Source organism: Ruegeria sp. D4 (assembly GCF_056534475.1).
In genome coordinates, this window is sequence record NZ_JBQFPJ010000003.1 from 284,982 (window position 1) to 339,109 (window position 54,128).

Annotated in this window: 58 protein-coding genes, 1 tRNA gene and 2 pseudogenes (1 of these 61 only partly in view); 19 read left to right on the plus strand and 42 right to left on the minus strand. The window is 58.2% G+C overall.

Translation table 11 applies throughout. The features are described from left to right. Both ACR0MI_RS07250 and ACR0MI_RS07255 read left to right on the plus strand, forming a co-directional pair. Positions 1-761, plus strand: the 3' portion of a protein-coding gene (locus tag ACR0MI_RS07250; protein ID WP_170613684.1) for a substrate-binding domain-containing protein. It extends 271 nt beyond the left edge of the window; the window shows 761 of its 1,032 coding nt (coding positions 272-1,032); its start codon lies off the left edge, out of view; it ends in the stop codon at positions 759-761. 2 nt (positions 762-763) lie between these two features. After that, a complete protein-coding gene (locus tag ACR0MI_RS07255) occupies positions 764-2,089 on the plus strand; it encodes a GH1 family beta-glucosidase (protein WP_170613686.1) in 1,326 nt (441 codons plus the stop codon). Positions 2,090-2,928: 839 nt separating this feature from the next. On the opposite strand, the gene ACR0MI_RS07260 is transcribed toward ACR0MI_RS07255, so the two are convergent. Together ACR0MI_RS07260 and ACR0MI_RS07265 are read right to left on the minus strand one after the other, a co-directional pair. Beyond that, entirely contained in the window at positions 2,929-3,900 is a 972-nt protein-coding gene (locus tag ACR0MI_RS07260; protein WP_170613688.1) for a LysR family transcriptional regulator, read from the minus strand. Positions 3,901-3,989: 89 nt separating this feature from the next. After that, positions 3,990-6,425, minus strand: a complete 2,436-nt coding sequence (locus tag ACR0MI_RS07265; protein WP_170613690.1) for a GcvT family protein — start codon at positions 6,423-6,425, stop codon at positions 3,990-3,992. 183 nt (positions 6,426-6,608) lie between these two features. On the opposite strand from ACR0MI_RS07265, the gene ACR0MI_RS07270 reads away from it, so the two are divergent. Both ACR0MI_RS07270 and ACR0MI_RS07275 read left to right on the plus strand, forming a co-directional pair. Next, positions 6,609-8,129 (plus strand): trimethylamine methyltransferase family protein, encoded by a 1,521-nt coding sequence (locus ACR0MI_RS07270; RefSeq protein ID WP_170613692.1) that lies wholly within the window; start codon positions 6,609-6,611, stop codon positions 8,127-8,129. Between the two features lie 73 nt (positions 8,130-8,202). Further along, the gene (locus ACR0MI_RS07275; protein ID WP_170613694.1) at positions 8,203-9,174 is read left to right on the plus strand and encodes an agmatinase; all 972 of its coding nucleotides are present in this window, start codon (positions 8,203-8,205) and stop codon (positions 9,172-9,174) included. Here ACR0MI_RS07275 and ACR0MI_RS07280 read toward each other — a convergent pair. The 5 genes from ACR0MI_RS07280 to ACR0MI_RS07300 all read right to left on the minus strand — a co-directional run bounded on the left by ACR0MI_RS07280 (position 9,171) and on the right by ACR0MI_RS07300 (position 14,585). Continuing rightward, positions 9,171-10,151, minus strand: a complete 981-nt coding sequence (locus ACR0MI_RS07280; RefSeq protein WP_170816758.1) for an arginase family protein — start codon at positions 10,149-10,151, stop codon at positions 9,171-9,173. The genes ACR0MI_RS07275 and ACR0MI_RS07280 overlap by 4 nt on opposite strands. A gap of 54 nt (positions 10,152-10,205) precedes the next feature. Further along, complete coding sequence (locus ACR0MI_RS07285; protein WP_170613698.1) at positions 10,206-11,795, minus strand: ABC transporter permease subunit; 1,590 nt, start codon at positions 11,793-11,795, stop codon at positions 10,206-10,208. Next, positions 11,788-12,825: a betaine/proline/choline family ABC transporter ATP-binding protein gene (locus ACR0MI_RS07290; RefSeq protein WP_170613700.1), complete on the minus strand. Its 1,038-nt coding sequence runs from the start codon at positions 12,823-12,825 to the stop codon at positions 11,788-11,790. Before ACR0MI_RS07290 ends, ACR0MI_RS07285 begins: the two co-directional genes overlap by 8 nt. A 79-nt stretch (positions 12,826-12,904) precedes the next feature. After that, positions 12,905-13,855 carry an ABC transporter substrate-binding protein gene (locus ACR0MI_RS07295; RefSeq protein WP_170613702.1) on the minus strand — a complete coding sequence of 317 codons (951 nt, stop codon included), beginning with the start codon at positions 13,853-13,855 and terminating at the stop codon, positions 12,905-12,907. Between the two features lie 448 nt (positions 13,856-14,303). Further along, positions 14,304-14,585 carry a phage integrase central domain-containing protein gene (locus ACR0MI_RS07300; RefSeq protein WP_480491763.1) on the minus strand — a complete coding sequence of 94 codons (282 nt, stop codon included), beginning with the start codon at positions 14,583-14,585 and terminating at the stop codon, positions 14,304-14,306. Here ACR0MI_RS07300 and ACR0MI_RS07305 point away from each other — a divergent pair. Further along, positions 14,505-14,693 (plus strand): hypothetical protein, encoded by a 189-nt coding sequence (locus ACR0MI_RS07305; protein ID WP_170613704.1) that lies wholly within the window; start codon positions 14,505-14,507, stop codon positions 14,691-14,693. The genes ACR0MI_RS07300 and ACR0MI_RS07305 overlap by 81 nt on opposite strands. Positions 14,694-15,023: 330 nt before the next feature. Here ACR0MI_RS07305 and ACR0MI_RS07310 read toward each other — a convergent pair. From ACR0MI_RS07310 to ACR0MI_RS07325, 4 genes are all read right to left on the minus strand, one after another. Then, a tRNA-Arg gene (locus tag ACR0MI_RS07310) sits at positions 15,024-15,100 on the minus strand. Between the two features lie 64 nt (positions 15,101-15,164). After that, positions 15,165-16,550, minus strand: coding sequence for an ATP-binding protein (locus tag ACR0MI_RS07315; RefSeq protein ID WP_170613802.1), 1,386 nt, complete (start codon positions 16,548-16,550; stop codon positions 15,165-15,167). A gap of 15 nt (positions 16,551-16,565) precedes the next feature. Next, positions 16,566-17,984, minus strand: a complete 1,419-nt coding sequence (locus ACR0MI_RS07320; protein ID WP_480854004.1) for a dihydrolipoyl dehydrogenase family protein — start codon at positions 17,982-17,984, stop codon at positions 16,566-16,568. Between the two features lie 3 nt (positions 17,985-17,987). After that, positions 17,988-18,746: a TVP38/TMEM64 family protein gene (locus ACR0MI_RS07325; protein WP_480440632.1), complete on the minus strand. Its 759-nt coding sequence runs from the start codon at positions 18,744-18,746 to the stop codon at positions 17,988-17,990. Positions 18,747-19,015: 269 nt separating this feature from the next. Here ACR0MI_RS07325 and rpmH point away from each other — a divergent pair, with 269 nt between their 5' ends. The 13 genes and pseudogenes from rpmH (at position 19,016) to ACR0MI_RS07390 (ending at position 30,342) form a co-directional block, all read left to right on the plus strand. Then, positions 19,016-19,150 (plus strand): 50S ribosomal protein L34, encoded by a 135-nt coding sequence (gene rpmH, locus ACR0MI_RS07330; protein ID WP_005980833.1) that lies wholly within the window; start codon positions 19,016-19,018, stop codon positions 19,148-19,150. Between the two features lie 26 nt (positions 19,151-19,176). Beyond that, positions 19,177-19,603: pseudogene (gene rnpA / locus ACR0MI_RS07335) on the plus strand (ribonuclease P protein component). Continuing rightward, positions 19,600-19,845 (plus strand): membrane protein insertion efficiency factor YidD, encoded by a 246-nt coding sequence (gene yidD, locus ACR0MI_RS07340; protein ID WP_170613710.1) that lies wholly within the window; start codon positions 19,600-19,602, stop codon positions 19,843-19,845. Before rnpA ends, yidD begins: the two are co-directional and overlap by 4 nt. Before the next feature lie 70 nt (positions 19,846-19,915). After that, positions 19,916-21,532, plus strand: a complete 1,617-nt coding sequence (locus tag ACR0MI_RS07345) for an acyl-CoA dehydrogenase family protein (RefSeq protein ID WP_480440630.1) — start codon at positions 19,916-19,918, stop codon at positions 21,530-21,532. 44 nt (positions 21,533-21,576) lie between these two features. Further along, the gene (gene ttcA, locus ACR0MI_RS07350) at positions 21,577-22,470 is read left to right on the plus strand and encodes a tRNA 2-thiocytidine(32) synthetase TtcA (protein WP_170613714.1); all 894 of its coding nucleotides are present in this window, start codon (positions 21,577-21,579) and stop codon (positions 22,468-22,470) included. A gap of 70 nt (positions 22,471-22,540) precedes the next feature. Beyond that, the gene (locus ACR0MI_RS07355) at positions 22,541-24,082 is read left to right on the plus strand and encodes a putative bifunctional diguanylate cyclase/phosphodiesterase (RefSeq protein WP_480440627.1); all 1,542 of its coding nucleotides are present in this window, start codon (positions 22,541-22,543) and stop codon (positions 24,080-24,082) included. Positions 24,083-24,208: 126 nt separating this feature from the next. Beyond that, on the plus strand, positions 24,209-26,038 hold the full coding sequence (yidC, locus tag ACR0MI_RS07360) for a membrane protein insertase YidC (RefSeq protein ID WP_170613717.1): 1,830 nt from the start codon (positions 24,209-24,211) through the stop codon (positions 26,036-26,038). Next, complete coding sequence (locus ACR0MI_RS07365; protein ID WP_170613719.1) at positions 26,035-26,772, plus strand: MOSC domain-containing protein; 738 nt, start codon at positions 26,035-26,037, stop codon at positions 26,770-26,772. Before yidC ends, ACR0MI_RS07365 begins: the two co-directional genes overlap by 4 nt. Then, entirely contained in the window at positions 26,769-27,422 is a 654-nt protein-coding gene (gene yihA, locus ACR0MI_RS07370; protein ID WP_170619183.1) for a ribosome biogenesis GTP-binding protein YihA/YsxC, read from the plus strand. The genes ACR0MI_RS07365 and yihA overlap by 4 nt, the downstream gene beginning before the upstream one ends. Before the next feature lie 60 nt (positions 27,423-27,482). Continuing rightward, on the plus strand, positions 27,483-28,346 hold the full coding sequence (argB, locus tag ACR0MI_RS07375; protein ID WP_170613723.1) for an acetylglutamate kinase: 864 nt from the start codon (positions 27,483-27,485) through the stop codon (positions 28,344-28,346). Between the two features lie 57 nt (positions 28,347-28,403). Then, positions 28,404-29,198 carry a sterol desaturase family protein gene (locus ACR0MI_RS07380; RefSeq protein WP_170613806.1) on the plus strand — a complete coding sequence of 265 codons (795 nt, stop codon included), beginning with the start codon at positions 28,404-28,406 and terminating at the stop codon, positions 29,196-29,198. Beyond that, positions 29,135-29,848: a ferredoxin gene (locus tag ACR0MI_RS07385; protein ID WP_480440624.1), complete on the plus strand. Its 714-nt coding sequence runs from the start codon at positions 29,135-29,137 to the stop codon at positions 29,846-29,848. Before ACR0MI_RS07380 ends, ACR0MI_RS07385 begins: the two co-directional genes overlap by 64 nt. Beyond that, positions 29,845-30,342, plus strand: a complete 498-nt coding sequence (locus ACR0MI_RS07390) for a SixA phosphatase family protein (RefSeq protein WP_480854010.1) — start codon at positions 29,845-29,847, stop codon at positions 30,340-30,342. The genes ACR0MI_RS07385 and ACR0MI_RS07390 overlap by 4 nt, the downstream gene beginning before the upstream one ends. Positions 30,343-30,388: 46 nt before the next feature. On the opposite strand, the gene ACR0MI_RS07395 is transcribed toward ACR0MI_RS07390, so the two are convergent. The 19 genes from ACR0MI_RS07395 to ACR0MI_RS07485 form a co-directional block, all read right to left on the minus strand. Continuing rightward, the gene (locus ACR0MI_RS07395; protein ID WP_170613728.1) at positions 30,389-31,180 is read right to left on the minus strand and encodes an amino acid ABC transporter ATP-binding protein; all 792 of its coding nucleotides are present in this window, start codon (positions 31,178-31,180) and stop codon (positions 30,389-30,391) included. A 12-nt stretch (positions 31,181-31,192) separates the two neighbouring features. Next, positions 31,193-32,548 carry an amino acid ABC transporter permease gene (locus tag ACR0MI_RS07400; protein ID WP_170613730.1) on the minus strand — a complete coding sequence of 452 codons (1,356 nt, stop codon included), beginning with the start codon at positions 32,546-32,548 and terminating at the stop codon, positions 31,193-31,195. Between the two features lies 1 nt (position 32,549). Further along, positions 32,550-33,818 (minus strand): amino acid ABC transporter permease, encoded by a 1,269-nt coding sequence (locus tag ACR0MI_RS07405; RefSeq protein ID WP_170613732.1) that lies wholly within the window; start codon positions 33,816-33,818, stop codon positions 32,550-32,552. Positions 33,819-33,946: 128 nt separating this feature from the next. Then, a complete protein-coding gene (locus ACR0MI_RS07410; RefSeq protein WP_170613734.1) occupies positions 33,947-34,963 on the minus strand; it encodes an amino acid ABC transporter substrate-binding protein in 1,017 nt (338 codons plus the stop codon). Positions 34,964-35,169: 206 nt separating this feature from the next. Beyond that, entirely contained in the window at positions 35,170-35,877 is a 708-nt protein-coding gene (locus ACR0MI_RS07415; RefSeq protein WP_170619185.1) for an ATP12 family protein, read from the minus strand. 4 nt (positions 35,878-35,881) lie between these two features. Further along, positions 35,882-36,553, minus strand: coding sequence for an HAD-IA family hydrolase (locus ACR0MI_RS07420; protein ID WP_480535612.1), 672 nt, complete (start codon positions 36,551-36,553; stop codon positions 35,882-35,884). Further along, positions 36,550-37,593: an RluA family pseudouridine synthase gene (locus ACR0MI_RS07425; RefSeq protein WP_170613740.1), complete on the minus strand. Its 1,044-nt coding sequence runs from the start codon at positions 37,591-37,593 to the stop codon at positions 36,550-36,552. Before ACR0MI_RS07425 ends, ACR0MI_RS07420 begins: the two co-directional genes overlap by 4 nt. 109 nt (positions 37,594-37,702) lie before the next feature. Beyond that, entirely contained in the window at positions 37,703-39,016 is a 1,314-nt protein-coding gene (locus ACR0MI_RS07430; RefSeq protein ID WP_170613742.1) for a replication-associated recombination protein A, read from the minus strand. Between the two features lie 3 nt (positions 39,017-39,019). Then, a complete protein-coding gene (locus ACR0MI_RS07435) occupies positions 39,020-40,408 on the minus strand; it encodes a trypsin-like peptidase domain-containing protein (protein ID WP_480440768.1) in 1,389 nt (462 codons plus the stop codon). 79 nt (positions 40,409-40,487) lie between these two features. After that, positions 40,488-41,543 (minus strand): TauD/TfdA family dioxygenase, encoded by a 1,056-nt coding sequence (locus ACR0MI_RS07440; RefSeq protein WP_170613746.1) that lies wholly within the window; start codon positions 41,541-41,543, stop codon positions 40,488-40,490. Between the two features lie 160 nt (positions 41,544-41,703). Continuing rightward, a complete protein-coding gene (rplQ, locus tag ACR0MI_RS07445) occupies positions 41,704-42,126 on the minus strand; it encodes a 50S ribosomal protein L17 (protein ID WP_170613748.1) in 423 nt (140 codons plus the stop codon). A gap of 180 nt (positions 42,127-42,306) precedes the next feature. Beyond that, positions 42,307-43,323, minus strand: a complete 1,017-nt coding sequence (locus tag ACR0MI_RS07450) for a DNA-directed RNA polymerase subunit alpha (RefSeq protein WP_170613750.1) — start codon at positions 43,321-43,323, stop codon at positions 42,307-42,309. A gap of 114 nt (positions 43,324-43,437) precedes the next feature. Continuing rightward, positions 43,438-43,827 carry a 30S ribosomal protein S11 gene (gene rpsK / locus ACR0MI_RS07455; RefSeq protein ID WP_008757289.1) on the minus strand — a complete coding sequence of 130 codons (390 nt, stop codon included), beginning with the start codon at positions 43,825-43,827 and terminating at the stop codon, positions 43,438-43,440. Positions 43,828-43,842: 15 nt separating this feature from the next. After that, on the minus strand, positions 43,843-44,211 hold the full coding sequence (gene rpsM / locus ACR0MI_RS07460) for a 30S ribosomal protein S13 (protein ID WP_170613752.1): 369 nt from the start codon (positions 44,209-44,211) through the stop codon (positions 43,843-43,845). Between the two features lie 201 nt (positions 44,212-44,412). Then, positions 44,413-45,057, minus strand: coding sequence for an adenylate kinase (locus ACR0MI_RS07465; protein WP_170613754.1), 645 nt, complete (start codon positions 45,055-45,057; stop codon positions 44,413-44,415). After that, positions 45,054-46,418 (minus strand): preprotein translocase subunit SecY, encoded by a 1,365-nt coding sequence (secY, locus tag ACR0MI_RS07470; RefSeq protein WP_170613756.1) that lies wholly within the window; start codon positions 46,416-46,418, stop codon positions 45,054-45,056. Before secY ends, ACR0MI_RS07465 begins: the two co-directional genes overlap by 4 nt. A gap of 109 nt (positions 46,419-46,527) precedes the next feature. After that, positions 46,528-47,001 (minus strand): 50S ribosomal protein L15, encoded by a 474-nt coding sequence (gene rplO / locus ACR0MI_RS07475; RefSeq protein ID WP_170613758.1) that lies wholly within the window; start codon positions 46,999-47,001, stop codon positions 46,528-46,530. Positions 47,002-47,147: 146 nt separating this feature from the next. After that, on the minus strand, positions 47,148-48,011 hold the full coding sequence (locus ACR0MI_RS07480) for a hypothetical protein (protein WP_170613760.1): 864 nt from the start codon (positions 48,009-48,011) through the stop codon (positions 47,148-47,150). Between the two features lie 161 nt (positions 48,012-48,172). After that, positions 48,173-48,388 carry a DUF1127 domain-containing protein gene (locus ACR0MI_RS07485; protein WP_170613762.1) on the minus strand — a complete coding sequence of 72 codons (216 nt, stop codon included), beginning with the start codon at positions 48,386-48,388 and terminating at the stop codon, positions 48,173-48,175. A gap of 417 nt (positions 48,389-48,805) precedes the next feature. On the opposite strand from ACR0MI_RS07485, the pseudogene ACR0MI_RS07490 reads away from it, so the two are divergent. Continuing rightward, positions 48,806-49,006, plus strand: a pseudogene (locus ACR0MI_RS07490) (hypothetical protein); the annotation flags it as partial. A 400-nt stretch (positions 49,007-49,406) separates the two neighbouring features. Here the strand turns inward: ACR0MI_RS07490 and rpmD are convergent. From rpmD to ACR0MI_RS07550, 12 genes are all read right to left on the minus strand, one after another. Beyond that, positions 49,407-49,595, minus strand: a complete 189-nt coding sequence (gene rpmD / locus ACR0MI_RS07495) for a 50S ribosomal protein L30 (RefSeq protein WP_170613764.1) — start codon at positions 49,593-49,595, stop codon at positions 49,407-49,409. A 12-nt stretch (positions 49,596-49,607) separates the two neighbouring features. Further along, entirely contained in the window at positions 49,608-50,177 is a 570-nt protein-coding gene (rpsE, locus tag ACR0MI_RS07500; protein ID WP_155148691.1) for a 30S ribosomal protein S5, read from the minus strand. 116 nt (positions 50,178-50,293) lie between these two features. Further along, on the minus strand, positions 50,294-50,653 hold the full coding sequence (gene rplR, locus ACR0MI_RS07505; protein WP_010437103.1) for a 50S ribosomal protein L18: 360 nt from the start codon (positions 50,651-50,653) through the stop codon (positions 50,294-50,296). Between the two features lie 11 nt (positions 50,654-50,664). Continuing rightward, positions 50,665-51,198: a 50S ribosomal protein L6 gene (gene rplF / locus ACR0MI_RS07510; RefSeq protein ID WP_170467582.1), complete on the minus strand. Its 534-nt coding sequence runs from the start codon at positions 51,196-51,198 to the stop codon at positions 50,665-50,667. 11 nt (positions 51,199-51,209) lie between these two features. Continuing rightward, positions 51,210-51,602: a 30S ribosomal protein S8 gene (gene rpsH / locus ACR0MI_RS07515; RefSeq protein WP_155148687.1), complete on the minus strand. Its 393-nt coding sequence runs from the start codon at positions 51,600-51,602 to the stop codon at positions 51,210-51,212. Positions 51,603-51,615: 13 nt separating this feature from the next. Then, complete coding sequence (gene rpsN, locus ACR0MI_RS07520; protein WP_068340744.1) at positions 51,616-51,921, minus strand: 30S ribosomal protein S14; 306 nt, start codon at positions 51,919-51,921, stop codon at positions 51,616-51,618. Positions 51,922-51,940: 19 nt separating this feature from the next. Next, positions 51,941-52,501 carry a 50S ribosomal protein L5 gene (gene rplE, locus ACR0MI_RS07525; RefSeq protein WP_170613766.1) on the minus strand — a complete coding sequence of 187 codons (561 nt, stop codon included), beginning with the start codon at positions 52,499-52,501 and terminating at the stop codon, positions 51,941-51,943. Next, positions 52,494-52,805 (minus strand): 50S ribosomal protein L24, encoded by a 312-nt coding sequence (gene rplX, locus ACR0MI_RS07530; protein ID WP_039523375.1) that lies wholly within the window; start codon positions 52,803-52,805, stop codon positions 52,494-52,496. The genes rplE and rplX overlap by 8 nt, the downstream gene beginning before the upstream one ends. A gap of 2 nt (positions 52,806-52,807) precedes the next feature. Then, positions 52,808-53,176 carry a 50S ribosomal protein L14 gene (rplN, locus tag ACR0MI_RS07535; protein ID WP_005621870.1) on the minus strand — a complete coding sequence of 123 codons (369 nt, stop codon included), beginning with the start codon at positions 53,174-53,176 and terminating at the stop codon, positions 52,808-52,810. A 76-nt stretch (positions 53,177-53,252) separates the two neighbouring features. Beyond that, complete coding sequence (gene rpsQ, locus ACR0MI_RS07540; RefSeq protein ID WP_170613768.1) at positions 53,253-53,483, minus strand: 30S ribosomal protein S17; 231 nt, start codon at positions 53,481-53,483, stop codon at positions 53,253-53,255. Between the two features lie 4 nt (positions 53,484-53,487). Next, positions 53,488-53,694 (minus strand): 50S ribosomal protein L29, encoded by a 207-nt coding sequence (rpmC, locus tag ACR0MI_RS07545; RefSeq protein WP_037311745.1) that lies wholly within the window; start codon positions 53,692-53,694, stop codon positions 53,488-53,490. Between the two features lie 306 nt (positions 53,695-54,000). Continuing rightward, positions 54,001-54,128 (minus strand): EF-Tu C-terminal domain-related protein (locus ACR0MI_RS07550; protein WP_480854027.1); only part of this gene is annotated, 128 nt, incomplete at its 5' end.

Genomic DNA, 54,128 nt, shown 5'->3' on the forward strand with positions numbered 1-54,128 from the left:
CGCATGGCTATGACATGATGTTCACCACCGCCGATGATACGTCGATCGAAGGGGCCTATCGCAGTTTGTTTCAGCGCGGTGCCGTGGATGGCGTCGTTTTGCAGGGCCCCAAAGTCAACGAACACCGAATTGATCTGCTGTCGCGGATGGCGGTACCGTTCATCGTGCATGGGCGTTCGACGGGGGCGGATGTGCAATATGACTGGATTGACGTAAACAACAAAAGCTCGTTCCTGCGCGCCACACAGTTCCTGATCGATTTAGGGCATCGCCGGATCGCCCTGATCAACGGGCTTGAAGATATGGATTTCGCGCAACGACGCCGTACAGGGTACCAGCAGGCCCTGGAACAGGCAGGCTTGACCTCGGACCCGCAACTGATGCGAAGCGCCGAGATGACCGAAGTCTACGGCCACCGCGAAACCCACGACATGCTGCAATTGGATGAACCGCCGACTGCCATTCTGGCGTCCTCGATGATTTCAGCGATCGGAGTACGGCGGGCGCTGGACGAGGCGGGCCTCCGGATCGGTCGGGATGTCTCGGTCATCGCTCATGACGATGACCTTTCTTACCTAAAGAACGGGCAGGACGTCCCCATTTTCACAGCCACGCGCTCTTCAGTGCGACACGCAGGAGAACTGGCCGCCGAGATGCTTATCGAGCGGATCAAATCGCCTGAGGACCCGGTCAAAACCAGATTGCTTGAGGCGGAGCTGGTTGTCGGCAAGTCAACCGGCCCTGCACCCGACAGGTTCTGAAGATGAACTTTACGCGAAACGATTTTCCGTCTGATTTCCTGTTTGGGGTCGCCACGTCGGCCTATCAAATCGAAGGTCACGCCCAAGGCGGTGCAGGGTCCACCCATTGGGATACGTTTGCCGCGACGCCCGGCAACGTCGTGCGGGGGGAAAATGGGAATCTGGCCTGCGATCACCTGAACCGGTTTGAACAGGATTTCGATCTTGTGCGCAACGCAGGTTTTGATTGCTATCGCTTCTCGACCAGCTGGGCACGCGTGATGCCCGAGGGGCGCGGACCGATCAATCAGGAAGGTTTGGACTATTACGACCGGCTGACTGATGCGGCGCTGGAGCGTGGCATCCGCCCGTGCGCGACGCTTTATCACTGGGAACTGCCGTCGGCTCTGGCTGACCTGGGCGGTTGGCGCAACCGGGACATCGCCAGTTGGTTTGCCGATTTCACCGAGGTCATCATGGGACGGATTGGCGACCGAATGTACAGCGTTGCCCCTATCAATGAGCCTTGGTGCGTCAGCTGGCTGAGTCATTTCGAAGGACATCACGCCCCGGGATTGCGGGACATTCGGGCCACAGCTCGAGCCATGCATCACGTCCTGCTGGCCCATGGCCACGCGATTCAGGCAATGCGCAGTCTGGGCATGTCCAATCTGGGCGGTGTGTTCAATCTTGAATGGGCCGAACCCGCCGATGACAGTCCGCAAGCGCGGCAGGCCGCTGATCTCTATGATGGAATCTATAACCGGTTCTTCCTGAGTGGCGTGTTCAACAAGACCTATCCTCAAAATGTGCTGGAAGGGTTGGAACCCCACCTTCCGCCCGGCTGGCAGGATGATTTCGACATCATCGGCGCTCCTGTCGACTGGTGTGGATTGAACTACTACACCCGCAAACTGATCGCCCCTGCGGACACCGCCTGGCCCAGTCTGACCGAAATCCCCGGGCCCTTGCCCAAGACCCAAATGGGATGGGAAATCGACCCAGCCGCGCTGAGCCGGTTCCTGATCCGAACAGCGCAAGAATACACTGGCGACCTTCCGATCTATGTGACCGAAAACGGCATGGCCAGCCCCGAGCGCCAACAAGACGATGATCGTATCAGCTATCTGGATCAGCACTTTGCCGCCGTTCAGGAGGCTCTCGATCAGGGCGTTTCCGTCAAGGGGTACTTTGTTTGGTCTCTGCTGGACAATTACGAATGGGCCTTGGGGTACGAAAAACGCTTCGGTCTGGTTGATGTGGATTTCGATACGATGAAACGTACTCCGAAAGCCTCATACTTCGCCTTGAAGAAGATGCTGTCCACTTACAATACCGCTGCCAGATGACTGTGTTCTGGTGCTTTGGGGCAATTTTGTTGATGGTAGCTCTCCACCAAATGCGACGTTCGCACAGGTCAACTTGCCGTGCATTGATTGCCGCCGAGCATTTCTGACGAGCCAAGTTCTGGATTTCTTTATTAGGATGAATCGGTGCCAGCCTGATCCGCATGTCGGCCCTGATTTTGCTACTAGGAAGTCAGGATCTATGAATTCGGTTTTTGGACGCTGGATGAAAGGAATGAGGTGAAAACGGCGAGGCTTTGTCGCTGGCGCCAGAACCATGTGTGCCTTACAGAATACCAAGTGGCGGACCGAGGAGGAGCCTAAATTTTCCGCTATACATATATCTATTGGATGAATTTCTGAAAAATTTTCTTGCCATACTACCAAAAGTACCACGTCATGTTGGACTTGGGCGGCCCATTGACACAAGTAACTTTTATATCGGCTTGGCATCAGCACCCAGAAACAAACCCAATTCTCGACTGTAGCTTCGATATCATTGAGAAAACGTTCGACAATTCCACAGAAACCACCGAGTCGCGAACAGAGCGGACATTCATAGTTAAGCTTGGTCCCGGTCCTGTGCTGAATTGCAAATTGTCCGATGGCGGCAGCAGCGCGCGGTATTCTAGGATGCCTGCCTAACGTAGCAGGGAGTGGTAATTTTTAGTGTTCCGTTTCAGAACCGAAGGACCGACGGGAAATCGATCTGACGGGTTCTGGTTTGGACCCATGGGAAGTTTTTGGGTTCTCAAACGGAACCACAGAAGATGCCGACGGGCCGGTATCAGAACCGCGTTTTGTTTTTTTGGAATGCCAGAACTGCCAGTCATTGATGGTGGCTAGGCAATGTCCATTTCCATGGTGCGGAATTCGTTTTTCAGCCAGGTGTGCCTGGCGCACATCGGTCTTGTAAAATGCTGCCGGATCAGTTTTCCCATGGCCTTCTGGATCAGCAGTGATGTAGTCGCCGGGTACACTTCGGTCGTAAAAAGTGACACTGTCCGCACAAAGTTCCTGCCAGGAAACGGCATGGCTTTGACACTGTTGTGAAACCGCTGCGTTCGGTGAAAACACGCCGCCGTTGTGATAGCCCATCCGCTGCCCTGTGCAACCAGGCCGATGATGGACTGATTACATTCAAGTTCAAACCGGTTGGGCAGGCTGAACTTGCTTCGGGCCAACTGAATTTCGATTTGTTTGCCAATCACGTAGTCACGCGAATACCTTAACAAAGGCAATTCCGCCTCTGGTGTAAACAACTCTTCGGGCGAACCTTCAAACTTGTTGGGAAGAACGACGATGAAAGGATCGCGCATCAAAGGGTATTCGATCAGCCCCTCAGTGCGTCCCGGCGGCCTTGTGGCAACACCAACGTCCAATTTATGCTCTTGTAGTTTGGCGAGAATCTCGTGACTGGGGCGTGTGAAGTGCCGGAAATTGCAGCGCGGAAGAGCCTGAGCCAAAAACCGAACGAGATCGGGCGCGATCTGGTTGTCGAAATCGTCAATCAAAGCCAATCGCAGGTCCGTCGCGTGCTGCCAGTTGCCCGTACGGATCTCGGCTTCGCCACGTTTCAATACGGTCAGGCCTTCACGGACGTAGCGGGCAAACACTTCTCCTGCTGGCGTTAGCCCCATTGGACGGCGTCCATGGTCGACCAATTCGATGCCCAGCGCGTTTTCAAGGCTGCGCAGATGGTTGGATACTGTACTGATCGACAAATCCGTTTCGGATGCAACCTTCTGAATCGATCCGGACTTGGCGATCAACTGAAAAACTTCCAGCCACCTAAGGCTCAGCGATTTGGACACGGCAACTGACCATTGTTTCGATTTGTTCGAAACTAGCGAAGCAAAGATTCGCCCTTGCGGCAACAATGAAGTTGGCTGAGATGTCGTTTCTAAGCTTTCATACGGGCAAAATCCGGATCGTACGGGCTGGACGTTATGACAGTCGCGCCAAAACGCTGCCCGCAACTATCCAGCTCCATTTCGCTGCCAACCTCAGAGATGAACGGATCAACAAATACATGCGCCAGGTTCAATCCTGTACGATGACCCCATTCCCCAGAGGTAACAGTCCCCACGACCTTATCGCCCAGCATGACAGACGCGCCGGGATGCGCCGGACCACGCGTTGCATCAATGCGCAGGGGAACCAGCTTGCGGCGAAGCCCTTCTGACTGCCGCTTCAACAGCGCCTCACGCCCAATAAATTCGCCCTTGTCCAGACGCACAAACCTGTCCAGCCCCGTTTCCCAAGGATCAAATTCGGTGATCAAATCGGCTTTCCAGTGCAGGAAGCTTTTTTCCATGCGCATCGAGTCAACCGCTCTGGCACCAAACAGGTTCAGCCCGTACCCTTCGCCCGCCTCCCGCAGCGCAAGATAGGCCGCATAGAGAGAGGCGTTTGGGACATGGATCTCATAGGCCAACTCTCCCGAGAAACTAAGGTTCATGACCGTGGCAGGAGCGATGCCGACAAAGCACTCTCGTACGCTGAGCCAGGGGAATGCGTCCGCAGACCAATCACCTCTGGCACAGTCAGAAAGCACAGTGCGCGACTTGGGGCCAGCCAAAACCAGAATGGTTTGGTCATTCGTCAAGCTGCGCATCTGAACGTCTTCATCGTTGCGCAGATGCTTCTGTAGCCAGTCCATATCGTGATACTCGCTCGCTGCGGCAGAGCCATACCAAACCCGTGCTGGACCGCGATCACTGGCAGGGAGATTGGCAACAGTTGCTTCCGCCTTGACCATACCGTGATGGTTCAGCAGATAGCCCAACCCAACACGCCCTTCGCGCTTACCCACAACTCCGCAAAACATCCGATCCAGAAACGCGTGCCTGTCCACTCCGGTGATCTCAATCCGGTTGAACCCGTTTACTTCCGCCAACCCGACACCAGTGCGAACGTTATCGACTTCGGCAGCAACCAGATCGAAGGTTTCGTCAAAATCGAAACTGAGTGACGGCGCGAAATCAGGGTGAGGTTTGATGTAATCCACCCTTTCCCATCCATTGACTACCGTGAACTCCGCCCCTTCGGATGCGAGAACAGGCGTCAGAGGCGTCGTTTTGGCGGGACGGCCGGCTGGGCGGTGTTCATGTGGAAAGTGGAACCTGAATTCGTTCTGATAATCCTCAATCGCCTTCAGAGCAGTGAGTTCTACGTTCGCGTGCCCTGTAAACCTCCTCGGGTCGAGGCACCAAGTGTCATAACATGCCTCACCATGCACGATCTGCTGTGCCAACAGCCACCCGTGCCCGCCGCCTTCGCCCAACCCGGCTCGCAGACCAATGATGCAGTACGCATTGCGCTTGCCCGGGATCGGCCCAACCAACGGGGCACCATCAATTGAATAAGTGATCGGCCCGTTTACGACCGTGTGAATGCCCACCTCCATCAAGGCAGGCATCCGCGCAAATGCACCCTCAAGCACATCAGTTACACGGTCCAGATCATCCGGACAAAGTGCGTTCACGAAGTTTGGATCGATCCCGTCCATTCCCCATGTTTTGCACCCCTGCTCGTAGAACCCGAGCAAGAGACCGTTCTTTTCCTGTCGGCAATAGTAGTCGCTGATTGGGCAGCGCAGCAGCGGCATCCGGTGCCCGGCATCCCGGATGGCCTCGATCTCTTCGGTCAGAAAATACTGATGTTCCATGGAGGACACGGGATGATGAACTCCCATCATGGTGCCAACCTCATTGACCCGGTAACCACAGGCGTTGACGATTATGTCGCAGTCGATGTCTCCGTGCTCGGTATGCACGGTCCAGGTATCGTCGTTGTGCTGCGTCAAAGCTGTTACAGGCGTGTTTCTGTACACTTCCGCACCGGCTTTGCGCGCCCGTCGCGCGAGGGCCTGACACAGTTGGGCCGGGTCGATGTCACCGTCCAACGGATCCCATAGCCCACCGATCAGGTTGTCGGTCGAAATCAACGGGTGGCGGCGGGCGCATTCATCCGCATCGATCACCTCGAAATGTACATCCATGCCCCGCGCCATGGATGCGAAGTGACGGTAGCCCTGCATCTGCGCTTCTATATTCGCCAGACGTATTCCGCCGTCTCCGTGATGGTAATTGATCGGGTAATCCGGATCGTCGGCCAGTTCCTTGTACAGGCGGATCGAATGAGACTTCAGACCCACCATGGTCTGGTTCATCCCGAAATTTGTGACCTGTGCGGCCGAATGCCAGGTCGTGCCCGAGGTCAGTTCGTTCCGTTCAACCAAAACCACATCTGTCCAACCCTCTTGGGTCAGGTGGTACAGCGTCGAACATCCAGCGATCCCGCCTCCGATCACAACGACTCTGGTACGCGACTTCATGGTCTTTGCTCCCTCGGTTTCGGCACAAGTCTTGCTGAATAACGGGTTGGGCAGACAACAGGGCAGTCGCCGGTACTGTAAAATCGAAACCGCAATTTCGGATTCTGAAATCGGCAATTCTCCTTTGATGCCCGTGTGTTTTGCGCCTTACGGTGCAACGAAGACGCAAAGAGATTGGGATACATGTCATCGGAGGGCTCAAAACGCAGCGGTCGGAAAGCGCGGCACGCACAGCGTGCAGCCAAGCCAGCATTCGATCCCTGCCCACCCGGTCAGACAGGTGGTTCGTACAAACCTTTGAACCACGTGGAAATAGAACAGGTATTTGATACCGCCCTGCGGCTCCTGGAAGAGCTGGGCATGGGCAATGTACCGGATAGGCTTGCCGCCGACCTAAGGGCCGCAGGGGCACGGGACCGGGAACCGGGGCGGCTGGTTTTCCCACGTTCAATGGTCCAGCAAGCCATTAATTTCGCTGCCAAAAGTTTCATGTTCCATGGCCGGGATGAAAGCCGGTCTATCGATGTGGGCGGGGATCGTGTGTACTTTGGCACTGGCGGCGCGGCTGTTCAGACGCTCGACATTGACAGTGGGCTTTATCGTCCCTCTACATTGGTTGATCTGCATGACTTCACCCGACTACAGGACACACTGGCCAATGTCAGTTGGTTCACCCGGTGCTGCGTGGCAACGGATGTCCCGGACGTGTTTGATCTGGACGTCAATACGGTTTACGCCTTGGTGCGGAATACGACCAAACCGGTCGCCACCTCTTTCACGCTGGCCAAACATGTCCGCCCCATTGTCGAGATGCTGGACATCGTCGCCGGAGGGGTCGGTGAGTTCGCCAAACGCCCTTTCCTGAAAGCGCACATCAGCCCGGTCATTTCACCGATGCGATATGGCGAAGACGCAGTGGACGTCGTTTATGAGTGCATCGCCCATAACATACCAATGTCCTGCATCACGGCTGCGCAAGCGGGCGCAACCGCTCCGGCGACTCTGGCCGGATTTCTGGCGCAGTCACTGGCCGAAACGCTTGCCAGTCTCGTGATGGTCAACACGATCAAACCCGGCTTTCCGATGGTTTTTTCCAATTGGCCCTTCATCGTAGACCTCAGAACCGGTTCATTTGCAGGCGGCAGCGGCGAGACAGCGATCCTGAATGCCGCCTCGGCGCAGATCACGAACTGGCTAGGACTGCCTTCGGGCGTGGCCGCTTCGATGGCAGATGCCAAGGCCATTGATGCCCAGTACGGGGCTGAAAAAGGCATCACGTCGCTTGCAGCCGCATTGGCCGGTGGCAACCTGATTTATGAAAGTTCAGGCATGACTGCGTCCCTGTTGGGTGCAAGTTTCGAGGCCTTTGTGCTGGACAACGAAATGCACTCTCACACCTATCGGGTCTTGCGCGGGATCGAGGTCACCGAAGCGAATCTCGGCTTTGACGCCATTTGCAAATCGGTTTTGGGTGACGGGCACTTTCTGGGCAGCGCACATACATATGAAGCAATGGAGAGAGATTACTTTTATCCTCAGCTCGCTGATCGCCGGGAGCCGCGCACATGGGAAACCGAAGGTGCGAGGGACGCATGGTCATCCGCCCGGCAAGTCGCCAGAGAGGTTTTGAGCTCGCATCACCCCGAGTATCTCACCCCCGAGCAGGACGCCGAAATTCGCCGACGTTTTCGAATCCTGACCTGAAGTCTTACAGGCATTCCCAGCCCGTTGCTGAACCGCTAGGGTCACTGAAGAAACTTGCAGAGGATGGGAAGCCATGGCCGATTCATTTTTTCAACCGGTTTCAGCCATGGAGCTTGCCAGGTTTGCGGGCATACCGTCATTCATGCGCCTGCCCGTTCTGGATATGGACCACGAACGCATCTCGGACGTCGAATTGGGCCTTGTCGGCATCCCTTGGGACGGCGGTACCACCAATCGGCCGGGCGCACGGCATGGCCCGCGGCAACTGCGCGATTACTCCACGATGATCAGGGCGATGAACCCGGTCACGGGCGTCGCGCCGTTCTCGCAGGTGAATTGCGCGGACCTAGGAGATGTCGCCCCCAATCCGGTCGACATAGAAGACACGCTGGATCGGGTCACGAGCTTCTACTCGAAGCTGAAAGCGCGCAAAATCACGCCATTGACCGCCGGAGGGGATCACTTGACCACCCTGCCCGTCCTGCGTGCCCTGGCCGCCTCGGGCCCGGTTGGTCTCATCCAGTTCGACAGTCACACGGATTTGTTCGACACCTATTTCGGCGGCCACAAATTCACGCACGGCACCCCCTTCCGCCGCGCTGTTGAGGAAGGGTTGGTGGACCCCAAACGCTTTGTTCAGGTCGGAATCCGCGGCACGGCATACAACACCGAAGACATCGAATGGGGTGAAGCGCAGGGCATCCGTATCATCCGCATCGAAGAACTGTTCGACCGGGGCATCGACGATGTGATGAATGAAGTGCGCAGCATTGTCGGAACGGAGCCGACCTACTGCACCTATGACATCGACTTCGTGGACCCGACCTATGCGCCCGGCACCGGAACACCCGAAATTGGCGGGCCCAACAGTTTTCAGGCCCAGCAGGTCATTCGCAAGATGGCTGGCCTGAACCTTGTCGGTGCCGATCTTGTCGAAGTGTCGCCACCCTTCGATCCTGAGGGTGGGACAGCGTGGCTGGGTATTTCGCTGATGTTCGAATTACTTTGTGTTCTGGCCCAAGCTGTCGAGGCGCGCCGCAGTTAATCCGCGGCGACATTTTCGGCAATCATCGAAATCATCTCGAACATCACTGCTGCGGCGGTCAGGGCAGTGATGTTGTTGGGGCTGTCTTTTGTGGGCATCATGCAAACCACATCACCGCCAACGATATTCAACCCGCGCGCCGCTCTCAGGATTCCGACCGCCTCATCGATGTCAAACCCCTTTTCACCCGGCTCAAGATTAGAGACGGCGGGCGCAACGGTTGGATCAAGGCAATCCAGATCGAAGGTGATGTAAACCGGCCGGTCGCCCAGCACCTCTTTGGTTTGGGCCACAACGTCCTCCAGCCCACGCTGACGAAATTCGCGCATTGTGACGATGTTGTAGCCATAGTCGTAAGAAGGCTGCAGCCAGTCCAGACTGCGTGGATGGCCCCGCAAGCCGATCTGCATTGAACGGGTCGGATCCACCTGCCCCTGATCGGCCAGATAAGCCCCCCAATGTGCCGCTGATTTCTTGGCCCCCAGGAAGTGGTCAACCTTGGTAAAAACATCCGTATGGGCGTCCAGATGCAGGAAACTGACAGGTTCTCCGCCGGCCAATTTTCCACATCCCAACGCCTGTACTATCCCACCAGTGATGGAGTGATCTCCGCCGACAGAAACCGGGCGTGCACCGGCCGCGTCGATGTCCTTGTAGAATTCGGTGATCCGTTCGATGCAATCCTCATTGTCGTTCGCCTTCGGGAACGGCACATCCCCCACGTCGGCAATCCGCGCACTGTTCCATGGGTCGATCTCAAAAACTGAATGCACCCTGCGGTGAACGGCCGAGACGTGCCGCAAGGCGCGTGGGCCCAAATGCTGGCCCCTCTCGGTCGTGCCGTTTCCAGTTGAGTGCGGCACGCCTGCCAACGCAATGTCCTGCCCCTCGGGCCCGACATTGGGGCAACGAAACAGAGTTGGCACGCCCCACCAATACAGATTGTCCATCATGGACTGTTCGTAACGATCCGCCATTGTCTTCTCCGGTCAATGAAAAACGCCCCCGGAAAGAACCGGGGGCGCAAATGGTTAGATTTTCTCGTCTTCTCGCCGGAATGCGCCTTGAACGATCCTGTCCATGACCATGGCGAGGAACAGAATTGCAAATCCGCCCAGCAGGCCCGGCCCCTTGGCGGCATATTGCAGTGCCTCCAGGATTTCTTTGCCCAAGCCGCCACCACCTATCAGCGAGATGATTACGACCATGGACAGACACATCAGAATTGTCTGGTTCACACCTGTCATGATCGATGGCAAGGCAAGCGGGATTTCCACGTCTTTCAGCAACTGCCATTTCGAGGCCCCAAAGGCGACGGCAGCTTCCTTGATGCTCTCCGGAACGCCCCGCATTCCCAGTGCCGTCAGTCGAATAACCGGCGGCATTCCGAAGATGATCGTGGCCAGAATGCCCGGCGGGTTGCCGGTGCCAAAGAAGGCAATGATCGGGATAAGGTAAACGAAGGCCGGAAGCGTTTGCATCAAGTCCAGCACCGGTTCCGCCGCGCGATAAGCGCGCTTAGACTTGCCAAACCAGATACCCAGCGGAATGCCGAAGACAACGCAGAGCAACACCGCCGCACCCACCAGAGCAACGGTTTCCATCGCTACGTCCCAATATCCCAGCAAAGCGATATAGGCCAACGAAGCTGCGGTGAAGATGGCAACCCTTGGTCCCGCCGCGCGCCATGCGGTCACACAGATGACCAGCATGACAACTGGCCAAGGTGAGCCGATAAGTGCCACTGTCAACGCATCAAGAACAGAACGCACACCGGCTACTATCCCGTCGAAGACGTCGCCCCCTGCTGCAGCGGCCGCGTCTATCTTTTCTTCCATCCAGCCAGCCAGGTTTGAGAACAACGTGCCGTTGCCCTCTCCCAATATCATCGCGGATACCTGCTGCTCGGGGAAAGCATCCAGCAAAGGAAGCGACGCGTTTACGGTGAACTTGTAAACGATCAAGGGACCAATGGCGGCGACAAGGATTGCGCCCAAAACCGTGTTTCGGGTCGAGCGTCCGCTTTCCGTGCTGCCCGGATCGATACGCCAGTTTGAATACTGTTTTTCGTAGACACGGTCGGCATACAAACCCTGAACCACCTTGAAAACCAGCAACATCAGCAACCCGGTGATAAGAATACCCGTGGCCTCGGACTGGGCAGCAGCGGCCCTTTCCAAGCTGGTATCAGCCGCTTTCTGAATGTTCTCAGCCAGCTTGGTGAACCGATCGATATCCGCCTTTTCAGTTGCGTCCGCCGCTCGGGCCAGCAGTTCGGCTGCGCGCTCTTGCTGACGGGCGGCACGCTCTGCAAAGTCTGCACCCGGATTGCCCCACGCGCCTCTGCCGATTTGGACCCACGCGATGATCTCGAGGATCAGAAACGTCCAGAACATGCCCCAAATGGCCCGTGACGCGGACCAGAACGGCCCCAGCACCGCCGCCCACGTGTTGAACGTGTTGGGAATTGCACTGGTAGCGTCGTGGATTTTGTGAAAGGCGTTGACGTAATAGGCTCCGTTCGGACCAGCGAACTTCTTGATGGAAATATCAAGAGCCTCGCGATCAACCTCGATGTCAGAGGCGGCCGTTACTTTAAGCTCAGAAGTTGCGTCAGTCATTTTTGCCCCCCTGAATACCACGCAACAGGCGTGGCTTGGTCACGACACCCACGTCACTGCCCGCATCCGTTATGACGACCGGCAATTCCGAATTCACGGCCAGATCGATCAGTTGGTCCAGATCCGCGCCTTCGTCCGCCCTGGGCGCACCGTCGAGTGGCCCTGAATAGCTGTCCATCGGTTCCATGATGGAATGCGCTTTGACCAGTTTGAGCTTGGAGATGCCCTGAACAAATTCGCGCACGTAATCGTCGGATGGGTTCATGACGATATCCTCCGGCGTGCCGATCTGTACGATCACCCCATCTTTCATGATCGCAATTCGGTGACCTATGCGAATGGCTTCATCCAGATCATGAGTGATGAACAGCGTGGTCTTTTTTAGCTGCGCTACAAGCGCCTTGAACTGGTCCTGCAACTGCAGGCGGATCAGAGGGTCAAGGGCGGAAAAGGGTTCATCCATCAACAGGATTTCGGGGTCCGATGCCAGCGCCCGCGCGATCCCCACGCGTTGCTGCATCCCGCCGGAAAGCTCCTTGGGCAGGCGGTCCTCATAACCCGTTAGGTTTACCAGGCTCAAAGCGTGATCCGAAACAGCCCAACGTTTGGATTTCGGGACCTTTCTGATCTCCAGGGGGTAAGCCACGTTATCGCGGACGGAACGATGAGGCATAAGCGCCATATGTTGAAAGACCATGCCGATTTGCTGGGCGCGAATGCGGCGCAATTCGGATTCCGATAGTTTCGATACATCGTGACCCAGGATTTCGATCCGGCCGGCCGTCGGCTCGATCAATCTGTTCACGTGTCGTACCAACGTGGACTTGCCCGAACCGGACAACCCCATGATGCAGAAGATTTCGCCACGCGGCACTTCGAATGTGGCACCCTGAACACCGACAACGCAGTTGAACCGTTCCAAAACTTCCGACTTGCCGATTCCTTCGTCTCGGACAGCTTGCATTGCCTCTTCAGCACGTGCGCCGAAGATCTTCCAAACGTTTTCCAGTTTTACGACAGGTTCGTCCATTTATCCCCCACAGGGCATAGCCCTGCCCAACAGAAAAAAGGCCGCCGCGATTTTCCGCGACGGCCTGCAAGGTCGTAGTTTAGTTGGTTAGCCAGCCGATCACGGTATCTTCGTTCTCTGCCACCCACTGCTTGGCAAAATCCGCGGCTTCGACGTTGTCTACAGCCAGAGCCTTGCCCATCGCGCTCAGATCATCTCCTGACATCTGATAGTTGCTGAACAGAGCGGCCACTTCAGGATAACTCTCTTCCAGCTCTTTCGCGTAGTGCAGGTGAAGAGTTGCGCCGTTCCAGGCCGTGGACGCTTCGGATTTCGACAGCCAATCCGGGTCATCGGTGGGCTGAACAATTGTCCAGGTGGCAGGGTCATGAGCCGGCTCTTCAAGAACCGTCAGGTCTTGGGTCACGAAGATATAGTGGGGGCTGTAGCAGAACCCGATCCACGGATCGCCCGCCTTGGTCGCGTTTGCCAGGTTGGCATAGGCGATGGTTTCCTCGTATTCCGTCAGGTCGAATATCTGATCATAGCCATAAGATTTGGCCCGAATCTTCTCGACAACGGTCGAAGCCCAGCCCGGAGCACCGATCCAGACCTCAGGCGTACCATTCCCGTCTGTATCGAAGATCGCCATCTTGTCCGGGTCACTCAGGTCGTCAATTGACTTGATGTCATGCTGTTCAGCGATGTAGGTCGGGACACACATGCCCTGCTCGGCCTGAACCGGGTTTTGGTTCATGACAACCGTGCCATTTTCTTTGACATATGTGTCATGCAGGTTTTGCTGGTTGGGCATCCACACTTCTGGGTGGACGTGCATCGAGCCGCTGTCCATGGCTTCGAAGACAATCGGATTCGTGCCGTTTTGCAGTTCCACGTCCAGACCAAGGTTTTCTTCGATCACCACCTCAAGAATATGTGCCGTGGCATTCACCGAGGCCCAGTTCGGCACACCGATCACGATATCTGCGGCCATAGCCGGGCCGGCAATCGCGACCGAAGCACTTCCTAGTAGCGTTGCAATTCTTTTCATCTGGTATCTCCATATTGGGAAACTTCCGCGCTTGTTTTTCTCACCCTTTCGGACGGTGGTGCGCTTGGAATTTTTTTCGGGAAGGTCGCGCCTTCCGGTCCTTTTTGGCCAGCGAAACTTGAGGCTGACATAGCCACAAAAGTGAAGCACGCGAGCGCGCTGCCCATCAAGAGATACGTTATTCTAGTTCCTGTATTGGAAATTATCGCAAAATAGTTTCGACTATTTAGGATTCGCAAGTAATGTTACGAGTAACCCGAAGCCGGCTTTTGTATGTCACACAGAACACATCGAACGCTGTTTTAAGGCAAATATGAGCGCCTTGGCAGCCACAGCAGAGCGGGTCTGCAACTCGGTTTAGAACGCGGGCACCTCTCGCCACGCATCGCGTCATGGTGCTGGACCTTGGCTTTGACGTTGGGCAGCATCTTACCTTCGCGGATTGCGGTCACCGGGTTCTCGCCGGGGCGAATGCCGTTGGACTTCGCCACGTCGAGTACCGTCCTTTTCCGCAGCGACAGTCGCTTGCGGTTTCGTGTTTCTCGGTCCAGATGGGCGACAGGCACATCAGCACTTCGGGCTGATCAATGCTGCCCACAGGCATGCGTCCGATTTTGGGGACCGCATAATAGCGCAAAGTGTTGAGCCATTGCTGGCCATGCTTGGCATTCTTCCATGTTGGCAGGCGGCCAACGTGAACCAGCCGGCTGAGTTCTTCAAAAGTTGGAATTTCGCGCTTGGCGTTGAAGCGCGGGATCCACCGCGCTTTCGCTATTCGCCGCAATTCGATGGCTCGTTCTCGAGCCTGTTTCAGTGCGACGACATCCGCGCCGCCTAAACCTAAGTCCGTTCGAAGCGGCGCGCCCGTGCGGTTCTATGCCCTTTGACCGAAACACGTACGATCCAACACCGTGCGCCCGATGGATCTACAACAAGATACAAGCCAGAACCGTCACCGTGTCGTCCCGGACCAAGATTATCTACCAGCTTCTTTGCCAGTATTCCGCTGAGCGCCGACATGAAACTACGACAAAAAATACCACTTAATGAAAGTATACTGGTGTCATTGGCGAAAATTCAATGAAACCCGCTAGCGCGGCTACAATCATATAACGCAAAGGTTTTAGCGACCTAGTGTTGTTCAACAAAATTCAGGGAAATCACCAAGTGGCGGACCGAGGAGGATTCGAACCCCCGACCCCTTGATTCGTAGTCAAGTACTCTATCCAGCTGAGCTATCGGTCCGCGTTGGTGAGGCGGTATTTAGACCCAGGTCCGGGGACGTGCAAGTCGATTCTCAAAAAAACTTTCAAAAAGTCCGGTCGCCGCGTGGCAGGCTTATTTCAAAGGTGGTTCCGTCAGGACCTGTGTGCTTCAGCACCAGATCCCCGCCATGTCCGCGCACCAGTTCCTGCGATATCGCGAGGCCCAAGCCCGAACCTCCTTTGCGGACGCCGCCCTGAAACGGGGTAAACAGGTTTTCCCGCGCTTTCGGGGGCAGGCCCGGACCGTTGTCGCGGATTTCAACGCACCAGCTGTCGTCGTCTTCACGGCCTTCTATCGTGATCTTCCCGGGTTTGCCCGAGGCGACAAGCGCCTGACGGGCGTTGCGGACAAGATTCATCATGACCCGGAACATCTGCTCGGGGTCGGCGCGGGCGATCAGGTCCTGCGGCAGGTTATTGACAATTTCCACGCAAGAATCGGCAACCGCCAGCCTTTCACTGGCCACAACATCTTCACCGACATCGCGCAACCGGACCATGGTCAATGTGGGTGCCGGTTCCTCGGCGCGGCCAAATGCCAGCGTGCTTTCACATAAGGACACCGCACGGGTGATCGAATTCACCAGCTTGGGGGCCAGACGCCGAACCACCGGATCGTCACTGGCTTCGATGCGGTCCGTGAACAATTGTGCCGAGGTCAGGATGTTGCGCAAATCGTGACTGACCTTGGCCACGGCCCCACCCAACTGAGCCAAGCGTTCACGCTGTTTCAGGGCCTGCGTCAGTTCCTTCTGCAACATTTGCAGGGCCTCCTCGGCTTCCCTGAGTTCCGTCACCCGGGAATCCGGCGAGATGATGCCGCGCGCATCCTCAGGTGCGCTGGCATAGCGCTGCATGTATCCGACCACGCTTTTGATCGGGCGCACCAGAACGACACGCACCGCAAGAAACAGAAAAAAAGCGGTGATGATAGAGATCACGAAGGACAGCCCCAGAATTCGCAGGCCGTAGTCCGTCATCGCCATGCGCAGCGGCGCGCTGTCGATCGTCACTTCGATCAGCAGCCCGGCACCCTTGACCGGCTCGCCTATCACTCGGATGACTTCGTTTTCCGGAGTGAACAGCCGGGCCATCGCGTCCCGGATCAGAACCCAAGGGCTCGCGTCGCGCAGATCGTACGTCTTGGTGATCGGCTCGGGGATCGGTGAGGACAGCATCAGCTGACGCACCTCGTCACGCCGCAACACCACATTGTAGACGCCCGCATTGGCCAGAAGTTCGGCCTCCAGATCTTCGGCCAGCATGTCATCAGCCAGCAACGCCAGCGAGGCGATCTGGGCCCGTTCAAGCCGGTTCAGCAGGAAATCTTCGCGGAACCGCGCAATCGATGGCACAAAGATCAGCACCTCGGCCAACATCACGAAGACCGTCGTCAGGATCAGAAATCGGCCCGACAGCGAGTTCAATATGCGCTCCTTTCCCGGTCAGGGGATCCAGCGCTGGACGAACCTGACCACTCGTTTAACTGCCTGATTCTCAAACAGCCTTGGCGAGAAATAAGCGCCCGCCGCGCGTTTGTTAAGCTCTCCGATCGTCGGATAGGGGGACACCATCGCGGCGACCTGACCCATCTTCAGATTATTGGCCAGGGCCAGCGACCACAAGTTGATCAGTTCGCCCGCCTGATGACCCACGATTGTAACACCCACGGGCCGGCCTTTTACAACCATGACCTTAATGAAGCCTTTCGTTTTCCGCTGGGAAATCGCCCTGTCATTGTGATGATAGTCAAAACGGGCGACCTCGACCTTGTCACCATGGTGTGCATGCGCCTGCGCTTCGGTCAGGCCAACCTGCGCCAGTTCCGGATCAGTATAGGTGGCCCACGGGATATGCGCCGTCTTCGCCTTGGACGGCAGGCCGAACAGCGCCGAGCGGATGACAATCCCTGCCTGATACCCGGCTACATGGGTGAATTGCAGCCCACCGGCGACGTCACCGATGGCATAGACCTTGCGATTGGTGGTCCGCAACGCCTCGTTAACCTTGACCCCGGTAGGGGACAGTTCGATCCCGGCGGCTTCAAGGTTCAGGCGGTCTGTGTTTGCCTTGCGCCCCGCCGCCAGCAACAGATGCGAGCCCGAGAAGACGTCACCATTCTCGGTCACTACCTCAATCGTGCCAGCGTTGCCCCTGATCTGCGCGACCAATGCCGTTTCGTGAATCACCACGCCTTCCGCCCGCAAAGTCTCCAAAACAACCTCGGCCGCTTCGGGGTCATCCTTGCCCAGTGCTGTCATCCCTTCGATCACAGTGACTTTGCATCCCAGCCGAATATGGGCCTGCGCCATTTCCATGCCGATGGGCCCGCCGCCGATGATCAGAAGGTGATCGGGCTTGTCGCGCAGGTCAAAGATGGTCTCGTTGGTGAAATACGGCACCTGATCCAACCCGGGGATCGGCGGCACCAGGGGGGAAGAACCCGTTGCGATCACCACACGCCGCGCAGTGATCAGGTGACCACCCGCCTGCACATGGGTCGGAGAAACAAAACTGCCATATTCGCGGATAACTTTGACGCCAAAGCCCTCGAACCGCTCCTGGCTGTCCATCGGTTCGATCTGGGCGATAACGTCCCGGACGTGATCCTTGGCCGCAGCATAATCCACCTGCGGAGCCACACCCGCCACGCCCAGCACCGAGGCATGGGCCTGCGCATGGGCTGCGTTGGCGCTGGCAATCAGGGCTTTGGACGGAACACATCCGAAGTTCAGGCAATCGCCGCCCATCTTGTGGCCTTCCAGCAGGATGACGTTTGCCCCCATCTGGCTGGCCCCTGCGGCCAAGGACAACCCCCCTGACCCGGCTCCGATCACCAGGATATCGGCATTCAGATCTTGCATGAATCAGGCGTCCTTTCGGCCTCGAACGGATTTGATGACAATCGGCAAAGCGGCCAGCACACACAAGCCGATGATGGGACCTATGACAAAGGGTTCCCACAGCAGCGAAACGTCAGGCGTCTCGCCCCGGTCGAACACACCGCCCAGTCCCACGCCGATCCAGGTGTACACAATCCCTCCGGGGATAATGCCCAGCGCCGTAGTGATCAGAAAATTGCGGAATTTCACGCCCACCAGAGCGGGCACAAGGTTGGCCACGAAAAACGGCACGACGGGTACAAGGCGCAGCAGAAAAAGCACCGGAATTTCATTCTCGCGCAAATTGTCCTTGAGCTTTTTGATGCTGCCCTCCGAAGATTCGAGGCGGGCCGTCAGGGCTTCGCCCAACCCCCAGCGCGCGGCCAGAAAGATCACCGATGCACCGACCGTGGCCGCAAATACGTTAAAGACGGTTCCGGCGATTAGTCCGAACAGGAACCCGCCCGTCATCGAGGCCACCGCCGCACCCGGCAAAGAAAATGCCACGATGACGATGTAAATCGTCACGAAAGCACCGGCCATTGCCCAGTAATTGGCGTCACGCCACGCCAAAAGCGCCTCGCGGTTGTCGCGCAGAGTTTCGAACGTCAGATAGTCGCCCAGTGTGAAAAACCCCACCGCTGCAACGGTAAGAATCACCAGCAACGGAATATGTCGCGCAAGCCCTCTGCGCGGGGCCTGAGTTGCATCACTCATGTGGCTGTCCGGTTTCGTGTGTTTCATTCTGCAAACAACATGCGCCGCATGGCGCCTCGGCAACAGGGGCCTCACGCTGCCTTGATGTTTTTGTCCGGGAATGTGAGGGTTTGGGGCCGCTGACCTGTCTTTTTGAAACCTTTTCACGGGCTGGGTTACAGAATTGTTGCAAAAGCCGCCAAAACCCCCACCTTGGGGTTTGACTTACCCCCCGCTACCCAGTAGAGGACGGGCTTCGAACACCACGGGCAGGCGAATCCGCGCCGCACCCGACCGCATAGATTGGAGACGGAGCGATGAAACGCACCTATCAGCCTTCGAACCTGGTTCGCAAACGCCGCCACGGTTTCCGCGCGCGCATGGCCACAAAGGCCGGCCGCAAGATCCTGAATGCGCGCCGCGCACGTGGCCGCAAGTCGCTGAGCGCGTAAACCGCTCGACCTGTCAGGTTATGAACATGACGCCGCCGGAGGCCCCTCGTGGATGGTAAGGACCAGCCCGGGGAAACGCCCCCGGCGGCGTCCGTTTGCGCGCCTGAAACTCTGACCATTCTCAGGAAACGATCCGATTTCCTGAAAGCCGCGCGCGCGCGCAGGCAGGGCACATCCTCGATGATGGTGCAGGGCCGCAAACGCGCGCCTGACGAAGCGACCGGAATTCGCGTCGGGTTCACCTGTTCAAAGAAGGTCGGCAATGCCGTTGCCCGCAATCGCGCCAAGCGGCGTTTGCGCGAGGCCGCCCGCGCTGTGCTGCCCGTCAGTGGGCTTGATGGGTGGGACTATGTACTGGTCGGTCGCGCCGAAGTGACCGCCGCGCGCCCGTTTGACGCCCTTCTGGATGACCTCCGCTATGCGCTGCGCAAAATCCACGGCGGGCGGAAATGACCCTGTTCTCTCATATCCTTGCCCTGCCTGTCAGGGCTTATCGGCTGGTTTTCAGCCCCTGGGTCGGGTTCAACTGCCGCTATCAGCCCACGTGTTCGGCCTATGCGCTTGAAGCATTGGAAAAACACGGTGCGATCAAGGGCGCGTGGCTGGCCGCCCGACGGATTGGCCGATGCCACCCTTGGGGCGGTGACGGCTACGATCCCGTGCCGGAACGCCCTGACGAGCAGAGCAGAACTTAATGACCCCCGGTCAGACTTGACCCGGTTGAACCTGCGCTCAACATTCGGATCAGTCCAACCCGAGGTTCTGATGCCACCAGACGCACGCCGCACTCTGCCCACGCACACCGTCCACAACCAACCGCAAATTCGTGGTGACATTGACCTGTGGGCCTGCGACCCGGTGCTTCTAGACACGGTGGACATGTCCGGCGCGCGCGCAGCGCCTTTGGCGGCTTTCGGCGAAACACTTGGACGTGCCGAAACACGAGAGTTGGGGCGCGAAGCCAACCGACAGCCGCCCGAACTCCGGGTATTCGATCAGGGCGGTCGGCGTCTGGACGAGGTGCGGTTTCACCCCGCTTACCACCAGATGATGCAGATCAGCCAGTCCGCCGGTTACGCCGCAATGGCCTGGGACGGTCAGCCGGGTGGGCACGCCACCCACGCAGCCATGGTCTACTTGGCGGGACAGGTCGAGCCGGGTCATTGTTGCCCGATGACCATGACCTATGCGGCAATCCCGGCGCTTGAGGTCAATCAGCAGATCGCCTCGGTCTGGCGCCCAAAACTCATGGCCCACAGCTATGATCCGTCGACGCGTCCGATCGACCAAAAAGCCTGCGCCACGTTGGGTATGGCGATGACTGAGAAACAGGGTGGCTCGGACGTACGCACCAATACCACCATTGCCACCCGCGATGGCCATCACTGGCGTCTGCGCGGTCACAAATGGTTCTGCTCGGCCCCGATGTCGGATGGCTTCCTGACGCTGGCGCAGACGCCGGGTGGGCTGACCTGTTTCCTTGTTCCCCGCTGGTTGGAGGGCGAGCGCAACGCGATCCATCTGATGCGTCTGAAGGATAAGCTGGGCAACAGATCCAACGCCTCTGCCGAAATCGAATACCACGACGCGCTGGCCTATCAGCTGGGCGACGTAGGCGCTGGCGTGCAGACCATCATCGAAATGGTGCACCACACCCGGCTGGGCACTGCCATGGCTCCGGCCGGACTGATGCGTGCCGCCCTGTCCGAGGCACATCATTGGGTCAGCCACCGAACCGCGTTTCAGCGCCGTCTGATCGACCAGCCCCTGATGCGCGCCGTGCTGGCCGACCTGGCACTGGATTGGGAGAGCGCTCTGACGTTGGGGATGCGGGTTGCGAAGGCATTCGAAGGCAGGTCGCCCGAAGACAGGTCCTTTGCCCGCATCAGCGTCGCACTGGCCAAATTCCTGAACAACAAGCGCTGTCCGGTTGTCGTGGTCGAGGCGATGGAGGTGCTGGGCGGCACGGGCTATGTCGAGGATACCCCTCTGCTCCTGCTCTATCGGGAAGCCCCGCTAAACAGCATTTGGGAGGGGTCAGGTAACGTGATCTGCCTCGACATTCTGCGCACCCTGATCAGAGAACCGCTGGCCGCAGAGGTACTGCAAGCCGAGTTGGACGCCGCAAGAGGTGCAGACCGGGGCTATGACGCAGCGTTGAAGGCGCATCGCGACCGTTGGCCCGACCTGCCACCCGAGGCAGAGGCACGGTGGTTCGCCGAGCGTACAGCACTTTTGTTGGCGGCGGCGCAGTTGGTGCGACATGCCCCTGGCGCGGTTGCCGACGGGTTTATTGCCACGCGCCTGTCAGGTGAAAGCGGTCGCATCCCGGGATCGGTCACAGGACTGGACACCGACGCCCTGCTGGCGCGTCTGGGCTGACCCGCCCACTTGCCCGGTTGCCGCAACTGCTGTAGGGGCAGCCCATGTTTGACGAAGCTGACGATATCCACCCGCTTTTTGCTGGTGCGCCCTCGACGACCGAGTTCAAAAAGCTGCGCAAGCGCATCGTGCGCCAGACCCGTGAGGCCATTGAGCATTACGGGATGGTGGACCCGTCCGCCCATGACAAGGATGGCAAACCGCCCCGCTGGCTGATTTGCCTGTCAGGCGGCAAGGACAGCTATACCCTTCTTGCGGTTCTCCACGAGTTGAAATGGCGCGGACTGCTGCCGGTCGACCTTCTGGCCTGCAATCTGGATCAGGGTCAGCCGGGTTTTCCCGCCACCGTTCTACCCGAGTTTCTCGAACGAATGGGTGTTCCGCACCGCATCGAATATCAGGACACCTATTCCGTCGTGATGGACAAGGTTCCGCAGGGCCGCACCTATTGCGCACTGTGTTCACGCCTGCGCCGTGGAAACCTGTATCGCATCGCCCGGGAAGAGGGCTGCTCGGCCGTGGTACTGGGTCATCACCGTGACGACATCCTCGAAACCTTCTTCATGAACCTCTTCCACGGCGGGCGTCTGGCCACCATGCCGCCTAAACTTGTGAATGAAGAGGGCGACCTGTTCGTTTTCCGCCCCCTCGCCCATGTGGCCGAGGCCGATTGCGCGAAATTCGCAACCGCCATGAACTATCCCATCATCCCCTGTGACCTCTGCGGCAGTCAGGACGGCTTGCAGCGCCAACAGGTGAAACAGATTCTCGATCAGTGGGAAAAGAACAGCCCCGGCCGGCGTCAGGTGATGTTCCGGGCCCTGACAAACGCGCGGCCCTCGCATCTGCTGGACCCGAAATTGTTCGATTTCGCGAATCTTTCGCTTGATCCGGGTCAAAAAAACGAAAAATCGGACGAAATTCCGCGTCTGCGTTAACGACTGACTCAGTTTGGTTTCCTACGGTTGGGCTTGCGCGCTGAGTCCAAGCTGAAGGCCGTTAGAACCAATGCGGAACCGATTAATCTTTAAACGAGTCCTCAACACGATTGTCGCGGGCCTGAACGGCCCTTCCGCACTGGCCTTCATACCGGCACTCAGCCTTGCAGCCTTCTGGATCGGCGGAGAGCAAGTGCTGTTGATCGTCGCATTGGGCTTGCCCCTGATCCATGCCGGAGCGAGCGCTGCAAATATCTGGCCTGCGATTGGGAATTCACTTCGCGACAACTCTGGCGGGATGATGCCGGAACAGGTGTTTCGTACCAGGTTGGGGAACCTGCTGGATGGCGCGAGGAAAAATATGGAAAGCTCGGCCTGTTTCGTGATTTCACTGGATGACTATGGGTCGCTGCTAGACCTGCACGGGCAGGCGGCGGTCGCCCATATCGCCGAACTGGCCTGCAGCCGGACCTTGTCCACGATCCGGTCCCAGGACATCGTGACCCGGGACGGCAGAGACAAAATCGCTTTGGGTCTTGGGGCATCTCCGCATCTTGACCTGGAATCCTGCATTCAGATGTCCGGCCGCATCCAAACTGCTATCGAAGAACCGATCATGCTGAATGGTGCCAGGCTTTGCGTCTCGTGCTCGATCGGGTTTTGCCTGATGCCTCATGACTTCGACGGTGACGCAACCGACGGGATCGAGGCGGCGAACGCCGCACTTGCCGAAGCACAAAGAAACGGCCCTTCGACCATTCGGGCCTATTCCGTCGAAACGCGCCGCCGGTCCCGGATCCGCACAAACCTGCGCAAGGATTTCGAGGCAGCGTTGGACAATGGTGAAATTCGCCCCTGGTTTCAGCCTCAAATCTCGACAGACACAGGGCGCGTCACAGGTTTTGAGGCACTGGCCCGGTGGGAGCATCCGCAAAAAGGTGTGTTGGGCCCGCAGGCGTTTCTACCCTTCGCCCAGCAGGCGGAACTGATGGAACGGCTGGGCCATGCGATGTGCCACCATGCGTTTACTGCCATGCAGGCCTGGGACCGGGCTGGCGTTGTGGTTCCTCGGATCGGTATCAATTTCTCGTCCGATGAACTCCGCGACCCGGGGCTCATGGATCGCCTGAAATGGGAACTGGACCAGTTTGACCTGACACCGGACAGGCTTGCGGTCGAAATCCTCGAAACGGTATTTGCCAAACGCCCCGATGACGTCATCACCCGCAATGTGACCGGAATGGCCGCGCTGGGATGCTGTATCGATCTGGATGATTTCGGCACCGGTCATGCCTCGATCGCGTCCATTAAGCGCTTTGATGTTTCGCGGATCAAGATCGACCGGTCCTTTGTGACAAAATCCGATCGGGATCCCGGTCAGCAACAATTGGCCAGTGCCATCCTGACGATGGCGGAACGGCTTAACCTGGAAACACTGGCCGAAGGGGTGGAAACCCCGGGCGAGCATGCCCTGATGGCGCAGCTTGGCTGCAATCATGTGCAGGGGTTCGGAATTGGCAAACCGATGCCACTCGAGCAGACGCTCGACTGGATCGCTTCGCACCGCGCAAAAGTGAACAAGGTTCCCGGGATTGGACGGCAAACCGGATGAAATCCGGGATTTTGCAAGGCGCAATCCCTTCCGGTGGCAAATTGACGGGCGATTCCACTTGACCTTTGGGGCTGCACTCTGTTGAACACCTCCGGTGTGTTTCCCAGCTCAAGGTGGCTGTCCCAGATGGACGATCAGAACAAGAATCTCATCCTCGCAACCGCGCTCAGCTTTCTGGTGATCCTCGTCTGGTTCGTCCTTTTCCCACCCCCGGAACAGGCACCGACACCGGATCAGGTGGAAGTCAGCGCCTCCGAGGGCAGTGAGCTTCAGACTCCGAGCGCAGCGGGTGACACAGCCGTCGGCGATGCATCTGCTGTCACAGAAGAAGCACAAGCCGAAGCCGAGGCCCCGCGCATTCAGATCGACACGCCTCGCCTGTCTGGCAGCATGTCCCTGGCCGGCGGGCGCATCGATGAGCTGTTTCTGAAAGACTACAAGGTCTCGATCGAAGCAGGCGCCCCGATCGTCGAGCTGCTTTCGCCCGTCGGGTCCGATTCTGCCTATTACGCCTTGTATGGCTGGGCGCCCGGGGCGGGCGTTGCCGGCGCGGATGTCCCTGGGCCGAACACGCTCTGGTCGACTGAACAAGGCGACACGCTTACCGTCGACAGCCCGGTCACACTGGTCTGGGACAACGGTAAGGGCCTGATCTTCCGACGCACCGTGTCGGTTGATGAAGACTACATGTTCTCGGTCACGCAATCGGTCGAGAATACCACGCAGTCCGAAGTTGGCATGGCGCCCTATGGCATTTTGGCGCGCCACGGGATGGGTGAGGATGGTGACCTGCCGGGCCTGAAGAACTTCTTTATCCTGCACGAAGGCGTCATGGTCATGGCGGACGGCGTTCTGGACGAGATCGATTATGGCGATGTCCGCGACTTCGACATTGATCCGAATGAACGCGCGCAAGCCGAAGTCTTTCAGATCAAGGAAGGTGGCTGGGTCGGCTTTACGGATCACTACTGGATGACCACCCTGATCCCGGCTGAAGGTTCGGCCTTCAAGGCGGCGGCAAAATACGACGCGCGCCGCAAGATTTATCAAACCGAAACCGTGCTGCCGACCCTGTCCGTTGCGCCCGGCGCGACCGAGGAAGTCACCACCCGCCTGTTTGCAGGCGCCAAGGAATGGGAAACCATCCGCGAGTATCAGGCGGAAGGTGTGCAGAAGTTCGTGGACAGCATCGATTGGGGCTGGTTCTACTTCCTGACCAAGCCGATCTTCTGGCTGCTGCACAATATCAATGTGCTGATCGGCAATATGGGCTGGTCGATCATCGGCCTGACCCTGATCATCAAGGCGATCCTGTTCCCGCTGGCGTTCAAGTCCTACGTCTCGATGGCCAAGATGAAGGAACTTCAGCCGCAGATGGAGGCCCTGAAAGAGGCTGCCGGCGACGATCGTCAGAAGATGCAGCAGGGCATGATGGAGCTGTACAAAAAGGAAAAGGTGAACCCGGCCGCTGGCTGTTTGCCGATCCTGATGCAGATCCCGATCTTCTTCTCGCTGTATAAAGTGATCTTTGTCACCATTGAACTGCGTCAGGCCCCCTGGTTTGGCCCATTCCAGGACCTCAGCGCGCCGGACCCGACCTCGATCTTCAACTTCTTTGGCTGGCTGCCCTGGGCCGGACCGCAGCCTGATACGCTGATGGCGCTGATCTTCATCGGTATCTTGCCACTGCTGCTGGGTATCTCGATGTGGCTGCAGCAGAAACTGAACCCGGCACCAACGGATGCGACACAGGCGATGATCTTTGCCTGGATGCCGTGGGTCTTCATGTTCATGCTGGGCGGGTTTGCCAGCGGCCTGGTGGTTTACTGGATTGCGAACAACACGATCACGTTCACGCAGCAGTACCTGATCATGCGCAGCCAGGGCTACACGCCGGACGTGTTCGGCAACATCAAGTCCGGGTTCAAGCGGACCCCGAAGACGGATGACAAATGAGCGGGTCTGTCACCAGCCTCTGGCGGCATCCAATCAAAAGTCACGGGCGGGAAAGCCTGAGTGATGTAACCGTGACCCCCGGGCAGACAATGCCCGGGGATCGCGTTTGGGCCGTCGCACACGAGGCGTCAAAAGCCGATGGTTCGGAATGGGCGCCCTGTGCCAATTTCAGCCGCTGCTCCAAAGCCCCGCAACTGGCGGCCATATCGGCCCGGATGAACGGCGGCACCGTGACGCTCAACCACCCGCGGCGCCCCGAGATCAGCTTCGATCCCGACACGCAGCAGGATGATTTTCTGGACTGGGTCAAACCGCTGATGCCCGTCGACAGGGCTGCGTCGGCACGGATTATCCGGGTTCCGGGACGGGGAATGACCGACAGTGACTTCCCCTCGATCAGCCTGTGCAATATGGCCTCGCACCGGGCGGTCGAGCAGAAGCTGGGGCAGGATCTATCCCTTGTCCGCTGGCGCGGCAACATCTGGTTCGACGGGCTGCCCCTGTGGGAAGAGTTTGACTGGCTGAACCGCGACATTCGCATCGGTCAGGCCGTTCTGCGCGTTCGGGAACGTATCACGCGCTGTCTGGCCACGACCGCCAACCCGGAAACCGGCACGCGGGATGCAGACACGCTGGGCGCCCTGAACGCTTGGGATCATCAGGATTTTGGCGTCTACGCCGAAGTTATCCAGGGCGGAGATATCCGTGTCGGCGACAAGGTAGAACCGGTATGAGCACGCTTCCTTTTCCAATGGCGGACGCGCCGGATGCGATTGCGCAGGAAACCGGGCGCAAGCTGTTTGCTGGCCCGTCCGAATTCGTCAAAGGCGTGGTTGCCATGGACGGCCTGCCCGCCCCCGACCGGCTTGAGGTGTGTTTTGCGGGCCGCTCGAACGTGGGGAAATCCAGCCTGATCAACGCGCTGACCGGGACCAAGGGATTGGCGCGCGCATCGAACACGCCCGGCCGCACGCAGGAGATCAACTTTTTCACGCAAGGGCCCGACCTCTATCTGGTTGACCTGCCCGGTTACGGTTATGCCAACGCGCCGGTCAAAGTAGTCGAGAAATGGCAGCGACTGCTGAAACAGTACCTCAGCGGACGTCAAACCCTGCGCCGCGCTTTTGTATTGATCGACTCGCGCCATGGAGTAAAACCTGTGGACGACGAGATCATGAAGCTGCTGGATACCAGCGCCGTGACCTTTCAATGCGTCATGACCAAGGCCGACAAGGTCAAGGCCAAGGAGCGTGAGAAGGTGCTGGATCAGGTCCGCACCGCGCTGTCTAAACACCCTGCCGCCTACCCCGAGATTGTGCTGACCTCCTCCGAGAAAGGGGACGGAATACCGACCCTGCGCTCGATCATTGCACATCTTGAGTAGCTTCGCCCTTGGCAGCACCGTCCAAAGGCCCTAACACGGTTCGCCAGAAGGACCTAAGCCATGAAGACACGAGACATGAACCGGGACTGGATTGCCACCGCCGCCACTCTGAATAGCGCACTGCCCTACCTGCAGCGGTATGACGGCGCGATCGTCGTGATCAAACTGGGCGGTCACGCCATGGGCAGCGACGAGGCGATGGAAAGCTTTGCCCGCGATGTCGTGCTAATGCGGCAGGTCGGGGTAAACCCAGTCATCGTGCATGGTGGCGGACCCATGATCAACGCGATGCTTGATCAGTTGGACATCCAGTCGGATTTCGTGAATGGCAAGCGGGTCACCGATAAGGCCACGGTCGAAGTCGTCGAGATGGTGCTGTCTGGCCTTGTCAACAAACGGATCGTGCAGGCCATCAACCGTCAGGGCGGAACGGCGGTCGGGCTGTCCGGCAAGGACGCCAATCTGATGGTTTGCGAGCAGACGGATTCCTCGTTGGGCTTCGTCGGCACACCATCCGAGATGAATCCCAAACTGCTGCATGATCTTTTCTCGCATGATGTAATCCCCGTGATTGCGCCGCTCGGAGCAGGCAAAGACGGTGAAACCTTCAACGTGAACGGCGATACCGCTGCCGGAGCCATCGCGTCGGCCCTGAAGGCGGATCGACTGTTGCTGCTGACCGATGTATCCGGCGTCAAGAATGCAGCCGGAGAGGTGGTAACCGAACTCAAAGCCGGACAGATCCGCGAGATGACCCGCGAAGGCACGATTGCCGGCGGCATGATCCCAAAAACGGAAACCGCTCTGGACGCGCTGCACAGTGGCGTTCGGGCGGTTGTCATCCTGGATGGCCGTGCCCCAAATGCCGTATTGCTGGAATTGTTCACCGAACACGGTGCGGGCTCTCTGATCCGGCCGGACTGACGCCTATGTGAATTTCCCGGTCTTGTCTCGGGCTTTAATATGCCTGAATGTGAATATATGGAGCACGAATCCATTATTCGGCTGGGAATTTTCCTTGGGCTTTTTGCGGTTTTCGCAATTGCCGAGACATTTGCACCCAGACGTTTGCTAGATTGCTCGAAACGACGGCGCTGGCAAACCAATCTTGCCATAACGCTTCTCAACACCCTGACGCTGAGGGTTATGGCAATCTGGGTCCCGTTGCTGGCCGTAGGGGCGGCGGTGGACGCCGGACATCACGGGATTGGGCTTTTTAACAGGACCGACTGGCCCGGATGGCTTGAAATTCTTCTGAGCGTGCTGATTCTGGACTATGCGATCTGGCTGCAGCATCTGGTGACACACAAGGTGCCGATCCTCTGGCGGCTGCACAGGGTGCATCACGCGGACAGGGACATGGATGTAACAACCGCCGTGCGATTTCATCCCATCGAAATCGCACTGTCCATGATACTGAAAATAGCGCTGGTTTATGCATTGGGTCCCAGTGCACTTGCCGTTGTTCTGTTCGAGGTTCTGTTGAACGGAACCGCGCTGTTCAATCACTCCAACATCAAACTCCCCCTTGCCGTGGACGCGGTGTTGCGTAGGGTTCTTGTGACGCCTGACATGCACCGGGTTCACCATTCGGTGCACAGGGAAGAACATGACAGCAATTACGGCTTTGCGCTGTCGGTCTGGGATCGATTGATGGGCACCTATGTGGCGCAGCCAGGTGACGGGCATGACAGGATGAAGGTGGGACTGCAATGGCGGGACGAACAACCAACCCGGCTGGGATGGAGCTTGACGCTGCCGTTTCGGCGCAAGTGACATACTCCGACGTGAGAGCAGCCGCTGATCGGTCGGGCCTGGTCGTGATGGGTGCGCAGCACCCCCGGCATAGCGGCGCCAAGCAGCTGGATGGCGGCACCCTGATCCTGCTGGGCGCGGCGCAGACATTCTGGCCGGTTTTGAAGGCGTCGCCCGAATGGGCGGATGGGCAGGCGGACCCGGTCGACAGATGGTCCTTGCGGGTTGTCGGCGCGATGGCTGGCGCGCTGGGTGCCACGCCGTACTATCCGTTCAGCGGGCCGCCCTACACACCGTTCATCGACTGGGCCTTGAAGTCCGGGCGCACGTTTCAAAGTCCGGTTGGCGCATTGGTGCATGACGCCGTCGGCATGATGATCTCGTTCCGCGGTGCGCTGCATTTTGTCGATGAGTTCCCGATACCTGCCGCCGAAGGGCCAAGCCCCTGCGCCACCTGCCATGCCCCCTGCACGTCGGCTTGCCCGGTTGGCGCTTTGTCCACCCACAGCTTCTACGACGTCAACACCTGCCATGCACACCTGACTACGCCAGAAGGCCAGACCTGCATGGCTGGCGGTTGTCTCGCGCGACTTGCCTGCCCGCTAAGTGCGGGTGCCGGGCGGCTGGCAGAACAATCTGCGCATCATATGAAGGCCTTTCACCCATCATGACCCGCACCCTGATCCTGACCCGTCACGCCAAGTCCAGTTGGGACAATCCGCTGAGCAACGACCATGATCGCCCGCTGAACAAGCGAGGGCGCAAATCAGCCCCGGTCGTCGGGAAATGGCTGTCACGAAACGCCTGGCTTCCGGATGAAGTTCTGAGTTCTTCGACCACTCGGACCCGCGAAACCTGGGACAGGATGGGGCTGACTGCTGCCAGGACCACCTTCACCCGCGACCTGTATCTGGCCGATCCCGCTGAAATGATGAAGGTATTGCAACAGGCGACCGGACGCACCGTACTGTTGCTGGGTCATAATCCCGGTATTGCCGCCTTTGCGGATCAGATTGTGAAATACCCACCGGACCATGTGCGGTTCTACGACTATCCCACCTGCGCGACGACGGTTATTCGATTTGACATCAACACCTGGAGAGGCTTGCAGCGGCACAGCGGCAAGGTCCTGGGCTTCGCAATCCCGCGCGAACTTTTGAACTGAAAAAGGCGGGGCCAGACCCCGCCTTTTTCCGGATTTAATTGCAGGTTCAGTGCCCCAGAATCTGGCTGAGGAACAGCTTGGTCCGCTCGCTTTTGGGGTTATTGAAGAACTCTTCCGGTTCGTTCTGTTCCACGATCTGGCCGGCATCCATAAAGATCACGCGGTTGGCGACCTGACGGGCAAAGCCCATCTCGTGGGTCACACACAGCATGGTCATGCCTTCTTCGGCCAGCTCGATCATGGTGTCGAGCACCTCTTTGATCATCTCGGGGTCCAGCGCCGATGTCGGTTCATCGAACAACATGATCCGAGGCATCATGCACAGCGAGCGGGCAATCGCCACACGCTGCTGCTGACCACCGGACAGCTGGCCGGGATACTTGTCGGCCTGTTCCGGAATCTTGACCTTTTCCAGGAAATGCATCGCGCGCTCTTCGGCCTCTTTCTTGGGCGTCTTGCGCACCCAGATCGGGGCCAGCGTGCAGTTTTCCAGAATGGTCAGGTGCGGGAACAGGTTGAAGTGCTGGAACACCATGCCAACCTCGGACCGGATCTTGTCGATGTTCTTGAGGTCATTCGACAGAACGGTTCCATCCACAACGATCTTGCCCTGCTGGTGTTCCTCCAGCGCGTTCAGGCAGCGGATCAGGGTGGATTTGCCCGACCCCGAAGGCCCCGCGATCACGATCCGCTCGCCCTGATTGACGGTCAGATTGATGTCGCGCAGCACGTGGAAGGCCCCGTACCATTTGTTCATGTTGGTGATTTCGATGGCGACCTCGTCGCTCACCTGCATTTTCGATCGATCGATTTCACGGTCAATTGCAAGTTCAGACATGTGTTGAACTCCTTAACGATGGCCAGTCTGAAGCTTGCGCTCCAGATACATGGAATAACGGGACATGGAGAAGCAGACGACGAAGAACAAAACGCCGATAAAGGCAAACAGTTCCCAGTAGACGCCGTTCCACGCGGTATCGGCGCGGATGCCGTTGGTCAGGCCGATCACGTCGAACAGACCGATGATCGAAACCAGTGTCGTATCCTTGAAGATACCGATGAACGTGCTCACGATGCCCGGGATCGAGATTTTCAGCGCCTGCGGCATGATGATCAGCCGCTGCGCCTGCCAGTAGTTCAGCCCAAGACTGTCAGCCCCTTCGTACTGACCCCGCGGCAGCGCCGCCAGACCACCCCGGATCACCTCGGCCATATAAGCGGCCGAGAAGAGAGTCATCATGATCATCACCCTCAGGATGATGTCAAAGTTGGTCCCCGGCGGCAGGAACAGGTTCAGCAGCAGCGAGGCCACGAACAGCAGGGTGATCAGCGGCACGCCCCGAATGAACTCGATAAAGCCCACGCAGAGGTATTTGACGATCATCAGATCAGACTGACGACCGAGCGCCAGCACGATGCCGATGGGAAGCGAGACGCCAATGGCCACAACACCCAGCAGGATCGCCAGCATGAAACCGCCAAAGTCGCGGCTTTCGACAGTCGCTATACCAATTGGAATGACAGAGTCGACCGCGTCAGCAACTGCGCCAGCAGCAAACAACCACCACAGAATGGGCAGCGCGACTGCAAGGATTAACGCCGTCAGGGACCCCGCCATTGGAAGCACAACCTTGTAGGCGAAATAACCGATTGCGAACCCGGCAGCGACCATCAGCGGTCCCCAGATCGACCCGCCCCACATCAGCCAAGGCAGCAGGAACGGATAAGCCGCCGTCACGATCAACAGCTTGCGCGGCACTTTGGTGAACAACACCGGCGCAATCGCAACCAACAACAGGATGAAGGTCAGGTTCGGCCGGAAATAGGCCGGCCAGCTGCCCGATTCAGGCGGATTAGACCACGTTGCGTCCGGATGCGCCGGATAAGGTGGATAAAACCCGTACAGCAACTGCAGCCACCGGTCCTTGATCACGCCCCAGCAGGCATGGCCATGAGTATCGCCCCAGGTCGCCATCATGATCTCACGACATTCCGACAGGGAATTGGCGTTCCAAACGGATTCGAACGTCCAGGACAGAATGTTGGAGAGCACATAGTAGATGAAATACAGCGAGATGAGCGTCAGGATTGAGTTCAGCCAGCTTGAGAACAGGTTATGCCTAATCCATCCCAGCACACCGACCTCGGATGCAGGTGGTGTCTGTTCCGGCAACATTTCCGTGCGGACAAATGAAACATCACTCATATTACCGCTCCACCAGTTTGACACGGTTGTTGTACCAGTTCATCACCGCCGAAATGCTCAGCGAGATGGTCAGGTAGACCAGCATCAGCAGCAGAACGCATTCCAGCTCGCGGCCGGTCTGGTTCATGGTGATACCGCCCAGCGTCCCCGTGATGTCCATATATCCGACCGCGATCGCCAGCGACGAGTTCTTGGTCAGGTTCAGATAGTTCGAGATCATCGGCGGGATGATCACTCGCAACGCCTGCGGCAGGATCACCAGACGCATGGTCCGGCCCGGGCGCAGACCCAGTGCGGATGCGGCCTCGGTCTGACCCTTCGAGATGGCCAGAATACCGGCGCGAACGATCTCGGCGATGAAAGCCGCCGTGTACAGCGACAGGGCCAGCCACAGGGCGATCAGCGAGTTCCGTAGGTGGGTGCCGCCGGTGAAGTTAAAGCCCTTCAGCTCGGGATAGCCCAGGTGGAAGCCCAGCGCGCCCAGCAGGATGGCCGATGGCACGAACAGCAGGCCCAATTGGATGTACCAGATGGTCGGACGGTCACCGGTCTTTTCCTGCGTGGCATTGGCCCAGGCCGACACTTTGCGCATGGCAAAGATGCTGCCGCCAAGCACGATCAGGAAAGCGATCAGGTCCAGCGAGACGTCAAAACGCAGACTTGATGTCCCGAACAGGTGGATGTCGCCCAGGCTGCGCGAGAACAGAAACTCGGGGATGTAGACCCCGCGGTTGGTCACAGCAACAGTGCCGAATAGATCCATCGTGGCTTCTGGATTTTCACCCCGGAATGCGCGCGGCGCAGGCAGGCTTTCAATCAGGATCGCCATAGCGAACACGATCCAAAGCAGGACCGGAACGTTGCGGAACATTTCGACATAAACCGTCATAATCCGCGCGATCAGCCAGTTGTTCGACAGACGCAGAACACCAACCATGACACCGATGATTGTTGCCGTGATACAGCCCAGAACTGCAACAACCAGCGTGTTCAGCAGCCCGATAAAGGCCGCGCGCAGATGGGTATCCTGCGAGTCATATTCCAGCAGGCGCTGGTTGATGTCATAGCTGGCTGGTTCGGCGAAAAAGTCGAACCCGACTGTTCTGCCCAGCGTTTCGAGGTTCTGAATGGTGTTGTTAATAATCCAGGCTGCCAGAAGCATGAAACCGATCATAGCAATGACCTGAATGGTCGCAGATCGGTACCGCGTATCGTAAAGGAGCATGGACAGCCGGAACTGCTCCTTCGGCGGGTCAGTGAGAGTCGTCATGACCTATGTTTATCCCCGTGCATCCCGGTCTTTTGTCGGCAGAGTTGATCTCTGCTCGGACGTTTCCGGGCGTGTTTCTTATTGATTGAAAAAGGGCGCAGGTTGCCCTGCGCCCTTTTCCGTGGATTTTAGCGGAAAGGCGGTGCGTACAGCAGGCCACCTTCGATCCATTGTGCGTTCAGACCGCGTGCCAGGCCAATCGGGGTTTCCTCACCGATGTTCTTGGCAAAGATTTCGCCGTAGTTGCCGCCGACCTTGATGGCGCGACGGGCCCATTCAGCGTCCAGACCCAGCATTTCACCCAGAGTGCCTTCGCTGCCCAGCAGACGGTTCACTTCCGGATTGTCGGTTCCAGCGGACATTTCATCGATATTGGCCGATGTCACGCCCATTTCCTCGGCTGCGATCAGCGCGTTCAGAGTCCAGCGGACAACATCGCCCCACTCGTGGTCGCCATGACGAACCAGCGGACCCAGCGGCTCTTTCGAGATGATTTCCGGCAGGATCACGTGATCACCGGCATTCTCGAATGTGGCGCGGGTGGCAGCCAGACCCGATGCGTCGGTGGTGTAGACGTCACAGGCACCAGCCAGATACTGCTGCTGCGCTTCGGCGTTGGTTTCGATCGGAACCGGCTCGTAGCTCATGTTGTTGATGCGGAAGAAATCCGCCAGGTTGAGCTCGGTTGTGGTGCCGGTCTGAATGCAGACGGTCGCACCGTCCAGTTCCTTGGCCGAGCTTACGCCCAGTGCCTTGGGAACCATGAAACCCTGACCGTCATAGTAGTTGACGCCGACGAATTCGAATTTCAGGTCAACGTCGCGGCTGAAGGTCCAGGTGGTGTTCCGGGCCAGCATGTCGATCTCACCCGAAGCCAGCGCGGTAAAGCGTGTCTTGCCGGTGGTCGGAATGAACTCAACTGCAGTCGGATCGTTCAGAACGGCGGCTGCTACGGCGCGGCACACGGCCACATCAAAGCCTTGCCATTCACCATTGGCGTCCGGGCTGGCGAAACCGGGTACACCGGTGGCCACGCCACAGTTCAGTTTGCCGCGTGCCTTGACGTCATCTGCGGTTCCTGCCGCGGCGGCGCCAGCAGCCAGGCCAGCAATCGTCGCCACGCCCAAGATTACGGATTTTTTCATTTTTACCTCTTCCTGATTGTCCGCCCCACTCGGGGGCGGTTCTGTCCGGCAGCATTTTGCCGGAAAGGTTACCCCAAAGGTGTCTCCCCTTTAGTGGCCACGAGTTTGGTCGCATTCATAAACAAACGTCAAGGGTTGGATCAGCGAAAACGATATCAGACGCCGCGCGGCCGCGCGCGACGCACTAAAATACTGTCTTTGAAGGATCAAACCGATAGATCGAAAAAGCGTTTGGCGTGTAAAAAGGCGGATTTCTTGACCTCCGAGGCTTCATGCGCCTCGTCGTCATGACCCCATTGCTCGATCTGCCAGATTTCGTCCAATCGCGAAATGCGCCATATCTCGTCCGGTTTGCGCCAATTCCGCGCTGCGGCAAAACCCAGAATCAAGGACCCGGACAGGCTCACAAGGTCGTGAAACCCGGCAAGCTGAAACTCACCAAGCTCATGAACTTGCCGCCGCAGAGTCGCCAGCGCATCGTCGGATTGCGGTTGATGCAGAACACCCTCGAAGGATACAAGCCGCGCGGACAAGGTCTTTTCCGCCCAGTCCAGCGCCGGATCCCATTGCCCCGCCTGCCGCTGCTGCAACTCCAGCGGGTGCGTGGCACGGTAACACAACAAGTCCGAATCGCCGTAGTCCGCCAGCATGTCGGCCACTTCGGCATGCTGATGGCGGACCTTGTCGATTGCCGCATTTGCCGATCGGGTAAACGGCATGGAGGTCGGATCAACCTCTTTTTCCTGCGCGTCCCATTCCGTAGCCACAGCGGTTGCCATTGCGTGCGTCGGCAGAACCAGCGCCGCCTTGGCCGGGGTTCTGACCTGACGCCCGTCCAGTTCGACGGTGAAGCCTTCTTCGGTTTCAGCCACCGCGCTTTCGGTCCAGAACCGTTTCGGTTTCCAGTCGCTCATACCGTCATCCCCAAATACTGTGCAGCGCCGGCGGCAGCTGATCAAATGTTTCGATCACCTGCGCAGCGTGTTCCAGTTCTGCGGTGTCGTGGTATCCCCAGGCCACACCGATACCTGTCACGCCAGCCGCGCTGGCCATATCCATGTCAAAGCGGGTATCGCCAATCATGGCCGTATTTCGCCGGTCGACACCGGTTTCCGCGCGCGCTGTATCGATCATCGACGGATGCGGTTTCGAAGGGTGATGATCTGCCACCTGACGGGTGACAAAGAACCGCTCCAAACCGTGCGCCTCGATCAACGCATCCAGCCCGCGTTGCGACTTTCCGGTGGCGACCCCCAGCAAGACCTCGGGTATTCCGTGCAGCGCCTCCAGCACCTCCCGGGCACCGGGATAGAGGGGCGAGTTTGCAGCACCCTGCCTCAGACGCTGGTCGTGATAGGCTTCCTTGTATCCATCCACCAGTTTTTCCTGAACCGAAACCGGGTGATCATGCGCCAGACGGGACAGAGCGACCGGCAGCGACAACCCGACAATCGACAGGATCGCGGAACGATCCGGCACAGTCAGGCCCAAAGCGTCAAAACTGGCGGTCATGGCCGAGACGATACTGGCCTGACTGTCGACAAGCGTACCATCGACGTCGAAAAGGACCAGCCGCAATGGTGAGGTCATTGCAAATCCTCAAACGGATCGTCCGAGGCCAGATCCTCGGTCCAGCCGAAAGTATCCCAGCTGTGTTTCATATGATCCGGCAACGGGGCCTTGACGGTGATAGTCTTGCGCGTCACCGGATGTTCAAACGACGCCTGCCGGGCATGCAGGTGCAGCTTTTTGCTGATAATCCCGCCCAATTGCGCACCCCAGCCATCGCCAAGGTTTTCCTGACCCGAACCGCCATATTTGCCATCGCCAATGATCGGATGCCCGATGGCGGCCATATGCGCGCGCAGCTGATGGGTGCGGCCTGTAACGGGTTCCATGGCAACCCACGCAGCGCGCCCGGCAACCCGGTACAGCGTCGCGTACAGGGTATGCGCCCGCTTCGCGCCCGGTGTACCGTCAAGGTCGTTCAGGTGAACGGCGATCATCTTCTCGCCTTCACCTTTCTTGCCGTGGCCCGGGGCTTTTACCAGACCAGTTTTGATCTCCCCCAGATACGGAGTCGGCACCCCGGCGACCAGGCCCCAGTAAATCTTGCGCGTGTCGCGGTGTCGGAACGCGGCTGTCAGACCCTTGGCCGCTTCGCGCGTTCTTGCCAAAAGCAAAACGCCCGAGGTGTCCTTGTCCAGACGGTGTACCAGACGGGGGTTTTCCTCATAACCGAACCGCAGCGCCTCGGACAGGCTGTCGACATGGCGGGTCTGACCACTGCCGCCCTGCACCGGCAGTCCATGGGGTTTGTTCAGGGCCAGAACGTGATCGTCGCGGTAGATCACGCAGGATTGGATCATCTTTGCATCCGCATCCGAGATCCGGCGTTTGACCTCAACCGGCTTGTGATTAGCGTCCGGCAAGGGCGGAACCCGCACGACCTGCCCGGCCTCAAGCCGGGTCGAGGCCTTGGCCCGACCGCCGTCAATCCGCAGCTCGCCCTTGCGGCACATCTTTTCGATACGGCCCTGCCCGACATGCGGGAACATGCGGCGCAACCAACGGTCCAGCCGCTGGTCGCTGTCGTCCTCTGCGACGGTGATCATCTGTACGCCACTCATGCCATTGCCCCTTGCACCGCGCGACTGGCCCGCCCGGATTTCACCGATGTCAGTGTGTTAGAAAACATGCGCGTCTGTCGCGCGCAAAGCAGCAAGAGTCAAGCCAGCCCTAGTTCTCGTTCCGCTGCGCGCGCAGCTTTGCGAAATAGTCCAGCCGCTTTTTCAGTTCCCGCTCGAATCCCCGCTCGACCGGCTGGTACAGCATCGGCCGCTTCATCGTTTCCGGAAAGTAGTTCTGGCCCGAGAATCCATCCTCGGCATCATGGTCATAGGCATAGCCAGCCCCATAGCCCTGATCCTTCATCAGTGTCGTGGGCGCATTCAGGATGTGCTTTGGCGGCGGCTCGCTGCCGGATTGTTTGGCCAGACGCATCGCCGCCTTGTAGCCGACATAGGCGCCGTTCGATTTTGGCGCCAGCGCCAGATAGACCAGCGCCTGCGCCAGGGCCAATTCTCCTTCCGGAGAGCCCAGCCGCTCGTATACCTCCCACGCATGCAGGCAGATCGACTGCGCCTGCGGGTCGGCCAGTCCGATATCCTCAACCGCCATCCGGGTAATCCGGCGGGCCAGATACCTTGGATCCTCGCCCCCCGTCAGCATACGTGCAAACCAATACAGCGCCGCATCCGGATCCGAACCGCGAACTGATTTGTGCAGGGCCGAGATCAGGTTGTAATGCTCGTCCCCCGATTTGTCGTATTTCGCGGCACGCCGCATCAACCGCGTGGACAGCGCCTCCGGGTCAAGCGGTGCGTCGACCTTCCACGCCGCAACCTGCTCAATCAGGTTCAGCAACGCGCGACCGTCTCCGTCCGCCATCTCCTGCAAGGCATCCCGGGCGGCAGGCGTCAGGGGCAAGGCGCGGCCAAGATCTTTTTCGGCCCGCCTCGTCAGACGTTCCAGATCGGCAAGGCTCAGCCGTTCGAGCACCAGCACCTGTGCACGGCTGAGAACAGCCGCATTCAGTTCGAACGAAGGGTTTTCCGTGGTCGCCCCCACCAGCAGGATCGTGCCATCCTCCATATGCGGAAGAAACCCGTCCTGCTGGGCCTTGTTGAACCGATGGATTTCATCAACGAACAAAAGGGTGCCCTGCCCGTTCTGACGCCGTATCCTTGCTGCCTCGAACACTTTTTTCAGGTCCGGAACACCGGTGAAAATCGCGCTGATCTGGACAAAATGCAGATCAGTCTCTTGTGCCAGCAACCGCGCAATCGTGGTCTTGCCTACCCCCGGTGGCCCCCAGAACACCAAACTCGACAGGCTACCAGCGGCCAGCATGACGCCCAGGGGTGCGTCCGGGCCAAGCACCTGCTCTTGTCCGATCACCTCACCCAGCGTCTTGGGACGCAGCCGGTCCGCCAAGGGGCGATGCGGCGCGGTTGCGGGCTCGGGTGCCCCGGTATCGAACAGATCACTCACGGGTCAGAGCCGAAACCGCAACGAAACCGCGCGTCCACCGCGCTGAACGTTCATTTGCACCCGGCGCCCGGGGTCAGTCAGCGCCTCGACGACATCGCCGGGCTGCTCAATCTCAGTGTCATTGATGCTGCTCAGGACGTCTCCGGGCCTCAGACCGGCGCGTGCTCCCAATGAGCCCGGATCAACCACAACAATGCCGGTCTGTGACAGAACCAATCCCAACTGCGAGATCAGTGCGGGATTGATCCGGGCGACGGTCAGGTTGGGCAGAACGGTTTTGTCATCCAATGTGGTCTCATCGGCGGGCGGACTGTCCGGAGCGCGGACCAAATCCACTATCACATCCGCGCTTTTGTCTCCGCGCAGACGGGTCAGAACCGAGGTTCCCCCGACACCGGCAACCGACATCCGGAATTTCATCTCGGCAGGCGAATTTACCTCATCCCCGTCAACATGGGTGACAACATCGCCAACCCGCAACCCGGCCGCAGCCAGCGGGCTGAGGTCATGCAGGTCCGAGATCACCACGCCCAGTGGAATGGCCAGACCCAGCGATTCGGCGATATCGGCGCTCATATGCTGGCCCGCCATCCCGGCCCAGGGGCTGACAAAGCTCTCGTTGCCGGACTTCGCCTGCCGCAGGAATTCGGCAACCAGATTTGCCGGAATGGCAAAGCCAATGCCGTTGGATCCGCCCGACCGGGTCAGGATCGAGGTGTTGATCCCGATCAGATCACCGTTCACGTCAATCAGCGCCCCACCGGAGTTACCCGGATTGATCGCCGCATCTGTCTGGATAAAGTACCCGCGCGCATTTCCCGTTGCTGTTCCGGTTCGTGCCAGCCCGGAAATTATGCCGGACGATACGGTTTGACCCACTCCAAACGGATTGCCGATGGCCAGCGCCAGTTCGCCCACCTCGACCTGATCGGAATCGCGAAAGTTCAGATGCGGCAGTTCAGCGGCCTCTTCCAGCCGAAGAATGGCAATGTCGCTTTCCTGATCGCCCAGAACCACTTGCGCTGAATACTCGCGCCGGTCCGTTGTCACCACACGGATTTCCGTCGCCATGCCGACAACATGGTAATTTGACACAACATAGCCGTCCGCAGACAGAATGACGCCGGACCCCAGCGAGTTCTGAACCCGCGGCTGCGGTTCGGCAAATCCTCTGCCGAAGAACTCCTGAAAGAACGGGTCCGAGAAAAACGGATTGGCCCGGCCTTGCGTTACGATCTTGGCGTAGATGTTGACGACCGCCGGAGCAGCCTGTTTGACCACCGGGGCAAATCCCAGGCTTATTTCGGCCTGCGATGTCGGCACTTTTGTTTCGGCATTAGCTGACACGGCTAGCGTCGCCAGCATCAGAGAACAGAGAACTTTCCGCATGATCCATCCGTCGATTAATGGTCCATCGGATATGCGTCTACACGGGCCGTAATGCAAGCTTCCGCGCAGCACCTGTGGGCGGTCAGTCCAACGGCGCGTGCAGCCGCGTTCCTTCCGTGATGATCCCGCCGCGTTGTCCGACCGCAATTGTTCCGTACCGCTGCCTGAATACATCGGGCAACTCACGGTCTCCCTCGGGCGACAGCCACAGTCTCAACAAGTGCCGCCGTTCAGATGGGTCAGGCCAGTCCACAAAGCCGGTCCTGTCATGCAGTTGCGAGTGGTTGTACACGAACTGCATGTCCCCCGGTTGCAGCCGCATGGTCAGGCAAAGGTCGGGGTCATTCGCCAGCCCATCAAACCGATCCAGCGCCTTAACGTGATCCGGTGTAAGGCGCATCGCATCCGGAAACCGCTGGGCACTGTCGATATACTGCCTTTGATAAAACACTGTCAGCTTGCCGTCGTGCCAGGAAAATGGTGGAATCGTCATGTAGGGCTTCATGCCGTCCGGCACCTCCCCTCTTCTGTCGGTCGCAAGGGGTTCAAACAACAGTTCCAGCAATTCCGGGCATTCGGATCGCATCCTGTTATAGATCGTTTCAGCACTCACCAGCAGCGAGTCTCCGCCCTCTTTGGCCTCACGCAGACAAAGCAGGCCAACAATATCTGCGCTGTCGGTGTGAAATGTCTGGCGTTCATGCGTTTGATAAATCCGGGTATTGGGATCGTTCGCATCCGCACCGATATCGCGGACGTGGCCCAGAATGTGCCCCTGAGCGTTTTGAGAACGGGCCGAACCCAAATGGGCACCAACACCGCAGAAAATCGTAGCTGCCATCTTTTGCGTATAGTCCTGCACCGGAAGGCCGCGGATCACTTCGAACCCGATCCCGTTGATCAGCTTCTCTCGTAGCAGCGCCAGATGTCGGTCCAATCTTTGCAAAGGGAAAGTGGCCTTCGTGATCTCACCAATATCACTTCCCAGGCTCAAATAGTGACTAGCGGCCCGCTCAAGATCGTCAATGTCGTCGGCCGTCAGATCGATAATCCATTCGCGCTGTCGCGTTCGCATATCCTGACCGGTCCAGACAGACGGGCCCGTGAGCACGCTTGGTATTTCATCTGGGATTGCCATAATCCGTCCTCCTCACTCACCTTGATGCGTGACCTAATAGGCTCAGGGTTTCATAAACGGATATCACCGCAAATGCGTTCTTTGCGACAGTTAGGGGGCAATAAATGAACAAACCCCCGCGTCCGGGACACGGGGGTTCAGATCAGAAAGCCTGGCTTTCTTATTCTTCGTCAGCAGCCTCTTCGGCGGCAACGCGGGCTTTGTCAGCCGCGCCTTTGGCGTCGACGTCACGATCAACGAATTCGATGATCGCCATCGGCGCCATGTCCCCATAGCGGAAGCCAGCTTTCAGGATGCGGACATAACCGCCCTGACGCTCCGCGTAGCGGGGGCCCAGAACTTCGAACAGCTTTGCGACGTCTTTGTCTTCTTTCAGCTGCGAAGCTGCCTGACGCCGGGCGTGCAGGTCGCCGCGCTTGCCCAGCGTGACCAGCTTTTCGATGATCGGGCGCAGTTCTTTTGCCTTCGGCAGAGTTGTTTTGATTTGCTCATGCTCGATGAGCGAGCCAGCCATGTTCGCAAACAGCGCCTTGCGGTGCTCATGAGTACGGTTCAGGCGGCGGTAACCACGTGCGTGACGCATTTTCTAGTTCCTTCTTTCGCGTTTTGCTTTGTCTGGCCGGCGATGCGTGTCACCGGCTCTCCTTGGGGCGGAAGTGCCCTTGTTGTCCCCGGTCGTCCGGGCATTTGTCTTTCGCGTGGCGGGCTGAAGCCCGCCCTACGATGTAGTCTGAAGTAGGCCGGGCTTCAGCCCGGCACCGCCTTAAAAGGCGTCTTCGAATTTCTTCGCCAGATCTTCGATGTTGTCGGGCGGCCAGTCCTCGACATCCATGCCGAGGTGCAGACCCATGCCGGACAGCACTTCTTTGATCTCGTTCAGCGACTTGCGGCCGAAGTTCGGGGTGCGCAGCATCTCGGCTTCGGTCTTCTGGATCAGGTCGCCGATATAGACGATGTTGTCATTCTTCAGGCAGTTTGCCGAACGGACCGACAGCTCCAGCTCGTCCACTTTCTTCAGCAGCAGCGGGTTGAATTCCAGACCATCGTCTTCGTCCTGGCGGCCAGCCGATTCCGGCTCGTCAAAGTTGACGAAGATCGACAGCTGGTCCTGCAGGATACGCGCGGCAAAGGCCAGCGCATCATCCGGAGTGATCGATCCGTCGGTTTCGATCTTCATGGTCAGCTTGTCGTAGTCCAGAACCTGACCTTCACGAGTCGGCTGAACGTCGTAAGCAACCTTTTTGACCGGCGAATAGATCGCGTCGATCGGGATCAGGCCGATGGGTGCGTCTTCCGGCTTGTTCTTTTCAGCCGAGACGTAGCCCTTGCCGGTGTTGACGGTCAGTTCCATGAACAGGTCGGCGCCATCGTCCAGGTGGCAGATGACGTGATCGCGGTTCAGAACCTCAATGCCGGCGCTTTCGCTGATGTCGCCAGCGGTGACGACAGCGGGGCCTTTGGCATTGATCGACAGGCGCTTGGGGCCTTCGACTTCCATGCGCAGGGCGACCTGCTTGAGGTTCAGGATAATGTCGGTGACGTCTTCACGAACGCCCGCCACGGACGAGAACTCGTGCAATACGTTGTCGATCTGGACGCTGGTGATGGCCGCACCTTGAAGCGAGCTCATCAGGACGCGGCGCAGGGCGTTGCCCAGGGTCAGACCAAAGCCACGCTCCAGCGGTTCAGCAACCAGGGTCGCCTGACGCGCAGGGTCGTTGCCCGGCTTGCCTTCCAGCTGGGTCGGCTTGATCAATTCTGCCCAATTCTTGTGGATCATGTAATCCCTCCATTCCTGTCCGCGCCCCATGACCAACAAGGTGCAGACGCCCGAGGTTCAAAATGACGTGCTGGGGCCGTGCAGAAACACAGCCCCAGCCAAATTCGAAATCGCTTAGACGCGGCGGCGCTTCGGCGGGCGGCAACCGTTGTGAGCGATCGGTGTCACGTCGCGGATCGACGTGATGTTGAAGCCCACTGCAGCCAGTGCGCGCAGAGCCGATTCACGACCCGAACCGGGGCCCTGAACTTCGACTTCGAGCGTCTTGACGCCGTGTTCCTGCGCCTTCTTGCCTGCGTCTTCTGCAGCCATCTGAGCGGCGTATGGCGTCGATTTCCGCGATCCCTTGAAGCCCATGGTACCGGCAGACGACCACGAGATGGCGTTGCCTTGTACGTCCGAGATCAGGATCTTGGTGTTGTTGAAGGTCGAGTTCACATGGGCAACGCCCGATGCGATGTTCTTACGCTCTTTGCGCTTAACGCGAGTCTTGTCACGTGCCATCAGTCAGACCCTCCCTTATTTCTTCTTACCAGCGATGGCCTTTGCGGGGCCTTTGCGGGTACGAGCATTTGTGTGGGTACGCTGACCGCGAACCGGCAGGTTGCGGCGGTGACGCAGACCGCGGTAGCACCCCAGGTCCATCAGGCGCTTGACGTTCATCTGAACTTCACGACGCAGGTCACCTTCGACGGTGTAGTTGGCGTCGATGTGTTCACGGATGGCCAGAACTTCGGCGTCGGACAGTTCATTGACGCGACGGTGCGCTTCGATGCCCACGGCTTCGCAGATGGCCTGCGCCGAGGTGTTTCCGATACCGGTGATATATGTGAGGGCGATTGGTACCCGCTTTGCAGTCGGGATGTTTACGCCGGCAATACGTGCCACGTGTCACTTTCCTTTTCGTTGCGGTTCCGTAACTCCAGAACCTTTTTTCACAACGCTTGACCGTGGCAGTGCCGCCAGAGGGTCCAGCATTATTTGAGGTGGTCGGGGCAAACGGAACGAATCCCGTCTACGGTCTTGATTCCCTATAGGGATGGGGGTCGATATGGGCTTTTGAAGGGGCCGTCAAGCCCCAACCTGAAATCAGCCCAGGATGGCCTCGATCGAGGCTGTCACTTCTTTGATTTCAGCCAGGCCATTGACCGGCCGCAGATCACCCTTGGCATAGTAATAGCCAATCAGCGGCGAGGTCTTTTTGTAGTATTCCATCAGGCGCGTGCGCAGGCTGTCTTCGTTGTCATCCGCGCGACGCTGGAAATCATTTTCCTTGCCGCAATTGGTGCACTTTCCATCCGCCGGGATCGGTTTGGTGATGTCGTTATAGACTTCGCCACACCCACCGCAGGTCGAGCGTGCCGTGATCCGGGATACCAACGCTTCGTCATCGACGCGCATCTCAATTACGGTGTGCAGCGACTGGCCCAGTTTGGCCAGCAATGCCGACAGCGCATCGGCTTGCGCCAGCGTGCGGGGGAACCCGTCAAAGATGAAACCGGCCCCTGTTTCGGTAGTCAGTTTCTCTTCGATCAGGCCGATCACGATCTCATCGGTGACAAGTTTGCCGGCGTCCATGATCGCGGCAACTTTCTTACCCATCTCGGTGCCCGAGGTTTTCGCTTCGCGCAGCATGTCGCCGGTGCTCAGCTGCACCATGCCGCGTGTCTCGACCAGGTGACGCGCCTGCGTCCCTTTACCTGCCCCGGGGGGGCCAAGAAGAATAATGTTCATCGACGAGACGGTCCCTTCCTGCCGCGTTTCTTGCCTTTGCCGCGCAGTTGGGACTTTTCGATAAGCCCTTCGTATTGGTGCGCCAGCAAGTGGCTCTGGACCTGTTGGATCGTGTCCATGGTCACAGAGACGATAATCAGAACCGAGGTGCCGCCAAAATAGAACGGAATGGCGAACTGGCCCCGCAGAATTTCAGGCAGCAGACAGACCGCCGCCAGATAGCCCGAACCCAGTACCAGAACGCGGTTGACCACGTATTCCAGATACTCTGCCGTTTTCTTGCCCGGACGGATGCCAGGAACAAAGCCGTTCTGCTTTTTCAGGTTGTCCGCCACATCGTCCGGTTTGAACGACACGTTGAACGTGTAGAAATATGCGAAGAACACGATCATCGATGCAAAGAACAGCAGGTAGAGCGGTTGCCCGGGGCCAAAATTCGCCAGCAACCACGACATCACAGGACCGCTGGCCGCACCCGACGAGAAGGTCGAGATCGTCACCGGCAGAAGCAGCAGCGAACTTGCGAAGATTGCCGGGATAACGCCGGCCGGGTTCACCTTGACCGGAAGATGGCTGGAACCGCCTTCATAGATCTTCATGCCAGCCTGACGGCGCGGATACTGGATGTGGATCTTGCGCAGGGCCCGCTCCATGAACACCACAAAGGTGATCACGGCGATGACCATTACGATTACACCAATGATCACGGCGGGGCTGATCGCACCGCTGCGTCCGCTGGCAAAGAACTGCGCCAGCGCGGCCGGAACTTCGGCGATGATGCCGACAAAGATGATCAGAGAGATACCGTTGCCGATGCCGCGCGCGGTGATCTGTTCACCCAGCCACATCAGGAACATGGTGCCGCCAACCAGCGTGATCATGGTCGACATGCGGAAATAGAGCCCCGGATCGGTCGCCAGATCCCCCGATTCCAGCGAAACAGCCAGGCCATAGGCCTGAACCGTGGCCAGCGCCACGGTGCCGAAACGGGTATACTGGTTGATTTTCTTGCGCCCCTGCTCGCCCTCTTTCTTGAGCTGTTCGAGCGCGGGAACCATCGATGTCAGCAGCTGCACGATGATCGAGGCCGAGATGTAGGGCATGATGCCGAGGGCAAAGATGCCCATCCGCCCAAGCGCCCCGCCGGTGAACATCGAAACCATGCCGCCAATGCCTTGCCCCGCCTGCTCCATGAACTCACGCAGCGCTTGACCGTCGATCCCCGGCACCGGAATGAAGGTGCCCAGGCGATAGACGATCAGCAATCCCAGCGTGAACAGGATGCGGTTGCGCAGATCGGTGGCTTTGCCAAGGGCAGCCCAGCTTGTGTTGGCTGCCATTTGTTCTGCTGCTGATACCATAAATCGGTCTCTCTTATGAAAACACCGCCCGGAACCGTTTTCCGGCTCGGGCGGCGTCTTGGAAAACTCTGAGGTCTATGTAAGCGGGTCTTTGCCCGCTCACAAGCGCTTACTCTGCCGCAGCGGCTTTTGTGACCGTCAGTGAACCGCCCGCTTTTTCAACTGCCTCAACGGCAGCTTTCGAAGCACCGGTGACTTCCAGGTTCACTTTGGCGCTGATTTCGCCCTTGGCCAGAACACGGATGCCGTCCAGTTTGCGGCGCACCAGACCGGAAGCAACCAGTGCGTCCTCGGTGATCGCAGCCTTGGCGTCCAGTTTGCCGGCTTCGACGAACTTCTGGATCAGGCCCAGGTTGATAACGGCGAATTCCTTGCGGTTCGGCTTGCTGAAGCCGCGCTTGGGTAGGCGCTGGTACAGCGGCATCTGGCCGCCTTCGTAGCCATTGATGGCCACACCCGAACGGGATTTCTGGCCTTTGATACCACGGCCACCCATTTTACCTTTGCCGGAACCCGGACCACGGCCAACGCGGGTGCGTTTCGGTGTGGCGCCAGGATTGTCGCGCAATTCGTGCAGTTTCATTTCGCTTCTCCTAAGCCGGATGTGGCCCCCGAAGCGTGATGGGCCAAACACGGCATTTCTTGGTTTTTGATTCGTATGGCGCAAGGCCACCGCAGGCGTATAGGCCCGTTAATGCCAGTTGGCAAGCCTGCGGGACGGGTCAGATGTTATTCGTCACCCTCAGCCATTTCGTCTTCGATAACGCCCTTCGGCCGGAGCGGCGCCGCATGTGGATCGATGCCATGCTTTTTCACAAGCTGACCCACTAGGCTTTCGGGGTGCGGAATGCCGGAAAACCTGTTGAAGATGAATGACCGCATGCGACGGCCGTAGAAATGGATCGACATCGTCTCATCTGTGATGAATCGCTCGGCACCGCCATTGGCCCGGCTCATGACGCGCCGTTCCTTGTAAGACACCGGATAAAGGACTTGGGTAGGAAACGAGAAACGATCCTCACCATTCTGCTGCAACAGCCAGGTCAGTGCTCGGGGGCCCCAAACGCCCCAGGGCATTTCACCGGCATGTTTGGGGTTGCCGTCCAGGGCATCGCGTATCAGCTCGGCCCGCAGCTTCGACGGCAGCCACGGCGGAATACGATAAGGGTTTTCAGTGTAGTCGATCAGATCATAGAGTGTCGGGCTGTCCGGCGGCAACCTAAGAACACCATTGTTGATCTCATGCGCAGCGAGGCGGCCGTGGAAGTGGCCGTTTTCCGTGGTGAACGGCTTGACACAATACGCATCAGTATCCGCCCAGATCAGATCTTGATGCTGCGCCAGCATGCGATAACGAAACCTGTCCGCGTGTACTGCGGGGCTGCCGGTTCGCTTATGCGTGATGATGTTTTCGTCGGGCATGACCTCCCGCGCATCGCGCCGTTCGGCTCCGTCGGGAATGTTGGGCACATCGCCGTATGTATAAAGGCGCACGTGCTGGCCAGCATCCAGAAACGATTTGATGCAGAGCTGCTCCAGAAAGCTCAGCGGGCCATCGACCCATAGCATCCCGATCTGAAATTCCCGCGCCATGCCCGGCCTTTCCGTCAAACTGAAACGACCCTTTCAGCACTTGACCTATCCCGCGCGCTTTCGCAACGGGGTTCAGGAAATAACCTGCTCCTGTGGCATACGCGGCTCCCAAAACAAAAGAGGCGCCATAGCGGCGCCTCTGGATCGGGTGGTGCGTGGTCTTACACGCAGTAGGCGTGCTTGTGCGCGATGTCCGCAATGTCGCAACGGCGAATGCCGATATCGTCCAGCTCGCGGTTGGTCAGGCGCTGAAGTTCGGCATAGGTCCGGTTGTATTCGGCCGCCTGCGCGCGGGCTGCCTTCACGCGTTCAACGAAGTTTGCGAAGCGGGTGGAGAAGTTGAAACCGTTATGAGTCAGTGTTGCGGTATGTGCCATTTCTGAGTTCCTTTCTGACCGGGGCGTATTCCCCGGAGTTGCTTGTCTTGTTCCTTTTGGGACAAGGCTCAGATAGGCGCAGAGGATAACGCTAACAACGCAAGTTTCGGTCTAGCCGGTATGCGTTTTTGGAATAACCCCCATCGTCACAGAGAACGAGGCGCAAGGTCTCATAGTTCAAAGTATTTGCTGTAGAAAATCAGCCCCGCGAACGGCAATGTCCAGCAAACTCTAATCAAGGAATTTGACCGAATGAACAGCAAAGGATTGCTACACCGGCACTTTTAGAACAACGGTGAACAGCGCCTGCACAAGTGGCTGCACTATTTTGACATCTATGAGCGCAATTTCGACCGGTTTCGCGATCGACCTATTAAGATTCTGGAAATTGGGGTTCACGGAGGCGGCTCGCTGCGTATGTGGCGCGAGTGTTTTCACAGGAGTTCGCAAGTTGTCGGGATAGACATTAACCCCGAATGCGAAAAACACGCTGGTGAGAACTTCAATGTACGTATCGGCAGCCAGGACAACGAGAAGTTCCTGGCTGATGTTGTTGACCAATATGAGGGCTTTGACATCGTCATAGACGACGAAAGTCACGTGAATTCTCACGTCATCAAGACATTTGACACGTTGTATGAGCGTGTTTCCTCCAATGGTGTCTATTTGGTGGAGGACATGCACACCTCTTACTGGCCCAAATTTGGCGGAGGTCTTCGGCGCGAGGGCACATTTATCGAGTTTGCCAAAACGAAAATTGACGAATTGAACGCTCAACATGTCCGAGAGGATTATGAGGTGACCAACATAACCAGGACTACAGACAGTATAACTTTCTACGACAGCGTGGTCGTCTTTGAACGCCGCCCACAGGGCAGACGGCAAGCGTTCATTACGCGGTCTGTATGGCGCGAGCCGGATCCAGATCTATTTGCGGATGTAACCGCAAACCAAAGGTGCAAAAAAAACGCCCCAAACCGAGGACAGGGGCGTTTCAATTCATTCGAAGGTATCGCGCTTAGCCGCGCTCTTCGACGATCTCTACCAGATGCGGGATCTTGCGGATCATGCCGCGAACTGAAGGGGTATCTTCCAGCTCACGGGTCTTGTGCATCTTGTTCAGGCCCAGACCGATCAGGGTCGCGCGCTGTTCGGCGGGGCGGCGGATCGGGGAACCGACCTGCTTGACGACGATGGTTTTTGCCATGGTTCGCTCTCCTTACGCTTCTGCTTCAGCAGCAGCCGGTGCTTCGTCCCGCTTGGGCAGGATGTCGGCGACTTTTTTACCACGACGTGCGGCAACCGAACGCGGGCTCTGCTCTTTCTGCAGGCCGTTGATGGTGGCGCGGATCATGTTGTACGGGTTCTGCGAGCCCAGCGACTTGGACACAACGTCCTTGACGCCCAGCATTTCGAACACGGCACGCATCGGACCACCGGCGATGATACCAGTACCTTCAGGTGCGGTGCGCATAACCACTTTACCGGCGCCGTGACGGCCTTCGATGTCGTGGTGCAGGGTACGACCTTCGCGCAGCTGCACGCGGATCATCTGGCGCTTGGCTTGTTCAGTCGCCTTACGGATGGCCTCAGGTACTTCTTTTGCTTTACCTTTGCCAAAGCCGACGCGGCCTTTCTGATCGCCGACAACCACCAGAGCGGCGAAGCCAAAGCGCTTACCACCTTTTACGGTTTTCGACACGCGGTTGATTGCGACCAGACGATCTGCAAATTCCGGTGCTTCTTCACGGTCGCGACCACGGCCCCGACGGTTTTCACGTTCTGCCATTTGGCATCCCTTTTCTCATGTGGCGCTTATGGCGCCGTTTAGTTCAATCCAAGTGAGCCCCGACTAACGTCAGGGCTCCCGGATCATCGGGGCGGATCGAAACCCGCCCGCAAGTCTTAGATCTTCAGACCACCTTCACGCGCGGCGTCGGCTACTGCCTTCACCTTGCCATGGAACAGGAAGCCACCACGATCGAAATAGGCCTCTTCGACGCCTGCCTTCTTGGCACGCTCGGCGATGGCCGCGCCCACTTTGGTGGCCGCTTCGACGTTGTTCTTGCCAACAACACCCAGGTCTTTTTCCAGGGTCGAGGCCGAAGCCAGGGTCACGCCACGTACGTCGTCGATCAGCTGAACGCTGATGTTCTTGTTCGAACGGTGTACGGACAGACGCGGACGACCCGCGTTGACCTTGCGAAGTTTGTTCCGAACGCGCAGGCGGCGCTTCAGAAACAGGGTTCTTTTGCTGTTTGCCATTGTCTGCGTCCTTACTTCTTCTTGCCTTCCTTGCGGAAGATGAACTCGCCCTTGTAGCGGATGCCCTTGCCTTTGTACGGCTCGGGACGGCGCCACTCGCGGATTTTGGCCGCGGTTTCGCCCACCAGCTGCTGGTCGATACCTTCCACAACGATCTCGGTCTGCTTCGGCGCGGTGATGGTGACACCTTCCGGAGCAGTGAAATCAACATCGTGGCTGTAGCCCAGGTTCAGCTTCAGGGTGTTGCCCTGCATCTGAGCCCGGTAACCAACACCCTGGATCTCCAGCTCTTTTTTGAAGCCAGTCGTCACACCGGTTACCAGGTTGGCAACCATTGTGCGGCTCATGCCCCACTGCTGACGGGCACGCTTGGACATGCCACGGGGGTCGATCTTGACCACGTTGTCTTCAACCGACAGCGTCACGTCGTCGGTGGCGGTGAAGCTGCGGGTGCCTTTCGGACCTTTCACTTCGATGGTCTGGCCAGACACAGAGGCGGTAACGCCGCTGGGCAGCTCGACCGGCTTTTTACCAATACGAGACATTGCAGACCTCCTTAGAAGACGGTGCAGAGCACTTCGCCACCAACATTGTTGGAGCGAGCGTTTGCGTCCGACATCACACCTTTCGGAGTGCTGACAATCGACACGCCCAGACCCTGACGGACCTGCGGAATGTCATTGACGCCCATGTATACGCGGCGGCCGGGCTTCGAGACCCGCTTCAGTTCGCGAATGACAGGGGTGCCTTCGTAGTACTTCAGGCTGATTTCGATGGCCGGGTGACCGTTTTCACCGGTCGTGTTTTCGTAGCCACGGATGTAACCTTCGTCCGCCAGCACGTCCAGAACCCAACCGCGCAGCTTGGAAGCCGGGGTGGAAACGGTGGACTTGCCGCGCATTTGCGCGTTGCGGATACGGGTGAGCATATCGCCGATAGGATCATTCATATCTATGTCTCCCTTACCAGCTCGATTTCACCATGCCGGGGATCTGACCAGCAGAACCCAGCTCGCGCAGCGCGATACGGCTGACCTTCAGCTTACGGTAGTAAGCGTGGGGACGGCCGGTCAGCTGACAGCGGTTGTGCAGACGGGTCGCCGAGCTGTTGCGCGGCAGTTTCGCCAGTTTCAGACGCGCTTTGAAACGCTCCTCCATCGGGCGGCTCTCGTCATTTGCGATTTCTTTCAGCTCGGCACGCTTTGCGGCATATTTGGCCACCAGGCGTTCGCGCTTTTTCTCGCGTTCGATCATTGCTTTTTTAGCCATGTCTCAATCCTCCCGGCGCTTACGCGTTGAACGGCATGTTGAATGCTTTCAACAGGCTCTTCGCTTCAGCGTCGGTTTTCGCTGTGGTGGCAATTACGATATCCAGGCCCCAGACCTCGTCGACTTTGTCGAAGTCGATTTCCGGGAACACGATGTGCTCTTTCATGCCCATGGCAAAGTTGCCACGACCGTCGAAAGAAGGCTTAACACCGCGGAAGTCACGAACGCGAGGCATCGCGATGGTGATCAGACGATCCAGGAATTCGTACATCCGATCACCGCGCAGGGTCACTTTCGCGCCCAGCGGCATGTCTTCACGGACGCGGAAACCCGCGATCGACTTCTTCGCCTTGGTTGCAACGGCCTGTTGACCAGCAATTGCAGTCAAATCCTCGACAGCAGCTTTCGCTTTCTTCGAGTCTTTGACGGCCTCAGCACCACAACCGATGTTCAGAACGATCTTTTCCAGCTTGGGCAGCTGCATGTCGTTCTTGTAGCCAAACTCTTCTTTCAGAGCGGCACGGATGGTTTCAGCATACTGAGCTTTCAGACGCGGGGTGTATTTTGCGGAATCAAGCATCGATCACGTCTCCCGTGGTCTTGGCGAAGCGCACCTTCTTGTCGCCTTCCATGCGGAAGCCAACGCGGGTTGCTTTACCGTTCTTGTCCAGCAGAGCCAGGTTCGACAGGTCGATCGGGTTTGCCTGGGGCAGACGACCACCTTGCGAGGTTTGCGACTGGCGGGTGTGGCGGATGGCGATGTTGATGCCATCTACAACTGCTTTGCCGGCTTTGGGGTCAACCGAGGAAATGGTTCCCTCTTTGCCCTTGTCCTTGCCGGCCAGCACGACGACCTTGTCGCCTTTGCGGAGTTTGGCAGCCATGATTACAGCACCTCCGGAGCGAGCGAGATGATTTTCATGAAGTTCTTCGCGCGCAGTTCACGAACAACCGGGCCAAAGATACGGGTACCTACGGGCTCGTTGTTGTTGTTCAGGATGACGGCGGCGTTGCGATCAAAGCGGATCGCGGTACCGTCTTCGCGACGGACTTCCTTGGCGGTGCGTACGACGACGGCCTTGCGGACGTCACCTTTCTTTACGCGGCCGCGCGGGATGGCTTCCTTCACCGAGACGACAATGATGTCGCCGACGGAGGCGTATTTACGCTTGGAACCACCCAGGACCTTGATGCACTGAACTCGGCGTGCGCCGGAGTTGTCAGCGACATCCAGATTGGTCTGCATCTGGATCATGTGGTTTCTCCCGACCTGTGGGGGCTGGTCTTGTTAAATCCCCCAGGGTTTCGACAAATGGAAAAATCCCGGAAGCTTACGCTTCCAGAACTTCCCAACGTTTCGTCTTCGATTTCGGCGCGCATTCGATGATGCGGACTGTATCGCCGACCTTGAAGGCGTTCTTTTCGTCATGAGCCCGGTATTTCTTGGACTTACGGACGGTTTTGTGCAGCAGCGGGTGCTTGAAGCGGCGCTCGACAGATACGGTTACTGTCTGTTCGTTGGCGTCGCTGGTCACGGTGCCTTGCAGGATACGCTTGGGCATCTGATTACTCCTCGGATGCCGCGGCAGCGGCCTTTTCGTTCAGAATGGTTTTGACGCGGGCAGCGTTGCGGCGGGCCGCTTTGATGCCGGCAGTGCTTTCCAGCTGACCGGTTGCCTGTTGAAAGCGCAGGTTAAAGCTCTCTTTCTTCAGGTTGGCCAGTTCCTCGCGGAGCTGGTCCGGGGTCTTGTCACGCAGTTCTTGGGCGTTCATCGCCTTTTTCCTTTGCTCAAAACACCAGAAGGCCCCGTAAACGGGTCACCTTGGACCTGGTGGATGAATTACAGACATGCGAATCCCCCGACTCAGCCGGGGGACTTGCAGGATGCCGCGTATAAGGGTTTGGGGGGTGGGTGGCAAGGGAAAGTTTTGACCAATGCGTGCATGCAGATCGTAAGCTTCAAGCCTGGCGCCAAAACCGATGCTTCCCGAGATTGTTCCCCGAACAATCTCGGTGGGGCACTTAGCAAAAAGGGCGTCCCGTGGGACGCCCTTTCCGTAGCTTTTCGCAGATGCGAATTACTCGATGATTTTCGACACAACGCCGGCGCCGACGGTGCGGCCGCCTTCGCGGATGGCGAATCGCAGACCGTTCTCCATCGCGATCGGCTCGTTCAGCTCAACGCCAAACGACACGTTGTCTCCGG

Excerpts from the sequence above, each read along its gene's own strand:
- rpmC (WP_037311745.1), bottom strand. The coding sequence starts at position 53,694 with ATGAACGCCCAAGAACTGCGTGACAAGACCCCGGACCAGCTCCGCGAG.
- ACR0MI_RS07400 (WP_170613730.1), bottom strand. The coding sequence starts at position 32,548 with ATGAGTGATGTTTCATTTGTCCGCACGGAAATGTTGCCGGAACAGACA.
- ACR0MI_RS07465 (WP_170613754.1), bottom strand. The coding sequence starts at position 45,057 with ATGAACATTATTCTTCTTGGCCCCCCCGGGGCAGGTAAAGGGACGCAG.
- ACR0MI_RS07440 (WP_170613746.1), bottom strand. The coding sequence starts at position 41,543 with ATGGCAATCCCAGATGAAATACCAAGCGTGCTCACGGGCCCGTCTGTC.
- ACR0MI_RS07385 (WP_480440624.1), top strand. The coding sequence starts at position 29,135 with ATGGCGGGACGAACAACCAACCCGGCTGGGATGGAGCTTGACGCTGCC.
- ACR0MI_RS07425 (WP_170613740.1), bottom strand. The coding sequence starts at position 37,593 with ATGAGTGGCGTACAGATGATCACCGTCGCAGAGGACGACAGCGACCAG.
- rpmH (WP_005980833.1), top strand. The coding sequence starts at position 19,016 with ATGAAACGCACCTATCAGCCTTCGAACCTGGTTCGCAAACGCCGCCAC.
- ACR0MI_RS07390 (WP_480854010.1), top strand. The coding sequence starts at position 29,845 with ATGACCCGCACCCTGATCCTGACCCGTCACGCCAAGTCCAGTTGGGAC.
- argB (WP_170613723.1), top strand. The coding sequence starts at position 27,483 with ATGAAGACACGAGACATGAACCGGGACTGGATTGCCACCGCCGCCACT.
- rpmD (WP_170613764.1), bottom strand. The coding sequence starts at position 49,595 with ATGGCAAAAACCATCGTCGTCAAGCAGGTCGGTTCCCCGATCCGCCGC.
- ACR0MI_RS07485 (WP_170613762.1), bottom strand. The coding sequence starts at position 48,388 with ATGGCACATACCGCAACACTGACTCATAACGGTTTCAACTTCTCCACC.
- ACR0MI_RS07270 (WP_170613692.1), top strand. The coding sequence starts at position 6,609 with ATGTCATCGGAGGGCTCAAAACGCAGCGGTCGGAAAGCGCGGCACGCA.
- ACR0MI_RS07295 (WP_170613702.1), bottom strand. The coding sequence starts at position 13,855 with ATGAAAAGAATTGCAACGCTACTAGGAAGTGCTTCGGTCGCGATTGCC.
- ACR0MI_RS07325 (WP_480440632.1), bottom strand. The coding sequence starts at position 18,746 with ATGAAACACACGAAACCGGACAGCCACATGAGTGATGCAACTCAGGCC.
- rpsE (WP_155148691.1), bottom strand. The coding sequence starts at position 50,177 with ATGGCAGAACGTGAAAACCGTCGGGGCCGTGGTCGCGACCGTGAAGAA.
- rplF (WP_170467582.1), bottom strand. The coding sequence starts at position 51,198 with ATGTCTCGTATTGGTAAAAAGCCGGTCGAGCTGCCCAGCGGCGTTACC.
- yidD (WP_170613710.1), top strand. The coding sequence starts at position 19,600 with ATGACCCTGTTCTCTCATATCCTTGCCCTGCCTGTCAGGGCTTATCGG.
- ACR0MI_RS07480 (WP_170613760.1), bottom strand. The coding sequence starts at position 48,011 with ATGGCGCGGGAATTTCAGATCGGGATGCTATGGGTCGATGGCCCGCTG.
- ACR0MI_RS07280 (WP_170816758.1), bottom strand. The coding sequence starts at position 10,151 with ATGGCGGATCGTTACGAACAGTCCATGATGGACAATCTGTATTGGTGG.
- rpsQ (WP_170613768.1), bottom strand. The coding sequence starts at position 53,483 with ATGCCCAAGCGTATCCTGCAAGGCACCGTGACCAGCGACGCCAACGAA.
- ACR0MI_RS07345 (WP_480440630.1), top strand. The coding sequence starts at position 19,916 with ATGCCACCAGACGCACGCCGCACTCTGCCCACGCACACCGTCCACAAC.
- ACR0MI_RS07410 (WP_170613734.1), bottom strand. The coding sequence starts at position 34,963 with ATGAAAAAATCCGTAATCTTGGGCGTGGCGACGATTGCTGGCCTGGCT.
- rplN (WP_005621870.1), bottom strand. The coding sequence starts at position 53,176 with ATGATCCAGATGCAGACCAATCTGGATGTCGCTGACAACTCCGGCGCA.
- rplX (WP_039523375.1), bottom strand. The coding sequence starts at position 52,805 with ATGGCTGCCAAACTCCGCAAAGGCGACAAGGTCGTCGTGCTGGCCGGC.
- ACR0MI_RS07395 (WP_170613728.1), bottom strand. The coding sequence starts at position 31,180 with ATGTCTGAACTTGCAATTGACCGTGAAATCGATCGATCGAAAATGCAG.
- ACR0MI_RS07365 (WP_170613719.1), top strand. The coding sequence starts at position 26,035 with ATGAGCGGGTCTGTCACCAGCCTCTGGCGGCATCCAATCAAAAGTCAC.
- ACR0MI_RS07380 (WP_170613806.1), top strand. The coding sequence starts at position 28,404 with ATGGAGCACGAATCCATTATTCGGCTGGGAATTTTCCTTGGGCTTTTT.
- ACR0MI_RS07290 (WP_170613700.1), bottom strand. The coding sequence starts at position 12,825 with ATGGACGAACCTGTCGTAAAACTGGAAAACGTTTGGAAGATCTTCGGC.
- ACR0MI_RS07275 (WP_170613694.1), top strand. The coding sequence starts at position 8,203 with ATGGCCGATTCATTTTTTCAACCGGTTTCAGCCATGGAGCTTGCCAGG.
- rplE (WP_170613766.1), bottom strand. The coding sequence starts at position 52,501 with ATGCTTGATTCCGCAAAATACACCCCGCGTCTGAAAGCTCAGTATGCT.
- rplQ (WP_170613748.1), bottom strand. The coding sequence starts at position 42,126 with ATGCGTCACGCACGTGGTTACCGCCGCCTGAACCGTACTCATGAGCAC.
- ACR0MI_RS07355 (WP_480440627.1), top strand. The coding sequence starts at position 22,541 with ATGCGGAACCGATTAATCTTTAAACGAGTCCTCAACACGATTGTCGCG.
- rplR (WP_010437103.1), bottom strand. The coding sequence starts at position 50,653 with ATGGCAAACAGCAAAAGAACCCTGTTTCTGAAGCGCCGCCTGCGCGTT.
- ACR0MI_RS07265 (WP_170613690.1), bottom strand. The coding sequence starts at position 6,425 with ATGAAGTCGCGTACCAGAGTCGTTGTGATCGGAGGCGGGATCGCTGGA.
- yihA (WP_170619183.1), top strand. The coding sequence starts at position 26,769 with ATGAGCACGCTTCCTTTTCCAATGGCGGACGCGCCGGATGCGATTGCG.
- ACR0MI_RS07415 (WP_170619185.1), bottom strand. The coding sequence starts at position 35,877 with ATGAGCGACTGGAAACCGAAACGGTTCTGGACCGAAAGCGCGGTGGCT.
- rplO (WP_170613758.1), bottom strand. The coding sequence starts at position 47,001 with ATGAAACTGCACGAATTGCGCGACAATCCTGGCGCCACACCGAAACGC.
- secY (WP_170613756.1), bottom strand. The coding sequence starts at position 46,418 with ATGGTATCAGCAGCAGAACAAATGGCAGCCAACACAAGCTGGGCTGCC.
- ACR0MI_RS07405 (WP_170613732.1), bottom strand. The coding sequence starts at position 33,818 with ATGACGACTCTCACTGACCCGCCGAAGGAGCAGTTCCGGCTGTCCATG.
- ACR0MI_RS07450 (WP_170613750.1), bottom strand. The coding sequence starts at position 43,323 with ATGATCCACAAGAATTGGGCAGAATTGATCAAGCCGACCCAGCTGGAA.
- ACR0MI_RS07285 (WP_170613698.1), bottom strand. The coding sequence starts at position 11,795 with ATGACTGACGCAACTTCTGAGCTTAAAGTAACGGCCGCCTCTGACATC.
- ACR0MI_RS07255 (WP_170613686.1), top strand. The coding sequence starts at position 764 with ATGAACTTTACGCGAAACGATTTTCCGTCTGATTTCCTGTTTGGGGTC.
- rpsH (WP_155148687.1), bottom strand. The coding sequence starts at position 51,602 with ATGAATGATCCTATCGGCGATATGCTCACCCGTATCCGCAACGCGCAA.
- yidC (WP_170613717.1), top strand. The coding sequence starts at position 24,209 with ATGGACGATCAGAACAAGAATCTCATCCTCGCAACCGCGCTCAGCTTT.
- ACR0MI_RS07420 (WP_480535612.1), bottom strand. The coding sequence starts at position 36,553 with ATGACCTCACCATTGCGGCTGGTCCTTTTCGACGTCGATGGTACGCTT.
- rpsK (WP_008757289.1), bottom strand. The coding sequence starts at position 43,827 with ATGGCACGTGACAAGACTCGCGTTAAGCGCAAAGAGCGTAAGAACATC.
- ACR0MI_RS07320 (WP_480854004.1), bottom strand. The coding sequence starts at position 17,984 with ATGCAAGATCTGAATGCCGATATCCTGGTGATCGGAGCCGGGTCAGGG.
- rpsN (WP_068340744.1), bottom strand. The coding sequence starts at position 51,921 with ATGGCTAAAAAAGCAATGATCGAACGCGAGAAAAAGCGCGAACGCCTG.
- ttcA (WP_170613714.1), top strand. The coding sequence starts at position 21,577 with ATGTTTGACGAAGCTGACGATATCCACCCGCTTTTTGCTGGTGCGCCC.